Source organism: Sphingomonas sp., from assembly GCF_003248515.1.
GTDB lineage: Bacteria > Pseudomonadota > Alphaproteobacteria > Sphingomonadales > Sphingomonadaceae > Sphingomonas_I.
In genome coordinates this window covers 1-56,187 of the sequence record NZ_QFOB01000016.1, presented here as the reverse complement: position 1 = coordinate 56,187, position 56,187 = coordinate 1, and the positions used below count along the sequence as shown (strand labels likewise).

Below are 56,187 nucleotides of genomic sequence, written 5' to 3'. Positions count from 1 at the left end.
CGCGAGCGTATCGCAGATGACGAGATCGGCGTTGCCCGTTACGCCCTTCTCGAGGACCATGATCTTCACCGCTTGGCCGGTGCCGTGCTTGGCATAGGCATTGGCGGGGAGCAGCAAATGCAGAGTGAGCCCGCAGCCCTCCGTCGCTTTCGCCCATGCCCGGCTCGTTGTGTCGGTTCGATCGGGGAGGACGGCCGCGCAGCGGCCGCCGGCGGAAAGCCGCAGCAGCGCCGAACGCAGGTGGCGATAGGCAGCGAGCGGGTCGGCATGGCGACCAATGCTGCGTGAGAAGGGCGGATTGATCAGCACCGCCGACACCCGGAGGCCCGGAGCGAGGAGATCGTCGATCAGCTCGGCATCGTGGCGGGTCACCGCGATGTCGGGGAAGGCGGCCTGGAGCATGTCGGCGCGCGCGGGATCAAGTTCGTTCAGAACCAGGCGCGCACCGGTGCGGCGCGCGAAAGCGGCGAGGAGGCCGGTTCCCGCCGAGGGCTCCAACACCAAGTCCGCTGGCATGATGCGTGCAGCGAGCGTCGCCAGATAGGCGATCGGGGCGGGCGTCGAGAATTGCTGCAGCGCGATCTGCTCCTCGCTCCGCACGGTGTGCGTCGGCAGACCTGCGACTACGTCGATCAGCGCGGCAAGGCAGGCCGACGGGTCGGCGGGAAGAGGAGCATCTTCGAGATGGAGCACCTGAGCGAGCTCGAGCACGTCATAGGCATCGCGCAGCGTCCAGCACCCGTCGGCGGCCGAGCCCCCATGAGCCTGCGCCATCTCGCTGAGCAGAGTGTCGCGAGAAACGGTTGCGTCTGCCGCGATCGCGGCGGCGATCGTCCTGGCGGCAGAGAGAGCGGGAACGCTGAAATCGAGTTCGAGAGCTGCGGCTGACGTGCGCATCGAGGGCCTCCATCGTGTCGCCCGGCGCTCATCGCCGGATCAACAGGCCGGAGGCCTCCCTCTCCTCTAGTCCGGCTCGGTATTTGGGCGCGGAGATATCGTGCATCGTCGATGCAGGCCGTCGGTAGGCGGGCGCACCGAGCCTTGACGCGCAGCGAGCATCTACTACATTTTACTACATGTTAGTAGGAGGTAGTATGGTAACTAAGCAAAAGTCGTTTCCCCACCAGATCGCGCATTCGCCGGTCTATGGCCTGAGCTACAATGCCCACGACCCGGATCGCGAAGGAAATTCCGACGCACATTGGCTCACGATCGGCTGGTCGCAATGGGACGAAAACGAACCGGCGGCCAAGGTCGTGCGGCATTCGGGCCAGCGTTGGTCACGCCAATCCGAAGAAATTCCCGTGGCGCGGCTGGTGGACCTGACGACCCTCCTGGCGAAGGTCTATGAGGGAAATGCCGACGACATCGAGTTCAAGGCTGGCTTCTTCGAGAACCAATCGAAGGACGTAACCATCAAAGCCAAATCGCCAAAGGCGCGCGTGTCCCTCGCGGCGGCCCTGCATCGCGACCCGAAGCTGCGTCGTCGGTTGGCAAACCTCGCCGACGTGATGATCGCACTTCGCGCCGCCAGACAGGTTTGAGCAGCGGATGCGGATCGGCACGCGGCACCCACCGCTCGAAGGGATGGTCTAGCCATCTTCGGAAACCCGATCGGTACGGCGCCGGGCACGCCAGGCATCGTTCCAGTCGTCATGATGCTCGGGAATACGCGGGACCAACTCGCGGCCGTTGGCGGTGAGATGATCCCGGGCCTTGGCCAGCAGTCGCTCCGCTGCGCGGCCGCGATCGGCGAATACGATCACGCGCCGGACCTTTTCCGGGATCGCCACGAAGGCGAGACGCTCGACCCCGCCCAGGGCCCAGGTCGGCGTGCCGAACCATTCCGTCGCGGAGCGGGCATCCTCGATGCCTTCGGCGAGCCCCAGCTCGTCGGTCGCCGGCGCGAGCCGGATCGCGGCCGTGCCGAGCAGCCCGAGCGAAACCTTGGGCTTCGGGATCGGCTTGCGCAGCAGGTCGTCGGGATCGAGGAAGGTGCGCTGGACGGCGACCAGGCCGAGATCGTTCTCGACCGCGGCGATCATCGCCGGCATGATCCGTTTCGCCGATCCGGAGCCGAGGATCGTCGTGGGATTGAAGCGCAGGCAGCGCGGGAAAGGGCCGGTTAGCCCGCGCGCGATCAAGTAGCGCTCGGCGAGCGTGTCGGCGATCGGCACGCTCGCCTTCCAGAGTCGCGCCGCGAGTGCGCTCATATCCCGCTTGGGTTTGGCTTCCGGCATCGTCATGTTCGAGCGGTCGTGAAGTCGCCGGCGTTCTAGCGCCTTCATCACCTCGACCGGCGTACAGCCGGCGAAGCAATGAAAGAGAATGGCGGTATCGCCGAGGCGGACCGACAGGCTGGGCGAGCTGTCATCGTGCGCTGGGCAGCGGCATTCACCGCGGGATCCCCGCCAGACGCCGCCGAGCGCCTCGACAATGGTTTTCGCGCGGATCTCTGCGTCAAGCGGCAGTCGCGCCATCGCGATCGTCCTGTGAGTCTGGTAAATATCCGTCACATCGTCCTCCGGCACCATCGCACCGCAAGGCAACCGCATCCTCCCCTCTCGGAGGATTGGTCGCCGCGACGACAAGCGCCCGGCGGCGCCGTGAGGGCGGCGCATTGAGGCTGTTGCTCAGCCATAGCGGCCAGTGAAGAGATCGCCGAGCGCGCGGCGGCGAAAGACATTCCACCAGCGGCGTCGGCGGTGCTCGACCGCATCGTGGAGCATGTGACATCGCGGGCAAAGCGCGGCGAGGTTGCGCCAGCGCGGACCGCTGTCGGTCGGATCGTGATTGAGATGGGCGGTCGCAAGATAGACCGGCCGCCGAGTGAGTCTGATGGCATCGAGCGCGACGAACGACGGCGCCCGGCGTAGCAGGCGACCGCGCCCGTCCCGCCAGGCGCGGGCATCGGCATCCCACCAGACGCCATCGGCACCGATGAGTTGTGCCACGCGCCGCCCATGCGGCCGCCGGCACCGCTCGCACCGCCCGCCGGCGCGGGTGAAGCGCACGATCCGGCTGATCTCCGGCCAGTCGATCGGATAGAGCCAGCGATGTTCGGCGCGGATCGGCATAACGCGATTTTGAGTCGTCGCGCCCGAGAACGAAAGGAGAAAGTTCATCGGCACGGACGATTTTGACGACCGACCGCGACGAAGGAACGACGCCCGGTCGATCCCGAAAGCGAGGATTGTCACCCGGAAGGGCAGAGATCGCGCATTGAATCGGTCGCGGCGCAGCGGCGATGGAGCCATGCCGCAGGCCGCCGCTCACCCGCGTCATCAAACCTCCTCTTTGTCGCCCCTGGCGAGGATCGAGAAGGTGTCGGCGATCAGCTCGGTCCGATAGGCGACGTCCGTCCCTTCACCGTGGCTGCTCTCGCGCACCCGCCCGGTGATATGGACGAGGTCGCCCTTTCCCGCGCCCTCGACTTGGCTCCCGACGTTCGAGAAGCAGACCACGCTGTTCCAGTGCGTGTCGGTCTTCCACTCGTCACCTTCGCGACGATTATAGTTGGCGGCCACGCTGACATAGGTGACGCGCTCGCGCGCATTGATTTTCCCGATCCGGCCAATGATGCGGAATTCGGCGATATTCTGGGGCATCACAGTCTCCTTCTTTCAGGTTGGGGGAATTTCCTGCGTTCGGTCGCTCGCCAGTTCTGCGTGACGGAAATGGTATCGCGCGACATTCTCCGGGGTAGCGTAAGTTCGGTAGGCGGTCGGCCAATCGTGGCTGATGGCGCGTTGCGCGGTCACGAGCGGCACACGATGGGTGCAGACCAGTCGCCACAAGACATAAGCCAGGACGTTCTTGTCGCCCGCGGTCGCCGCGCCATGCCGTGGCTGGAGCCACAAATTTCGCGACGCGAGCGGTGCGCCCCCGATCGAGATCGGGATGAGGTGATCGAGCTCGTAATCGCCAAACTGCTCGCCGGGATGCTCGGTGGTCATCAGCCGGCGCTTGATCGAACCGGTGATCGAATAATCGGGCCTTGCCGAGCGCGCATAGCCGGGGCGGCAGATCGTCGTCTCGATATTGGCTTGCGTGACGCCGGGATCGGTTTCGCCCGGCGTTCCCGCTGGTGGCAGCATCGACGCGGTGGCGATCGGCAGGATCGGGGTCGAGAGCGATCGGGAGAGGCCGGTCACTGCGTCGCAAAGCGAGGCGACACCGGACAGGTCGCACGCGCCGCCCTCCCGCGGCTTGCCTCCGGCCTGGCCGGAGCGCACGCCATGAAAAGCCGCGACCGCGCCGAGGAGCGCCATGCCACCGAATATCGCCCGACCCCTCACGAGCGAGGACCGGGGGCGGTGGTCGCGACACGTCGACCGGCTAGGGGCAACCTCGGCAGCACAGTCCAATATTACAATATAGCACGATAATGGACAGCGTTATTTGAGGCGTGATGCATACGCGGTTCTGGCGCGGCCGCGGCACACGGCACGCTGGGCTTCAGACGCGTAGAGCTCAGTGGATCGCTGATGATCCCAGCCTATAGCCGGGCAGGGACTCGCCTCAGGCGGCTTGGGCCTCGATGACACCCGAGACAGGCGTCCGACCGCGCGGCGTCAGCACCACCACGACGTCCCGCGCTGCGATACGACGGCCCCGCGTGTCGTAGCGGATTTCGCTCGGCTCGACCTCCTTTAACGTCATCTTGTATTCCGGGAGGGCGTCGCTCGTCTCGACTGCTTTCAGATGCTGTTTGAACTTGGAGGGCGAACTCGTCGAGCCGACCTTGAGCGCCAGCGCGTCGAGCGGGATCTCGATCGCGTCCCCGTCGCAGTGGCAATGGGCGATCTCGTAGATTCGCCGCTCGATCGTGCCGAGCCGGAAATAGTCGTGATGATAATGATAGATGTGGCCGTCGAGCTGGATCGCACGGTGCAACCAGGGGCACAGCCGCACCTTGACGATGCGCAGCGGCCCCTGCTCGCCGTTCGGCATCACCGCATATTCAGCGGTCGCTTCCGACAGCCAGGAGAACCAGCCCTTCTCGATCTTCTGGCCGGTCTGGATGTTGGTTTTGATCTGGGTGCCCTGAAGGCGCTCGAGCGCGTCTGTGAAACGGTCATAGTCGCGCTTCGACGGCCGACCGACCCCGGTGATGCGGAAGAAGTCGTGGGCAGTGAAGGTGAAGTTCTGATCGACCTCTTCGCCGCGGCCGATCGCCTGCGCCATCAGCGACGCGACGTAGAGGATGATCTCCTTGTCGTACATCGTGGCGATGCCCGTGGCACTCGGGCGGATCTGGATGCTCAGCTTCCCGATCTTGAACTCGAGTTCCTTCTCGACCGGTATCTTGGAAAGCGCGAAGAACGGAAAATCCATGACGCTGCGTTCGCCGCGAACCTTGCCGTGGAGCGGACTGTCGGGCTCGAACAGGTTGCCCTGTCGCAGGATGATCGCTTGTTTGCTCGCCATGCCGGTCCCCTCGGCAACCTGAATCTTCGGATGGTCGATCAATAACCGGCTTTGCGCTGCGATACATCCATCGACCGCGACGTTATGCCCGAAAGCACGAGTCTTTCGCCCCATCCACCGCTATCGCCCCGCCAGCGTAACCATCCACGCTCCCGGACACCGTTCCCGACTCGTGCTTTCGGGTAAATCGTCTTGCCCGGGTGCTCATGGTGGGTGCTCTCATCGCCGATCCGACGACGATCTGCCCGAAAGCACGAGCTGTCGCGAGAGGGCGCGGCGGGCCAGCTCGCCGACCGACCGGGGCTCGTCGCCGCCGGCCAACACGCGCATCGCCATCGAATGGCGCTGGTCCTTGAGGCCGTGGAAGGTGCGACCGAGATTGAGCTCGCCCTTCGCGGCGCGCTGGCTCATGCCGCGAAGATAGGCACCCGGCCGGTCGACCTCGCCGGCCATGTGCTTGCGGACGGTGGCGATAACCGAGGCGGCCGCGCCGCGCTGACCCATGAGACGGCAGGCCTCGTGCCAGGCATGGCGGTGGATATGGTGTCGCTCGGCCAGTTGTTCGGCGAGATGGATCAGTTCTCCCCAGCCCGGACGGCCAAAGCCGAGCGTACCGCAGAGCTCGGGGGTAACGGACTCGATAAAATCCGGATCGACGCCGTGTTTCGCTAGGTCCTCCTCGACCTCGCTCGGGGCTTGATCGCGGAGGGCGGCCTCATTTCTCCTACTTCTTTCCGCCGAGCCGTTACTTGTAACTGCTTCAGCAGTTTGGGGTTTGTTTGTAGTTGTAGAGTCGATGCAATCAGCATCATGCGCGGGTGCATTATAATGTGAATCGCTGAGGTTCTCGTCGGTTTCAAGCACCGACAAAGCCTCCACAATACGGGTCTCCAATGCCCGGCTACGTTGCTCGAGCTGCTCGACGCATCCGGTAAGCAGGGCGATGTCGCGGACGTTGCGCATTTGCCTAGCGCCGCTCTGCGCCAGTGCCAGCTCTTCGTCGGCGCCGGTGCCGGCGAGCTGCTGATCGAGCGCTGTCTGCGCGAGTGAGGACGTCCGGCGCCGGGCGGCGGTGAGGCGGCGCTTGAGGCCATCGACCTCCTCGTCCTGGCGCGCGCCGCGCTCGGCAACGGCTTGGAACTCTGCGATCCTGGTCCCGATCGGGCTGAGGACGATGCCGTAGGCCCATTTGATCGTGCCGTCGGCCGCGCGCACGCCGCCACGATGGCCGTTCGGGCTGTCCTTGTGGCTGATCAGGCGCAGCGCGACCGCGCGATCGAGCAGGTTCTGGACCTGGCGGACTTTAAGGCCGAGCTTGCGCGCGAGCTTGTCGTTGCGCGGCCACACGATCGGCGTGGTCGCCGGTCGCCAATCGTCCGGCTTGGTCCAGGCGAAGAGCGCGTCGATGAGCTGGACGATCCCGGGCGGCACGTCGAGGTAGGAGGCGGCGCGCTTGAACGCGGCGAGCGCGTGACCCGGCCCGGCGCCGTCCGGCAGGCCGCGAAACGCCTGGGCGAGTTCGTCCGCCTTGGCGGCGGCGCCGTCGAAGCGTCGAAATCCGGCACCCGGATGAGAGGCATAGGTCATCGTTCGGTAACTCCCCTTTAGGAGCCCGTGCAGACACAGCGCATCGTGGCGCGGATCGCGCAAAATGGCTTGAAGGGATCGGGAAGCTCAGCTAGGTATCGACTGCAACCTCGCCCCTAGCGGGCAACCCGAAAAGCCCGGCCTCGTGCCGGGTTTTTCATGTCGGCTCGGCGTCTCCCTCGCACTTCGTTGTATCGTCGAGGCGTGCGGTCTCGTCCGACAGCGAACCTTTTCTTCCGCCGGACGATGACGATCGCCGAATCGGGAAGAAGCCCGCTACGCCATGGTTAAGCACTGCCGGCCGGCCTGACGCCGACGAAGGCTCGTGCTATCAGGCAGATCGAGGCAGGAATGCTCGTGCTTTCGAGCATACCGTCTCGGAAATCCGTGCGCGCGACTCGTGCTATCGGGCAGATTGTCGGTTCACGCCGCAGTTTGTGAGCGCGAGCATACTCGCGGGGGAGGGCGCCACGAGGTACAAGGGGATTCTGGGTGCCAATTGGTCCATTTTGGCTTAGATTGTTTCGGGGGTAGCACGACGGAGCGGAGGCACCTCTGGGGGGAAAGCTGAAACATGCCCAAAACCATAGACTTGGAGGACTATGTTCAGCCCGTCGCTCGCTTGTTCGGCGAACGCCTCAAGCAACGCCGCCAAGCCCTGGGCCTGACACAGATACAAATGTTCGAGCGCACCGGCATCACCGCCGCCTATATCTCATTGATCGAACGCGGGCGCGCGAACCCGACGCTCGACATGATGGTCAAGCTCGCCGAGGCGGTGGAAGGCGAAGCATGGGACATGATCCGGCCAGCGCCCAGCTGAAGCGGCTCGACCTTTTCCCAATCATCGCCTCGTATTGAGTATCGAAGGAAACGCTGGACGGCGCGGTACTCCATCACGGCGGTTTCCCGCGTTGCGCCGCGGTCGTCACGCAGCGGACTCCCCGACGGCGACGAGGTGTTCGAACAATTTCCTAGTGCGCTCGGCTGGCACCGCTGCCTTGGCGGCGTCGATCGCGGCTCGATTGAGCCTTCGCATCGCTTGGTCGCCTGCTGCAGGCGCAACAGCGTCGCCAAACGAGTGAGGGCTACCGGCCGACCTGAATTCGGCGTCATCGGACTCGACAGCGGCGATTACTCGTAGACTATTGTGAGCTACTGCCGGGTCGACGCGGATCGTCGCCATCACAGGCGGTGCGATCTTGGTGCGTGCGATGAGCTTTTCCTCCGCGAAGTAGCGGACTTTCTTGCCATAGGTCGCGTACATGCCGCGCCGAAACACGATCATGTCGTTTTCGGGCAGCATCTCGACCTCCTGCGGCAGCATCAGCGGCCGTCGCTGGTCCGACAGCGACGTCGATCCGCCTCCGCCGCCCCAGGTGCCCATCGAGCGCGAACGCGACTGGAACGTGTAGGTGCCGAGCTGATCGGAGATCTTCTTGGCGTCCGACAAGCCCGCCGGGCGTAGCACCAGCCGCACCGCACAGTTGCGCTCGATGTCGGCCGCGACCTTGTCGCCATAAACGCCCTGGATTTGCTCGATCGACTGGAAGGCGGGAAGAAGCCGCAGACCATATCCCGCCACATAGCTGAACGCCTGCGCCAGGACCGAGCATTTGCCGAGGCTGGCGAACTCGTCGAGTGCGACGAGCACCTTGATCTGGTGGCGGCCATCCTTCGGCAGCTCGCGGACATTGCGGTCGATCAGCTGCTGGAACAGCAAGCCATAGATCGGGGCGACCCGCTCCAGATCGTCGGGCGAGACGCCGAGATAGAGCGAGATCCGCTTGTCGCGGAATTCGCTGAGGTCGATGTCGCTCTCCGACGTCGCCGCATCGACATAGGGGTTGAGCCAGGCGTTGATCTTCGCGGTGACCGACTGCCGGATCGAGGTGAAGGTGTTCGGCGAGGCGGTGGTGAAGTCGCGCAGCGCCGAGACACACCCGCCCGACAGCGGCTTGCCAGCCTGTTCGCGTTTCCAGATGATCTTGGGGAAGCGCTTGGCGGCGTCGCCGGCGGCGAACTGTCGGTAGACCTCGCCCATGGTGAAGGGCAGGGCGTCCGGGCCGTCATCGACCGTCGCCGCGACATAGGCGGCGACCCCGAGAAAGGCGGTGCGGGCGCTCTCGGCCCAAAAATTGTCGCCCGAGACCGGATCGGGAAACAGCATCATCCCGATCTTCTGAAGCTCGTTGATGACGGCGACCGGATCGCGACGGTCGATATAGCTCAGCGGATTGTAGCGAGCGGTGTTACCCTTGGGGTCGAGCGGGTTGAACAACACGACGCGCTGCCCGAGCACCGAAAGCCGATAGCCCGCCGTGTTGTCGTAATTTTCCTGCTTGATATCGAGCACGACGAGCGAGTCCGGCCAGTCGAGCAGATTGGGGATGATAACGCCGACGCCCTTGCCGGCGCGGGTCGGCGCCTCGAGCATCACATGTTCGGGACCGTCGAACCGCATGACCTTGCCCCCGAACTTGCCGAGCACGATGCCGGTTCGACCGAGCAGTTTGCCTCGGCGCACTTCGCCGAGCCGCGCCCAGCGCGCCTCGCCGTGGAGCTTCTGGCGGGTGAAGAGCGTGGCGACGATGATGGCGATCGTCAGCACCAGCCCGATCGCGAACCCGATCAGGAACGGCCGATAGACGATCGGATAGGATTTCAGCGCCCACAGCGCGGCCGGTACTTTTCGCCACGGGGTGCCGGCGCTCAGGAGATGCGCTCTCCAGAGTACCGCCAACGCGCCGACCGCCGCGCTCGCCACCAGCCCGATCAGCGCCAGGAAGACGATGGCGCCGGGCTGCGAGCCTTCGTCGCTGCGGACCCACTTCCCATTCACGACGCCGGCCCCCTCACTCGCGCGGCTTGCCGGCCGGATCGAACCACACTTCGGTCATGCGATAGCGCGCCGGTTGCCCGGCCGCGGGTGGAAGCCGATCCATCTGCACCACGATGTCGACGAGCGAACGCAGCAGCGCACGGATGTCGTGGCGATCGAGGTCGTTGCCGCCTTCGGACTCTTTCACGAGGAGCGTCAGCTGCTCGAGCGCGCCCTCGGCCGTATTGGCGTGGACGGTGGTGATCGAGCCGGGATGACCGCTGTTGACGTTGCGCAGATAAAAGAAGGCGGTTCCGTCGCGAAGCTCCTGCAAGAGGATGCGGTCGGGCCGCATCCGCAGTGCGGATTCCAGCAGCTCCTTCGCGCCCGCTTTCTGCAGGCCCTTTCCGTCCTTGGCGTACATCATGTGGACCCGGTTGCGCTGCGGGACGACGAGCTCGCGCGTGTCTTCGATCGTGAGGATGCGCTCATATTCGGGGATCAGCTTGATTAGCCCCTTGGAAAAGCTCGTCTTACCGGACCCGGTCGCGCCGGAGATCAGGATATTCTTGCGAGCTTCTACAGCGAGCCGGAAGAACCCCTTCCAGTCCCCCGCCGCGCGCAGCGACTGGAGCCTGGTATCGACCTTCTCGTGCAGGCCTTTTGCCCGCACTTCGCTGAACAGCCCGGCACGCTCGAAATCGTCCAGGTTCATGGTCACGCCCGATGCCTTACGGACGGTGATCGAGATGAACCCCTGCTCGACCGCCGGTGGCACGACGACCTGCGCGCGCTCGCCGCCGGGCAGGACCGACGAGACGATCGGATATTCGGCATTGACGTCCTGCTTGGTGAGGCCGGCGATCAGCTTCGCGAGCGTCATCAGCGCGGCATTGTCGAGTTCGGGCTCGTCATGCCATTCCCAGCCGTCGCGCGTCTCGAGCCCGATCGTACCGGGCTCGTTGATGACGAGCTCGGTCACGTCGGGCCGTTCGAGGTGCCGCGTGATCGGCGCCGCGTTGTGAGCGTAAAGCAGCGACGCGGAGCTCGCCGCCATCGTCAGCGCCTCAAGCGAACGTCGTAGACCGGCCGGAAGTCGAAATCCTTCGCAACGAAGATCGCGGCCGTGTCGCCTTGGTTCTTCTTGAGAATCGGCCGGACCTGCATCGTCTGCTGGAGTACGGTCTGCGCCGTGTTGCTGGGGACCTGCGTCGAGTAGGTGCCTTCGCCTGCCACCGCCCGACTGGCGATGTTCGACGCATCCTCGAGCACCGAGATCACGAGCCCAAGCCCGAAGCGGGTCCAGAATTGCGTATCGACGCCGCCGGGAAGGCCGGCACGGCCGAGATTGTCGGTCGCTGGCGAGCCGAGGTCGATCGCCACGCCGCGCGGCGTCAGCGCGCGGGTCCACAACACGAAAAGCCGAGCCTGGCCTTGGGTGATGCCGCCCGAATACTGACCGAGCACCTTGGTGCCCTTGTCGAGCAGCACGATGCGACCGTTTTCCGAGTAGACATCGTGATTGATGACGCACGACACGAAACCGGCCTGTGTGGAGTTGATGGCGGTCTGAAGCGTGCAGGGAATGACGGTGCCGGCGCTCAGTAGCAGGCTACGGTCGACGACCATCGTGGCGCGCACCGTCTGGATGGCGGAGTGAGCGAGCTGGTCGCTGAAATCGGTCGATCCCTTGGCGGCCGGACCCGCATCGTCGCCCGATCCCTCGAAGCCGCTTGCGCCGAAGTTGCGGCCGGCAACCATCGACCGACCAGCCGTCTGCGGACCGGAGCCCGCCTGCGTTTGCTCCTGGCCCGGCGAGGGCGAGGATCCGTCCGCGCCGGCATAGGACGCGCCGGGGCCGGCCGACGCAGATCCTGACGCACCGAACGCCATGATCGGCGACCGCCGCGCCGCGTCGGCCATCGCGCGGGCCTGCTCGGCCCGGCGTTGATCGGGCGTCGGCTGACCATTCGCGGCAGGGGTGCCGCTTGCCGTTCCCGGAACGACGTTGCCGGCCGGGTCGACCGTCGTTCCCGGCACAGGGCTGATCGGGCGACCGAAAATATCGGTCGCCGGCGCACCCGGCTGACCGAGCTGATTGGCAAGTGCTGCGCGCTGGACGTTCGGATTGCCCATGACGTCGTCGACGGTGCGATCGCTTGCCTTGGCGGGGGCGGCAGCGGTGGCGGTGCTCGCCGGCCGGTGGAAAGCGCCATATCCGATCGCGATCCCGCTCATCGCCCCGATCAGCGCGATGCCGGCGCCGAGCAGCGCGATGTTACCCCAGCCACCACTCCGCGTCACGACGGTCTCGGACGCTCCGGAGGCGAGTGGGTCCGGGCCTACCGTTCCGCCCCGGTCGATGATCGTATCGGCCATCCTACTGCCCCTTCACCTTGCGTTCGACGACATTGGAGACGGTGCCGGTTCGGTCGCTGCGATCGTTGCGCGCCGGTGCTTCGTTGAAGACACACAGCACCGTGGTGCCGCGCCGCAGGCGCAGCTGGCGGTAGACCGCGTGAATCACCACGAAATCCTCGCGCACGTCGTAAGGAACGATCGTCTCGGTGCCGTCGACGTCGACGGCGAAGATCGACGGGATATCGGTATGCCCCGGGTAGCGAAGGACAGTGAACTCGCCGTTGTCGGAGATCTCGGAAGGCTGCAGCGCGGTGTCGCCCTGGACGGTGTAGTTCATGTTGCGCGTGCCCTCGATCACCGCGTGGTCGAGCGCCGCCGTCGTGATGTTCGTCTCGACGGCACGCGCTACCGCGGCTTTCGCGAGTTGCGACTGGAGTGCCGCCAGCGCGCGCTCTTCGCGTGGATAGCGGAAGCGGACCCCGTACATGGTCTGCCCGGTGCCGAGCGACAGGTTGAAATGGTAGGTGCGCGGCGCGCCCCCGGCGTTGGTGACGACGATGAGGTTGGTTGGCCCGGCACGTTCGCGCGGCTTGAGAAAGACGATGTTGCCGACCGGCGCGATCTGCCACGAGATCGAGTCACCCAGGGCCGCCTGCGCGATCGTTTCACCCGGCCCGAACTGGATCTCGATCGCGTGCCGGAAACTGCCGACGATCGAGACCACCTGATCCGGGTCGTACGCGATGTCGCGGACGCGCGCGTCTTTCGTCCCTGCCCGCGGCGTTTCCGACGCGAAAGCTGGACGGGGTAGGAGCGTCGTGGCAGCCGCGCCGATGATCGAGAGGGCGACGAGCCGCTGCCAGATCACCCCGAGGCCGCGCCAGAACCGGCTCTTGGCGCCGGAGTCCGTCACCACGAGCGCGGTCGCCGGGGGCGACAGTCGCGTGCCGAGCTTGCGGCGAAGCGCGGGCAGGAAGGGGACAACGACACGCTTCGCGTCATCCGGAAGTATTGCTGGATCGGTCATGTCACGCCTCCGGGTCCGAGCGATAGTTCACGACTTGGAAGCCAAGCGGATTGAGGTTTCGATCCTTCTCGAGCTCGGGGGCCGTGGTGTATTTGAAGGTTAGGATCGCGTTCCAGTTCTGCGCGACCGGGGTGCTCTGCCCGTAGTTGATGATCTTGGTGTAGCGGACCTGCGCGACCGTCGGGCTGAGGAAACTGATCGATCGGATGGAGATCGAGACGAACCCCTTGTTGCCGTAGATGTTCGACGGCGCATTTCGGTTGCTCGACTGGACGCTGCCGAGGAACCGCTGCGCCTCGCCCTGGTCGCTCATCAGCATGACCGCATAGGCATTCTCACGCGCGGCATCGTTGAGCCAACCTTCGCGCAGGCGGACATACTGCGAGATGAAGTAGCGATTGACGGCATCGTCGTAGGTCCGCGGCTGCGGTCCCTTCAGCGCGGTGATGATCGCGGTCTCGCCGGATGATCGATCGACGCGGATGACATAGGGCTGGACGGTCTTGAGCGGCGTCAGCATCGCCAGTGCGAAGACCGCCACGATCGCGAGCAGGATCGCGACCGCCGCGATCGTCCACGCGAGCTTCTCTCGGCCGGCCGCGGCCCGAAACCGATCGTATTCCCAGGTTCGCGACGTCTCGAAATACTTATCTTTGTCCTCGGCTTTCACCGCCGGCATGGCGTCGATCCCTTTGTCAGCATGAGCGATACGAGAGCGCGAGGTCGCGCTGCGAGGTGCGCGGCGCTTGCGGCGCCGCCGCCCCCGTGTTGGCGGCCGAGGGAGCCGCGCTACCATCGGGTGTCGGCGTAGACATCGGCGCGGGCGCCGGGGGCGGGGGCGGTAGCTCGCCGGGCCTTCCAGTCGGCCCCGGGACGACCATCGATCGGCCGCCGCCCTGCGATGCGGGAAGCGGGAGCGGCAGCGTGGGAAGCACGGTGCCGTAGAGGTTCGCGGGACGACGGTGCTTGCCGTCGCAGACCGAAGGTTTCTTGACGTGGGCGCCGGCGCATCCGCCGAGCGCGAGTGCTCCGATCAGCCCGATAGCCAGCCTTTTCATAGTGTCTCCGTTGCTGCCGCTGCCGCGCGGCCCGTCCGCGAGAAGGGAAATCCATCGTCTCATGCCCATTCAAGCCGCTCGCGTGAGGGAGCCACCGGTCCCAGCCGGAGCGTTCGAACGGCTCGCAGCTTGTGTCGCGCGTCGGAACATCAGCCTGTTGGCCATGATGTTCGCGCCGGTCATGAGGAAGCCGTGGCCGCCGGAGGACGCGCCACCGGCAATGCCTGCTGCGATAGCGGGCGACTGGAAGAAGAAGATCGAGCCGACAATGTAAATCGCGCAGCAGGCCAGCGTCGCTACGATCATAACGCCGGCGTTAAGCGCTATGTAAGTATTCTCGAGTGTGACAAACCCCGATCCGTCGCCGACGGATCCCAGAATGCCGTCCATCGCCGCTTCTTGAAGACCAGTTATGAACTTGGTCATGATTGCCATAATGACCATGAGCAGAATGTAATTGGCGGTTTGCTTCAACCATCCGTCGAAAAGCCATCGTGAGGAGTTGAAGAGCAGGCACGCCAGCGCCAACGGCGCCAAGGCGACGCAGATCGACACCGCCAATTTCGCGAAGATGACAATGCAGAAACCTATCGCCGCGGACAGAAACGCGAAGGTGTAGAGGATAACAATGCAGGCGTAGAGAACGATGGACGCGGTCAGCTTGACGATCGGCGTTTGGAAATCCGTGAGTCCACGAGATGACTGTGCCTGTACCTTGTTGTTGGCGTCAGTCATCCGCTGCGCGAGCTTGCCGGTATCGGCTACATAGCGATCGAAGGTGGTGCCCGGATTGGTGACCGGAGTGCCCGAGCCGGCAGAGATGATCTCGGACGGTAGGTTGGTCGCTATGTTGACGACAAAGGTTGCGTACCCGACGGCGCTTGCGGCGGCGAGCGCAAAACCGACCTTGCCCGCTTGGAAGACAAGTTCTCGGAGCGGCGCCTGAATTGCGCCGCGCAACACGGCAAAGCCAAGGAGCAAGAAATATATCGTGGCGGCAAGCGCCAGCGGAGCCGCCACGAAACTCACGAGCCCCGATCCGAACGTCGCGACCGCGCCCGCAATTGCGCTTTCCACGTACCCGTACATGGTCGTGAAAAGGGTCATGATGTCTGGAGGCGACGCCATCTACGTAACCTCAACTGTTCGACGGTGCAGCACGGTCACTTCCGCTTCGACATGTTGCCGAAAAAGTCTGAGTCCTGCTTGCCGGCCTTCATCGCCGCCACGGACATCGAGGCGTCATGCGTCGTGGAACAAAGATCGGCTTTTTCGGTCGCGGCGAGATGGCTGTATTCGCCGGTGTCGCACTTCACCTGCCACTCTGTGAGCAACGGACGATTGTTGATAAGCTCCTGCGCCGTAGGGACGGCGACTTGGCGGTGGCATCCGGCCACAACGACCAGAGCAAGTACGGGAATGATCTTCCGCATCACTATCTCCTGATGGTGTTGGCCTGAAAGAACGCCGAGTCCGCCCGTCCAGCCGCAACCAGGGCCGAACTGATCGCGAGATTACCCTCGGCGGACTGCGCCATTTGGATTGCCTGCATCTTCAGCATGTCGTTCTGGAGCTGAGCCTGTTCGACCGCGATCCGGGCCTGAAGGTCCATTACGTCCTTCGGATCGCGAGCGCTCGCGAGTTGCTGGCGAAGCTGATCTAGGCCACGTGTCCGTGTCTGCGCGATCGACAGCGTGTTCTCGCCCAGCGCTGCGGTCGTGGCCGCAGAGCCCGTCGAGCCCCGCAGCGCCTGATTGTACGCCTCGTCGGCGTCCGAGGAGCCGGACGGCGATAGACGAAAGCGCGACTGAATATTCGACGCGAGCGTTCCGAGCGATCCGATCCTTCCGAGGTCGCCCGCGAACAGGGTCGAGACGTCGGTCGTCTCGCTCGGGAGGATATTGCGAACCTCGGGCAGGTTCAGGGTCGAGGCGATCTCGCTCATGTTCGTGAGCTTCTGCAGCGACTGCAGCTGGTTGGCGGCGGTCTGGATCTGTTGCCTGCCTTGGTCGACGATCGTCAGCGTCTGCCGGGCGGTCTGAAGCGCCTGCAGGTAGGTCGTCGTATCGAAGACCGGAATGCCCTGCGCCGCGGCGGGGGTCGCGAAGGTGGCGAGCGCTACCGGGACGGCGACCGCCAACATGACCGGTTTGAACCACATTTCAGCTTCTCCTTTTGTTGGCATAGAAGGCCGGCAACCAGGCCGCAGGGTCGTCGCCCGCGGACGCGATCGCCTCTTCCATCGCGACCAGCGTCTCCTCGCGCCCCGACAGCACCTTGAGCTCGTCAGGCATGCCGCCGAGGTCGAGCTTGGCGACGATCGAGGTGTGGCCCTGCTTGACGAGGAAGCAGCGGCTCTCCGGCGTGAGGTCTTCTCGGATGAGCCGATATTCGGCGTCCGTCAGGCCGAGGCCGTCGCAATAGTCGGAGCGCTTGGCGTCGGCATTGGGCAGGAGGATCTTGGTCGCGGTCTGCTCGATGATCGAATGCGCGATCGGCGAACGGAGCGCGTCGGCGGGCGACTGCGTCCCGAACACCATGAACGCGTTGCGCTTCCGGAAGGTCTTGAGGCCGTCCTGGGCGAAGGCGCGGAAGGCGTCGTCCTGCAGCGCCTTCCAGAACTCGTCTATGTCGACGACCACCCGCTGTCCGTCGAGCAGCTCGTCGACGCGGTGGAAGAGGTAGAGCATCGTCGGCGTTCTGATTTCCGGGTTCTCGAGGAACTGGGTCATGTCGAAACCCACGAAGCGGGCCGCCATCGACACCTCGTCGACAGCGCCGTCGAACGCCCAGCCGAGCGCACCGCCTTGGCACCACCGCTCGAGCCGCGCGCCGATCCCTTCCGCGTCGGCATAGCCCAGCATCTCGCGCAGCGCCCCGAAGGAGCGCGCCGGCGCGGGCAATCGCATGACCGCGTCCAGGCCCTCGTCGATCAGGCGCTCCTCGGCGACCGTCAAGGGCCGGTTCTCGCGCCGCACGAGCACGCGGACGAACTGGCGGAGAAAAGCGATATTGTCGTGCGTCGGTGCGAGACCCTTCAGCGGCGCGAAGCCGGTCGGCTCGCCGTTGCGCAGCGCGAGGTAGGTGCCGCCGCACGCTCGGACGAAGATCTCGGCGCCGCGATCCTTGTCGAAGAAGACTTGCTTGGCTCCGGTCTTTTCGAGCTGCGCCTGGAGGAAGTTCTGCAGCACCGTCTTGCCGACGCCGGTCGGCCCGATGATCAGCGTATGGCCGATATCGGCGCGGTGGAAATTGAACCAGAAGGACGAGCCTGCGCGCGTCTTGAGGAGCGTCACCGCCTCGCCCCAGTGGTTCCCCGACTTCCGGCCGGCCGGGAAAGTATAGAACGGGCTCAGCGCCGCGAAATTGCGGCTGTTGATCACGGCAGGCCGCGCGCGCATCCGAAAATTGCCGGGAAGTTGCGCCCAGAAGGCGGCCTCGAGCGCCACATCCTCGCGCGCCATGACCATCCCGGTGTCGGCGGCCGAGGAGCGCGCGATTGCCAGGCGATCCAAGAGGCGGCGCGGATCGTCGTCGATCACCGCGATCGAGAGATGGTGTTCGCCCATCACGAAGCGATTGGCCATCAGGTCGTCGACGCCGTCCAGGAGCTCCATCGCCTGGCTGACGCCGGCATCGTCGGAGGACGTCATCTGCTTGTATTTCTTCGTGAAGCGCTCGCTGGCGACCTGCTTGACCAGCGGCGCGAAGCTCTGCGTGAGTACGTATGGGAAATCGAGCTTGAGGAGGCTGTTGAATTGTCCGGTGCGCGTGCTGGCGACATATTCGCGCACACCGAACATGCCGAGATATTGCGATTTGTGCGGCAGGCGGATCTCGGCGGCTTCGCGGCCGAAGACGATCCGCGATTGGTAGAGCGCCTGGCCGAGGCGACCGTCCAGCAAGGGAATGCGGACCCGGTTACCCGTCAAGATGAAATGGAGCACTTCCATCGGCTTCGAGAAGAGGACGCCGTCATGCTCGTAGATCGACAGGCGCTCGGGGGCCGCATCGGCCAGCAACGTCTCGAAGTCGCGACATTTGTCGGCCATGATCGCGATCGCGCGCTCGTCATGCACGGCGGCCTTTGCACCGCGCCCGAAGAAGCGGGCGACCTGATCGCCGGCCATGCCCGACGGCCGGACGAGGAGCGTGACGTAGAATTCGTTGTGGTAGAGCACCTTCTCGCGCAGGCTCTGAGAATAGCGCTCCTGCAGCTGCCGGGCGAAATCCGAATGGAAGTCGCCGCCGAGCACGGGATCGGTCGCGGTGCGCACCAGGTGCGTCCAGAGCGCGACGCGGTCGTCACCGATCGAGCGCCACGCGATATTGAGCTTGTTGTGCCAGGTGTTGAGATCGCCGACATCGCTCGTCTCGAACGGGCGACCGTCGACCCGGTACATCCGCATCAACGAGCCGTCCTCGAGCGCGATGATCGTGTCGTCGACATGGCGCGTGTACGGGATGAACTTGATGTCGTCCGCCTCGCGCAGCGCGACCTTCCGATGTTTGAGCGCGGTCTTAGCCATTGCCGAACTGCTTGCGCTTGACGCTCTTGCCGAAGCGGACGGGCGAATAGCTCCCGCCGCCCCAGAATTTGCGGTTCCGCGACAGGAACACGGTCTGGAACCACAGGCCCCACAGCCGAAAGGCGTTGAAGTCGTAATGCACGACCATGCGCGCCGGGAAGTATAGCGCGCCGAACAGGGCGAGCGGATAGAAGGGATTATGCATGATCCCCCACAGGACCATGCAGATCATGATGATCGGCAGGATCGCCTCGAGCGGCAGCCCCATGAACACCGAGGGTCTGGTGAGCGCGAGAAACACCTTGTCCTCGGCCAAGCGCTCGACCTCAGCCACCAGCACTCATCCAGCCGACGATCGTCGTCGCCGAGAAGATGATGCCGATGCCGATCAGCACGGTGACGGCACGGCCCCAGTCCATGCGTCCGGTGAGCTTGGCATACCCGACCGCCATGACGGCGATCACGCCCACCACCGACGCGATCGTGACCATCCATTGCTTGATCGTGTTGAGGCCGCCTTCGATCGCGGTGCCGCTGCTCTGAGCGAATGCGGGCTGGGCGAGCGCGATCAGCGCTACCGCGCCGGCGACGCCGACCAGCTGGCGCGCCCGGCGATCCGACATCACCCGGCCTAAAGTCGTCGTCCTCTTCATGGGGGTCTCCATCATTGGGCTTACCTTTCGAGTTCCGCATGCACCTGGATCGGCTCGATCTGGCGCACCGGCGTGGGGTCGCGGACGGTGACGTCGAGGCCACGCCGGAGCGCGTCGGCGATCAGCTGCCGGCTTTCGAGCGACGCGCTCGCGCCGCCGATCTCGTCGCCGCGGAAAACTTCGCCGATATGTTCGTCCATCGCGTGCTGGGCGCGCATGGCGGTCGCGAGCCGCGGATCGGCCGCCAACCGTTCGGCGGCGCCGTGAAGAAAGAGTTCGGCCAGCTCCTCGCTGTCGCGGTGTCCCGCCGAACTCCGTTCCTCGCGCTCGCGCGCCAGCCGAGGTTCTTCGGACCGCAGACGGGGGCCGTCCGTCTCGACCGCGACAGCGCGATCCTCGCGCTCGCCATCGATCGCGTCGGCGAGGGCCGCGACATTCTCGTCGCGATCGGCGAGTGTGTCGCGGTGCAGGCCCGATCGGACGAGGTAGATCGCGTCGGCGATCTTGCCGTCCCACTCGCCGGCGTTGCCCGACTGCCGCAGCGTCTCCGGTTCGTAGCCCGAGCGCGCAAACGCCTGACCGAGCGTAGGGCTTTCCAACGCCCGCTCGAGCGCATCGGCGAGCGCCGCGCGATTGGCGTCGATCCGCTCGTATTGGACCTCGCGCTGGAACGCATCCGTCTCGGGGCGCATCGCCTCGTACAGGCCTTTCCGATCCTCAGTGTGCCGGCTGAGCGTCAGCAGAAGGCGCCGGTCGTCGTCCGACAGGGCGGCGGAAGCGGTGTCGGCGTTTCGCTCCGCGTCTTCGCGGGACGGCGACGCTTGCGTCGGCGCCGCGCTCCGCGCCTTCGCCCGATCTTCCAGCTCGGCGAAGCTCGCGTCGTAACCGCTCACCGACAGCCCCTCGCGGGTTGCCGCGGTCCAGACCGCCTTGCGGAATTCGACCGAGCCGTCGACCGTGATGCGATCCCACCCGTTCGCCTGCGCGATCTTGACCAACGCCGATACCGTCTCGGGATCTTCGCTGCGCGCGGTGATCCGGTCGTTGACGATCTCGATCGACGGGGTCGTGCGGTCGCCCGGTCGGAACAGGCCGAGCCGCTGCGCGCCGTCGGCTCCATCGACGACCCGTACGTCGTAGCGCGCCGCGAGCTCGGGTGGCAGCTCGAAGGCAGCCGGCGAACCCGCCTGCTCGGCGTCACGGCTTTGACGCGCGATACTGTTGGCAGCGCTCACTTGAACACCTCGACCATGTCGGCCGCCACCTGGCCGACGACCCACGAGGTGTCGTCGGCCGTGCGACCGCCGCGCGCCGGCGACGTCGTCGGCACCGTCATCATGGGCGCGGGCGCCGGGACCGGCACCGACCCGAGATTGCTGGCCGCGGTCCAGACACGGCCGACATAGCCGTTGCGAAGCCCCTTGGTCAGCGTGCCGGTATTATAGAGCGAATAGGTTGCGGAAATCGCGTCCAGCCCGGTATAGTAGCGGCTCGCCATCCCGTAGCCTTGCTGCAGGACGCGCGATGCCAGCCGCAGATTCATGCACGGCTCGAACACCTGTTCGATCGTCACGCCGAGCCGAGCGAAGTTGACGGAATTGATCTGCGCGAGCCCGACGTCGACGGTGTAACCCACGGCCAGATAGCGGCGCACGATCGCCGCGCCCCCCGCGACGGAAGTTGCGCGTACGCGCGGACCCCGGTTGACGTTGATTTGCAGCGCATCGCCGCCGCTCTCGGTCAGCACGAGCGGCACCACCGCCTCCGTCGCGATCTCGGGAGCGCATGACCGCGCCAGCGCGGCGATCGCGGGCACGTCGTAGATCACTGCGGCGTCACCGTTCGGGTGCGCGTGTCGAGGGCATAGCGCGACGTGGAACCGTCGGCCTGCGTGACGGTCAGGGCATAGCCGTGCCGGGTCTCGCGAGTGCGGATGCCGACCCCGGTGCAGGTGGGAAACGATCCTCCCAGCGCGAGCACGTTCCAGAGCCTCGTGATCGGCGGCACGCACTCGGCATAGGTCGTCGGCGAGCCCGGTGTGGCGAGGCACAGGATGACCTGGCAGCCCCAGTCGGAGGCCAAGGCCGGCTGCGGGGTCGCGACCGCGATCAGCGCCGCCACGGGATAGGGGAAGCCGGCCGCAGTGGCGGCAAAGCGATTAAGCGCGCGCACGATCATGATCCACCTCCATGAGCGGCTCGCCAATCGGCGGTCGCGAACACATCCCACGGCGCCGGGGCGGGAGCCGCTTGCTGGGCTAGGATCGGAACTCGCTCGGCCTGGACGTCTCCAACCGCGGGCGCCGGCGCCGCGTCGGCTACGGTGAGGACCCAGTCTTCGGCTTCTTCGATCGGCCGTGTCTGGTCGATCATCTGCCCCGGGCGCGCGAAGGCGAGGTGCCAGTGGTTCGAATGCCCACGGTCACCGGGTCCGAGCAGCTCGACCAGACGGATGCCATGAAGAGCCATGAGCGACCGAATTTGCGCTCGGTCTATCGCGCCCACGCCCGCAGCGGGTACGAAGTCGATGGCTTGGCCGTATTTGTGCCAGCTGTAACGAGCGCCGTAAGTGGCGTTCATCGGCCGGATGGTGTCGGTGATGCGTGCCGCGAACGCCTGGCGCAGGAGCGCGGTCACGCCCGAGATCGTGGCTACGCCGGTCGTTTCGGGCGAAGCCCTGTCGGCAGGATGCGCGAGGAGGCAGGGGTCGAAAACGCTCGTTGGCGTGATGCCATAGGTGGAGAAATCACGACCGTTCACCTCCAGCGGGCCGGCGGTGAAGTCCGCACCGAGCGAGATCAGGTCGCGGACGGTGGCTTCGGCATCCGCTGCGGTCGCCGGCTGGCGGACCAGCGTCGGTCCGGTGCGAACTGCGATCGCATAAGGTGCAGGCAGCGGACCGGCAGCGACTGCCGATGCGGCAGCGCACAGTTGAATTGCCTTTGCGGTCAGCACGGCTGGGAGCACGATCGCCTCTACACGCTTACAGTCCAATTAAACTATTGGACGATAGTGACGGGCATTGCAACCGTCTTTCCGCGGCGGGTTTCGCTGTGGTTGCAGACGGTTCCGACACCGGGTCAGGCGAATTCATGCTCCGGCGGTTGCCGCCCCGGCGAGTCGATCTTAGGGTGCGGACGGGCGGCTCGGCATCGCTCGCGGCCATCTTCAAGGCGGAGCAGGATCGATGAAGGCGGCAGATTGACCACGACGATCGCTTTTCTCGCCGAATGCCAGGGTTCGGCATCGATCGAGGAGCAAAAGGCGGCGCTCCACGCGAACGATCAGGTCGTGATCGCGGGGCGGTCGAGTTTCGGCAAGCTCGGCGAGCTCCTGGCTCGACATGGGGTCAGGCTCGCACGCGGCGATCGGATCAAGGTGTACGATCTCTCCTGCATTGCGGTGTCGACGACGACCTTGGTCCGCACGCTCACGAAGCTGCTGCGCGACGGGATCGGCTTCGAGGTTATCGCGGCAGGCATCGTCATTGAGCCAGCCGGCGATGACCGATTGCATGCCCTCCTCGACGCGCTGGACGGTCATTACCGGCACGTACATGGGATCAAGACTCATCCAGCTGATACGGCCCCGCAGGGCCGGAAGCGGCTGCTCGAACCCGGACAGCTTCCGGCGATCCGGGCAAAGCTCGCTCGACCCGGCGCGACCGCGACCGACGTCGCGCAGGAGTTAGGCGTCGCCCGGTCCACTCTCTTCAATTATCTCGAGCGGTACGACCGGGATCGTCGGGTCGCCGGGAGCAAGCAGAAGGTCGGTAGTCATACCGAGACTGGCGGCGATGAGGGTCATGTCTCGGAGCGTGAGGCGAGCTAGTCGTCCCGACAGGATGCGCTCGATCCGTGCCACCGGCATCCCGGTGCGGGCGGCCAGGTCAGTTGATTTCAAATTGGCGTGTTCAAGAATGATACAGACTCGGCGACCGAAACGAGACCGCAACTCTACGCTTGTCGTCACGCGTACGTCCTTGCTTCAGCCCGCGCTTGCGATCAGGCCGCCGATACCACTGTGGTTGGCATGAACACTTCCTCCTCGAATTTCGACGATTTCAACGCACGTGAATTTTTGGTTCGTGTATTGAGCTTCGTTCGTTGCGATCAGGCGCGTACCCGCACCGGCGGGACCACAGCCTTGGCCCGCGCCTCGCCGTAAAGGATCGGCAAAGTCGGCGGGTAGGGCGGCTTGTGCCCCTCCGGCGGCATGCGCAACGGCACGTCGGCGGAGCGGTCCACCGTGAGTTCGAGCGTAGCCCGATAGCCGCCCCCCGCTTCGCTGATCGAACCAACCGTGCTGTCGCCGACCTTCGCCTTATGTGGGTCGGTCACGTTCAGCGTGTCGCGCAGCTCGCGGCGCTGATAGGTTGGGATGTTCTGGTAAATATATTCACTGAGCGCATCTGGGAAATACATCTGCGCAGTGAGGATGCACCGCGTACCTATGAAGATCTTGAAGTGGATATGCGGTGTCCGCGGCTGATACCAGCCGGGATAGATCGTGAAAAATTGTACGCTACCGTCTTGGTCGGTAATCTGCGTTCCGCGCAAGAAATGGGCACCATCGGGCGGCGTCTCGATGTGGTCGCCGGTGACGGTGTATTCGGAATAATTCCCTTGCGCATCGGCGTGCCAAACGTCGACGCGTGCCTGCGGAACGGGTCTACCTGAGACATCGACGATCCGAAGGCCGACATCGAGCGGGATTCCGAGCTTTCCTTCGGTGATGTTTTGCCGAACGAGCTTTTCGTCGAAATAATAGGGCCCATCGACGGTCGTCGGCGTGAGCGCTGCGCCGCCCTTCCGGGTCGCGGCCGTGACCGGGGCTCCGGTCGCAAGCGATGCGAGACCGGCGGCTCCCCCGATCGCCATCATGGCCGTGCGCCGCGTCAGCTCTTCCATCTCAATCCGTCCTTTTCCTTGTGCCGAGCGCGTCCCTCGATCGCGCTCAATCTCGTTTCTCGGCTGGTGATTATCGAACCGGTCGCCTCGCCACGGTGTACCGATACTCGCCGAGTAGGCTGATCGAGACGACGGCGATCGTCATCGCGACCGCGCAGATGATCGCGCCGAGTGCGTAGCTGTGGGTGCGGTCGAAGATGTATCCCAGCCCCAGCTGACCGAGCCCGATCCCGACCGCGCTGACCGCCTGGACGACGGTGGCGATCGAGCCGAACGAGCGCAGCCCGAAATAGCGTGAGCAGAGATAGCCATATTGGGCGATCTCGCCGCCGAGGCCCAAGCCCATCATCGGCGCCGCGACGAAGAGTAGCACCGGGTTTGAGGTCGAGTAGAACAGCAAAACACCGATCAGCGCCGCCGCAAAATAGGGCGCGAGAATGCGCGGATGATTGAAGCGATCGACCAGCAGGCCCGAGGTGAGCTGCCCGGTGACGGTCCCGAGGAAGATCGTCGAGACGATGGAGGCGGCGAGCGGGCCGGGAATGCCGTGTCCCGTCAACATCGGGACGGCATGGGTGACGGTCCCGATCACGGTCATCGACGTGGCCAGCACGGCGATGCCGATCTTCCAGAAGGCGGACTGTCGCGCCGCTTCGCGCAGGCTGATGCCGGGCACGCCCTCCGGCTCGCCGACCGGACGGTCCTCGCGGTCGCGGACGCGTACGGACGGCGCTTCGCGGACCAGGAGAAAGATCAGCGGGAGGCCGATCAGCAGAATGATCGCGGACATCCCCTGATAGGTGCGCCGCCAGCCATTGGCATCGATCGAATAATGAACGACGTTGGTGGCGACCATCGCGCCGAACCCGGCGCCCAAGGCAACCGAGATGCTCATCAAGAGCCCGCGATGTTTGTCGAACCAGCCGGCAAGCACTTTCACGTAGCCCATCGATCCGTGCCCGGCGACGGCTAGCGCGAGGAGGCAATGGACCGCCGCGAACTGCCAGAAGGTCGTGGCGAAGCTCAGCAGCAGGAAGCCGAGGCCGAAGAGCGCGCATCCGGGAAGGATGATCGCGCGCACGCCCCACCGATCCATGCCGCGTCCGACGAAGGGGACGGTCGCGGCGGTGATCCATAAACTGATGCCATAAATCGCGGAGACGGAGCCCCGATTGACGTCCAGCGCGGTGCTCACCGGGACCATGAACAGGCCGTTGGTCGACGAGATGACCGCGTTGGGTCCGATCAGAAAGCCGATCCACACCCCGATCAGGGCAGCGATTGCGGGCTTGGTCAATTCGCGCCGTTCCATATCCACTCCTGAACACGCTCTAGGGCGCCTTGCCGCACGCTAGCACAGGCAGGCGGGTAGCGGCACGAGAATGAGGCCAGTGCATTGAGTTTTGGTCGGCGTCCAACCATCCAGCAGCGGTAAATTCATGAGCCTTGGCGTGACGAGCGGCCTGATGTCTGATACCATAGGTCAAAACAGGAGAGGATAAGTTCGCATGGCTCGTTTGCCACCGCTGACCGCGCTTCGCGCGCTCGAAGCCGCCGGTCGTTACGTGAATTTCTCGCGCGCCGCGGAAGAGCTCAACGTCACGCCCGGCGCGATCAGCCGACAGATCCGGCTGCTCGAATCCTACCTCGGCATGCATTTGTTCGATCGAAGCCAGGCGAAGCTTCAGCTCACCGAGCGGAGCGCCGAATATGTCAAAGCGCTCACCGACGCCTTCACCCGCCTGGATCTGGCGACCCAGCGCCTGCTCAACGACCGCCGCGAGCGTCAGCTCAACATCGCCTGTTCGATGACCTTTGCGCTGCGCTGGCTCGTCCCCCGGCTGCCGCGCTTCTACGAGAGCCACCCCGGTCTTGAGGTCAAGCTCTCGCTGGCGCCGCATCCCAACGACGCCTTCGACCTGACCGATGTCGACATGGCGATCGTCGTCAACGAACGCGACCGGATCGAGCTCGTCTCGGAAAAGCTGATGGACAACGAGCTGCTGGTCGTCGGCCGGTCGGATCGCATCGAAGCACTGCCCGAACCGCGCATCCCGCTGCGGCTCGCGAAGGAAACGTTGCTGAGCTCGGACCTGCGGCCACGCGATTGGGAGCATTGGTTCGACGCGGTCGCCGACGGCGAGCCGGTGCCGGCGTTCACGACGACGAATTTCGCCAGCTCGACGCTCGTCTACCAGGCAGCGCAGACCGGGCTCGGCTTCGCGATCGCGCGCCTGCCGTTGGTGCTCGACGATATCGAGAACGGCAGTCTCCAGCCGGTCTATCCGATCGTGCTGGCAGACCCGAACCCCTATTGCATGATCTACAGCAAGGTTTCGGAGTCGCCGCGGCTTCGCATGTTCCGCAGCTGGCTACGCTCGGAAGCCGATAGGTTCGCAAGCCGGACTGCCGCCCATACGGGTCACATGGCGCGGATCACCCGCGCGTCACCGATCGCGCTCGACCTCGACGCCGAAGACGAGGAGATCGATCAGGCGCCAACCCAACGCGATTCGGCGATGCCCGACCCGCAGCCCGAGAGCGCGAGGATGCAACCCGCCATCGGCTGAGCCGCGAGCGCCTCGTCGGACAGTCGCTGCGCCGCCGTGGTGACGAAAAGCATCTCGAAACCGGCGCCGCCGAAAGTGCAGCTGGTCGGCTGAGTGACGGGCAGCTCGACGATGCGGTCGACCATGCCCGCCGGTGTGATGCGTAACAGGCGTCCCGCGCCTTGCAGCGCGACCCACAGCGCGCCTGCGGCATCGACCGTCGCCCCGTCCGGATGGCCGCCGAAGCTGCTCGTGTCGAGGAGCAGACGCGGCTCACCGAGCCGACCGTCGCTTCGGTCATGAGGAAAGGCCCAAAGCCGGTCGCGAAAGGTATCGGCCTGATAGAGGATGGTGCCGTCGAGGCTGAACGCGGTGGCGTTGAGGATATCCCAGCCGGTGAAACGACGCGTCACGCCGCCGTCTGCAGCGAGCCGGTAAAGGCTGCCGTCTGGTCGGCGGGCAGCGTCGTTCATCGTGCTGGCCCAGAAATTGCCGTCGCGATCGACGCGGCCGTCGTTGAAGCGGTTGCCCGGCACGTCCCGCTCGGGGTCGGCGATCGGCTCAAACCGACCCTCCGCCAAGCCGACGCGATGGAAGCCGGTTTGCAGGGCTGCGACCAGACCCGTCCCGGCCGCGAGACCCACGCAGCCGACGACGGCAGGGCAGGGCAGGGTGCCGCGGCGGCCATCGCCGTCGAGCCAGCGGATCGAGGGCGCGCGAATGTCCACCCAGTAGAGGCGACCGGCACGCTCGTCCCAGACGGGACTTTCGCCGAGCGCGTCGCGCTCGTCGGTGAGGACCGCGATCGCCGTCACGCCGGTGCGCGGCCGCCGGCCTCGACGAAATGGGCGACGGTCCTGACCCGGGCGAGCGCGGCATCCTCGGGGTCGGAGTCCGGCCGTCCGGCATTGTTAAAGCCGTGGCCGGACCGCGCATAGACGTACACCGGCACGTCGGGATGCGCCGCGTGGATCGCAGTCACCGCGGCATCGGCCGGGATGAAGGCGTCCTTGCCGCCGAAATGCGCGATCGTCGGGCAATGCAGCGCAAGGGCCGCGTTGGCCGGGATCTGACCGCCATAATAGCAGGACACGGCAGCGACGCCGCTTTCGGCCTCTGCCGCCACCTTCCAGGCGAGGCTGCCGCCGAAACAATAGCCGACGACGAAGACGGGGCCATCCGCGGCGAGACGACCGACGCAGCTCAGCACGTCGGCCAGCGCGAGCGCCGGATCGTGCGCCTGGGCGCGCGCCATTCCGGCCTGCATGTCGGCAGGCTCGCGGGTGTCGACGACGAAATCTCTGCCCTGACGATCGAAAAGCGACGGCGCGAGCGCTTCGAACCCGGCGGCCGACCATCGCTCGACGTCCTCGAAGACGTAACGATCGAGGCCGAAAATCTCCTGGATAACGACCACGCCGCCGCGGCGAGCGCCTTGCGCCGCCGCCGATAGCGCGTCGAACTCGAACCCGTCTGCCCGGCTGGCGATCTGAATGCGCGTCATCGTGTCGTTGCTCCCGGGATCGATCGCGATTGATCCCGCCACCGGCTTACCCCCGCGCCGCCGGCATCGCCAGCGAGCAAAGATCAATGCGCGCGCCCGCAGATCAAGCCGGATGCTGTGAATTCTTGTCGCCGCAGCCGCCGTCCTGTCCGTTGCGCGACGTGGCGGCTTGGCGCACCAAACGACCCGAGAGGAGCCCCAACATGGCCATACCCGCCCCTGTCTTCGATCCGCCGTTCCGCGTCACGCGCGCAAGCCATGTCCGCCTCAACGTGCGCGATCTCGCCGCATCGAAAGCCTTCTACACCGGCATCTTCGGAGTGGCCGTTACCGATGAGACGGCCGAGGCCGTCTATCTGCGCGGTCTGGAAGAAGCCTGTCACCACAGCATCGTCCTCCAGCGCTCCGATGCGCCCGGCACCTGCGAACGGATCGGCTTCCGGGTGCTCACGGAAGACGATCTCGAGCAGGGGTACACCTGGTTCGAGGCGCGGGGATGGAACCCGGAATGGGTCGAGATGCCGTTCCAACGCCGGACGCTGCACGTGACCGATCCGCGCGGCATCAAACTCGAATTCTGCGCGAGCATGGACGTCGTTCCGCGTCTGCTCGTGAAGTTCAGCTGCCATCAGGGCGGCAAGGCACTCCGGCTCGACCATTTCCAGGTGCTGGTGCCCGACGCGGCAGCCGCCTGGAACGACTATACCCCGCTCGGCTTCCGCGCCTCCGAATATATCGTCGACGGTGAGGGCCGCACCACCGCAGCCTTCCTCCAGCGCAAGGGCAATTCGCACGACTTCGTGCTGGTGAACGGCCGTGGTCCCCGGTTGCACCACACGGCGTTCATGGTGGCGGACAACCAGGGCGTGATCGCCGGTTGCGACGCCGCGGGCGAGCTCGGCTTCGCCGATGCGGTGGAGCGCGGTCCAGGGCGACACGGTGCGGGCCATGCGCTGTTCGTCTATTTCCGCGATCCCGACGGCCATCGCATCGAGCTCAACAGCACCACCTACACGGCGATGGACAGCGAGCTCGAGCCGGTGCGCTGGGATCGGACGGCCGCAACCGTGGTCGCGCAATGGGGGCTTCCCGCGCAGCGCACCTGGTTCGACGACGCCTCGCCGTTCCCCGGATCGCCCCTGTCGCTCCCCGATCCGGCGCCGAACCCGCTCACTCTGGAGAAGTATCTTGCCGCCAAGTCCTGACCCCGCCGCGACGGTGGATGTCGATGTCCTGATCTGCGGCTACGGCCCGGTCGGTGCGGTCGCCGCGGCGCTGCTCGCGGGTCGGGGCCTGAGCGTCGCGGTGGCCGAGCGCGCCGCCGCGATCTACGACAAGCCACGCGCCATCACCGGTGACCACGAGATCATGCGGATCCTACAGGCCGCCGGCGTGGCCGACGAGCTGGCGCCGCTCTGTCGGGCCCATCGCGGCACCGACTATCTCGGGGTCGACGGCGAGCCGATCATGACGATCGACATCGCGCCCCCGCCTTATCCGCTATCCTGGCCGACGGCCTTTCACTTCATCCAACCCGAGCTGGAAGCGCTGCTGCGCGAGAAGGTCCGTTCGCGCGGCGCCGAGGTACTGCTCTCGCACGAGGTTGCGAGCGTCGTTCGCGACGGCGATGCCGCGATCGCTGATCTCGTCGGCCCGGACGGTGTAACGAAACGCTATCGCGCACGCTATCTCCTCGCGTGTGACGGCGCCAACAGCGCGATCCGCAAGAGCCTTGGAATCGGCTACGAGGATCTCGCCTTCGACCAATGGTGGCTGGTGGTCGATGCCTGGCTGTTGCGCGAGACCGCGATGCCGGCGCGCAGCACGCAATATTGCCGGCCATCGCGTCCCGGCACCGCGGTGATCGGGCCGCGCGATCTGCGCCGCTGGGAAATCAAGCTGCTCCCCGGCGAGGATCCCGACCGATTTCGCGACGATGCGGCGGTGCGCGAGGTGCTCGCGACCTTCGTCGACGTCGATGCCGTCGACCTGTGGCGGAGCGCGGTCTACCGGTTCCACGCGCTCGTCGCCGAGCGCTGGCGCGACGGCCCGATCTTCCTGATGGGCGACAGCGCGCACCAGATGCCACCGTTCATGGGACAGGGCATGTGCGCAGGCGTCCGCGACGCCGCAAACCTCGCGTGGAAGATCCTTGCGGTCGAGGAGGGCCGCGCCGGCGCGGCCCTCCTCGATACCTACGAGCTCGAGCGCAAGCCCCACGTCAAGCGCCTCGTCGGATTGTCCAAGGAGCGCGGACTGATCATCGGCGAGCTCGATGAGCAGGCCGCGATCGCGCGGGACGCTCGGCTCCGCGAAGAAGGCGCGCGCGGCGCGATCGAGCGGGTTCGGCACCGCTACATCCCGGGTCTGATCGACGGCGCGATCGCCCGCGATGCAAGCGGCGCGCCGATGCCGGGCGCCGGCTCGTTGTTCGTCCAGCCCGACCTCCAGGTCGGTATCGCCACCCGGCGGCTGGACGATGTCGTGCCCGGGGCGTTCTTGCTGATCGCGCGCGAGCCCGAGACGCTGACGGGCCTGTCCGCGGCGGCGCGGGCGACGCTCGCCGCAAGCGGCAGCACCATCGCGGTGTTGCGCTCGGTCCTCGACCGGCCGCGCGCACTGCCCGTCGGTGACGGTGATCAGGTGCTGGTCGAGACGGGCGATGTGTTCCGGGCGTGGATGGAGGAGGCCGCCGCGACCGCGGTGCTCGTCCGCCCCGACCGCTATGTGTTCGGCTTCGCGAACGACGACAGCTCGCTGGAGGCATTGATCGGCGGCTTCGGAGCGACGCTCGCGGCAGCCCCGCCGGTCTCGGTCGGTACGCAAGCGCCGCTCCAACGGGTCGGCTGATGCGTTGGCGCTGAGCCGCGGCGGGCCGGACGTCCGATCGCCGTCGCTCAGTCTCGACGCTGGTCGTCGCGTTTCGTCCCGGCCCATGCGCACAGCCGCCAGCCGGTCTCGTCGAGCTGCCAGATCGCGGTGAACGCCAGCGCCGTCGCTCGCTCGACCCCCTCGCGCTCGATGCGCATCGCAATATCGCCCTCCAGCGAGGCGATAGAGCCCGTGCCGCGACAGCTGACGGCTCCGAGGTCGGCCGACCGATATCGGATGACACCGCGTCGGAGCTTGTCGAGATAGGAAGTCCGATCGTCGGCTTTGCCGGACGCGTGGAGATAGATCAGCCCGGGATGCATGAGCCCGGTCAACATCACGTCGTCGCCGGCGAGCATCGCGGCGAGACGCTCCCGTTCGGCTGCGATCACCGCATCGGCATCGGGATGGGCGTTCACCGGGGCTCGTCGACGATCGGGTTTTCGAGGCGACCGACACCCGACACCTCGATCGTGAGCGTGTCGCCGGGCGTGAGAAACCTGGGCGGGTCCATGCGGATGCCGGCGCCGGTCGGCGTTCCGGTCAGGATCACGTCGCCGGGATGCAGCGCGCTAAACTGCGAGACGTAATGGATGAGGTGGGCGAAGGGATAGACCATCCGCGCGGTGGTATCATTCTGCCGTTGCTCGCCCGAGACCCAGGTCTGGACGCGAAGTTCCGCGGTGAGCAGCGATCGGTCGGTCTCGATCCACGGGCCCATGCTGCCGCTCGCGTCGAAGTTCTTGCCTTGAGTGATGTTCTTCTTGGAATGCTTGAGCCAGTCGCGCAGCGTGCCTTCGTTGGCGACCGTCAGCCCGGCGACATGCGACAGCGCGTCGGCCTCCTCGATGTAGCGGCCGTGCCGCCCGATCACGAGCGCGATCTCGCCCTCATAGTCGAGCTGATCGGACACCTTGGGACGCACGATCGGTTGCCCGTGGGCGACGAACGACTCGACCGTCCGCAGGAACATGTTGGGCCGGGGCGACGGCGCGCTCGGATCGTTATATTCCTCGTGCCTCTCGGCATAGTTGATGCCGATGCAGATGATCTTGCGCGGGCGATCGACCGGCAGCAGGACTTCCACATCGTCGACCGCCAGGTCGCCTTCACGCACGGCGGCGAGCTCTTCCGCCTGCGCGAGCATGCCGGCCTCGAGCAAGGCGCGGACATCGCCATAGGGCAGCAGCGGCGAGAGATCGACGATCGCCTCGCCCTTGACCACGCCATAACTGTCGCGGCCGGCATGGCGATATCGGATCAAACGCATCGAAGACTACCTCTCAGAAGGGATGGACGTCGGAATCACCGACCAGGTCGGCGGCGAAGACGCTCGAGCGCAACGTGCCGAGTCCATCGGCAGCGATCTCGATGATATCGCCGGGAGCAAGATAGCGCGGCGGCTTCATGGCGTTGCCGATGCCCGCCGGCGTACCCGTCAGAATGACGTCCCCCGGCCGCAGCGTCATGCCGAACGAGGCTTCGGCGATGATGTCGGCGACGTCGAACACCATAGCCGCCGCCGGGGCGCTCTGCCGCCGTTCGCCGTTGACGTCGCAGGTCAGGCGCATCGTCGCGAGATCGACCTCGTCGCGGGTCGCGACGAACGGGCCGAGCGGACAGCTGCCATCCAGGCTTTTGCCCTTGAACCATTGGCCGCCATGACGGCGCTGCAGGTCGCGTGCCGACACGTCGTTGGCGAGCGTGAAGCCGAAGACATGGTCCCAGGCGCGATTCCGGGGGATGCTGCGTCCGGCGCGCCCGATCACGAGTGCGATCTCCGCCTCATAGTCCCATTTCTGGGAGAGCCGGGGGTCGTGCGGGATGCCGGCCTCGGGCCCGACGACGCTGTCGGGCCCCTTGGTGAAGAAAGTCGGCGCGGTGGGCATCTCGAAGCCTTCCGGGCGTCGCTCCCGACCTTCCTCGAAATGCGCGTGGTAGTTGAGCCCGACGCACAACAGATCGCGGCGAAAGCGGCGAATCGGCGCGAGCAGACGGCAGGCTGAGAGCGCGACCGCCTGTCGCTCGCCGGGCAGCGGGGTGCCCCGCGCGATCACATCGACGAGATCGCCGTTTTCCTCCGGCAGGAGGAGGACGGTGTCATCCTCCAGCGTTCCCACCCGCTCCCGGCCGTCATGGTCTACCGTCACATATCGCATCACATGGCCATGCGCGACGCAGCCCTGCCGGGCCAGCGACGATTGCAACCCTGCGACGACGGAAACTCAACATGTGCAGCGGCTTCCTCGCTTGCCCGAGACCGCCGTCGCGCGCACGTTGAACTGCAATTGGAGTAGGAGAAGATCATGGCCAGCGCTGCGCTGCATGCCATCGCCAATCCCTCGATCAGGGACTATGTCAGCGACGCCGAATGGCAGGCCCGCGTCGATCTCGCGGCCGCGTACCGGCTGTGCGACCGCTACGGCATGTCGGACATGATCTACACCCATATCAGCGCGCGCGTGCCGGACGAACCGAACGCCTTTCTGATCAACTCGCACGGTCTGCTGTTCGACGAGATGACGGCCTCGTCGCTGCTCAAGGTCGACATGGACGGCAACGTCCTGACCAAACCGCTCGAGAACCACGGCCTTCACCCCGCCGGGTTCGTCATTCACAGCGCGCTCTACATCGCACGGCCGGACATCGGCGCGGCGATGCACACCCACACCACCGCCGGGCTGGCGATCGCTTCGCTCAAATGCGGGCTGCTCCCGCTCACCCAGATGGCGCACCGCTTCATCGACCATGTCGCCTATCACGACTTCAGCGGGCCGGAGCGGGATCCCGGCGAGCGGGAGAAGCTCGCTGCCGATCTCGGTGACAAGAAGGTCGCGATCCTGCGCAACCACGGCTTGCTGAGCGTCGGGCCGACCGTCGCCGAAGCGTTCAACTACATGTACGGGCTTGAGCGCGCGTGCCAGGCGCAGGCGGCGGCAATGGCATGCAACACGGAACTCAACATCCTTCCCGATGATGTCGTCGAGAAATCGACGGCGATGTACGCGCCTGGCGCGATCCGTCGGTACGGCCTGCTCGAATGGGAAGGTCTGCTGCGCAAGCTCGATCGGCTCGATCCCTCGTACCGCGATTGAGGCGTTTCGTGATCGAAGATGTGAACGACATCGACGTGCTCGTCGTGGGCGGCGGCAATGCGGCGCTGGTCGCGGCGGTCACCGCGCGCCAGGCGGGCGCGAGCGTGATGCTGCTGGAGCACGCACCGATCGAGTTCCGTGGTGGCAACAGCCGGCACACGCGCAATTTCCGCTGCTGTCACCAAGGCGATCTCGGCGTGCTGCTCGGCACGTACGACGAAGAGGAATATTGGCAGGATCTGCTTCGGGTCACGGGCGGCAAGACGAACGAACACCTTGCCCGGATGGCAATCCAGCAGTCGACCGACGCCTATGGCTTCATGGAGGCCTCGGGAGTCAAGTTCCAGCCGGCCCTCAAAGGGACGCTGAGCCTCAATCGAACCAACGCGTTCTTCCTCGGCGGCGGCAAGGCGCTGGTGAACAGCTATTACGCGCTGGCCGAGCGGCTCGGCGTCGACATCCGCTACGATGCCGAGGTGATCGGGCTTTCCTGCGACGATGAGCGCGTTCGCCATGTCGACGCGCGGATCAACGGCTTCGCTCGCCGTCTCCACCCGCGCGCAGTCGTCGTCGCCTCCGGCGGCTTCCAGGCCAATCTGGACTGGCTGCGCGAGGCTTGGGGTCCGGCGGCCGACAATTTCCTGATCCGCGGCACGCCTTATGCGCGCGGCACCGTGCTCAAGAACCTCGCCGCGCAAGGCGCGGAGACGATCGGCGACCCGACCCAGGCGCACGCGGTCGCGATCGATGCCCGCTCGCCGAAATTCGATGGCGGCATCGTCAGTCGCTCGGACAGCGTTCCCTACAGCATCGTCGTCAATCGCGACGCGCGACGCTTCTATGACGAAGGCGAGGACATCTGGCCGAAGCGTTACGCGATCTGGGGTCGCCTCGTCGCCCAGCAGCCGGACCAGATCGCATTTTCGATCTGCGACGCGAAGGCCGAACCGAAGTTCATGCCGTCTATCTTCGCGCCGGTGCGCGCGAACACGATCCCCGAGCTCGCGGTCGCGCTCGAGCTTGATCCGGTCGTGCTGCAGGAGACCATCGACGCCTTCAACGCCAGTGTCCGGCCCGGCGCCATCGATCCGACGTCGACCGCCGACGGCTGTCACACGGAAGGGCTCGATCCGCCCAAGAGCCATTGGGCAGCGCGGATCGATACCGCGCCTTATCTCGCCTATCCGCTGCGACCGGGGATCACCTTCACCTATCATGGCCTGAAGGTCAGCGATCGCGCGCAGGTGTTGCGCGAAGGAAATGCGGGCTTTGCGAACCTGTGGGCGGCCGGTGAGATCATGGCCGGCAACATCCTCGGGCAAGGCTATACGGCAGGAGTGGGTATGACGATCGGAACGGTATTCGGCCGCATCGCCGGGCGTGAGGCGGCTGCATATGTCGGTTCCTGATCTGGCGGCGATGGCGCGCGGCGAGCCGATGCTCGGCGAAGAGATCCTGAGCGAAGCCAAGCGCCAGATGGAGGTCTGCAACGCCTGCCGCTATTGTGAGGGGTTCTGCGCGGTCTTCCCCGCGATGGCGCTGCGCCGGGAGTTCACCTCGGGCGATCTCACGTACCTCGCCAACCTGTGTCACAACTGCAAGGGCTGCTTCTACGCCTGCCAATATGCGCCGCCGCATCCGTTCGGCGTCAACGTGCCCGCCACGTTCGCGCAGGTCCGTCAGGACAGCTATCAGCGCTACGCCTGGCCAGGTGCCTTCGCGCGCGCCTACGAGCGGCAGGGAACCGCGCTGACCGGTCTCGCCGCGCTCGGCGTGGCGGCCATTCTGCTCCTGACCGGTGCGATCCACGGTGGCAACATGTTCACCCCCCAATCCGGAACCGGCGCCTTTTACCGCATCCTGCCCTGGGCGGTGATGGCGGGCCTTGCCGGGGCGGCCTTCCTGTTCGCGCTGCTGGCGCTCACCGTCGCCGGTGTGCGCTTCTGGCGCGACACCGCGAGCGGCGGCGGCTACAAACCCGCGGACGGCGTGCGCGCCGGCGTCAATGTCGCGACTTTACGCTACCTCGGCGGCGGCCATGAAGGGCATGACGGCTGCAACGACACCGACGGCGGCTTCTCGCAGCAACGCCGGGTGTACCACCATTTCATGTTCTACGGCTTCCTCGCGTGCTTCGCCTCGACGAGCGTCGCGACGATATACGACCATTTCCTCGCCTGGGAGGCGCCGTATCCGCTGCTGAGCCTACCCGTCCTGCTGGGGCTGGTCGGCGGGATCGGGCTCCTGATCGGCACCACGGGGCTGATCGTGCTCAAGGCGATCGCCGATCCTGCTCCCGTCGCGCAGCGGCTGCGCAGCGGTGAATATGCGCTCTTGTTTCTTCTGCAGCAGGTCGCGTTGACCGGATTGCTGCTCCTAGCGCTGCGCGAAACCGCAGCACTCGGTGTTCTCGTCGCCGTCCATCTCGGGCTGGTGCTCGCCTTCTTCCTGGCGATCCCGTACAGCAAGATGGTCCACGGCCTCTATCGCGGGCTCGCCCTGTTGCGCAGCGCGCGCGAACAGCGGACGGGCTCGACCCTTGCCGGAGGCGTCGCATGAAGCTGTTCTATTCCACCCGCTCGCCCTTCACGCGCAAGGTGCGCCTGGCCCTCGCCGAGCTGGACGTCGCCGACAAGGTCGATCTCGAGCCGGCGGACGTCGCCTTCGACCGCGCGCCGCCGCCCGCCGTGGCCGCTGCCAACCCGCTTGGCCAGCTACCAACCTTCGTCGACGACGATGGTGTCGCCTGGTTCGGGTCCGGCGTGATCTGCGAGTGGCTCGATCGTCGCTTCGGCGGCTGGCTCTGCCCGGCCGATCCGAACCTGCGCGTCGAGTGGCGCCGGCGTGAGGCGCTGGCGGACGGCTTGGCCGAAAAAACGCTGCGCCGCCTCGTCGAGAACGGTCGCGGCAACACGGAAGGGGTCGCGTCGCTGGAGGCGGCAATCTGGCGTTCGCTCGAATATGTCGAGAACCTGCCTTGCCTCGGCAACGACATCGATCTGGGATGGCTCGCCGTCGCCAACGCGCTCGACTATCTCGATTTCCGCGCCGGCGAGCTCGATTGGCGGAACCGTCGCCCGATCCTGGCGCGCTGGCAGGCGACCCTCCGAGAGCGTCCATCGTTCAGTGGCACCGGCTTCTGCGTGAAGCCGACGGTTGTGCCCGCGGAGGTTCAGCCATGCCTCTGAGCGATTTCGCCGGCCGCAATGCGTTCATCACCGGTGGTGCGAGCGGGATCGGCCTCGCGACCGCTCACGCATTGGCGCGGGCCGGTGCCAATGTGGCGCTTGCCGATATCGAACCGGAACCGCTCGAGGTCGCGCGCGCCGCGGTGGCGGCGCACGGCGGCAAGACGATCGCCATTCCGCTCGACGTCTCCGACGCCGTCGCGGTCGCCACCGCCCGCGACCGTTTTCTTGCCGAGCTCGGCACACCGCACGTTCTCATCAACAATGCCGGCGTATCGCTGCGTCCAACCCTGCTGGGCGACGTCGGTCCGGGCAAATGGGACTGGTTGCTCGGCGTGAATTTGCTCGGCGTCGTCAACGGGGTCACCGCCTTCGTGCCCGAAATGCTGCGGCGGGGCGAGGGCGGGCACATCGTCAACACCGCATCGATCGTCGCGATGCAGGTCCACCCGTTCCTCCACAACATCCCCTATCGGATGAGCAAGGCCGGGGTCGTCAACCTCTCGGAATGCCTCGATCTCGAATATGGTCTCGCCGAAGCCGGCATCGGTGTCAGTGTCTTCTGCCCGGCGCTGGTGTCGACGGGCATCATCAACTCGTCCTTCCGCCGGCCCGAACGCTTCGGGGGGTCGTTTTCGAACGACGCCTCGGCAAAGGTCGACAGTTTCACCGACGTCGGAGCGGCAGCGACGCCCGACTTCACCGCCGCATTACTGCTCGATGCGATCAAGACCGACACCTTCTTCGTGTTCACGCATCCGGAATGTGCGGATTGGATCGGCGAGCGTGATGCCAAGATCCGTGCCGGGTTCGCCCAGCTCGATCGCGTGGCCGAGACGTACGCGAGCCCGAGCTAGGATTAGTCCAAGGAGCAAGCCGACCCCGATCCGGTGGGCGGCAGGAGACATCATGCCCATTCCAATGCACTGGTCGCCGCGGTTGCTCTCGCTGCTGCGGATCGTCGCCGGCCTCGGGCTGCTGTCGCACGGCGTGTCGAAATATTTCGGCCTGCCGCCGTTCGGCATGGCGTTGAGCTCCTTGCTCTATGCGGCCGGCCTTATCGAGCTCGTCGGAGGCGGGCTGTTGGTGGTCGGGTTCTTCACGCGCCCGACGGCCTTCATCGTGGCGGGCGAGATGGCGGTCGCCTATTTCCTCGCGCACGCGCCGCGCGGCTTCTTCCCGCTCGCGAACGGTGGCGAAGCCGCGATGCTCTACTGCTTCGTCTTCCTGTATCTGGCGGCCGCCGGAGCCGGTCCCTGGAGTATCGACGCGGCTCGGTCCGCCGCGGCTGTCCCTTCCGGGACCGATCGCTGAAGCGGCGGAGAAGAGGCCGAGGTGTCGCCGCTTCCGACCGACAGGCGTAGCGCGTGACCCTCGGATGGCGACGCCGCTGGATCGCATTGCGTTACGTCAACTTCCGGCTGTGGTTCGCTGCCGGTCTGGTGTCGAACTTGGGCACGTGGATGCAGCGCACCGCGCAGGACTGGCTGGTCCTAACGGAACTGACGCATCGCGACGCACGCGCCGTTGGCATCGTCATGGCGTTGCAGTTCGGCCCGCAATTCGTCCTGTTGCCGTGGACGGGCTACGCGGCGGATCGCTTCGAGGGGCGACGTCTGCTGATGGTCACGCAGGCCGTGATGGGCACGCTGTCGTTGCTCCTCGGCGGGCTCGCACTCGCGGGTGTCGCGCAGCTCTGGCACGTTTATCTTTTGGCCTTGCTATCCGGCGTCGCGGCCGCGTTCGACGCGCCGGTGCGCCAGGTGTTCATCGCCGAACTGGTCGGCGACGACCATCTCGGCAACGCCATCGCGCTCAACTCGACCTCGTTCAACGCGGCGCGACTGGTCGGCCCGGCGCTGGCGGGTCTGAGTATCGGCGCGGTCGGTAGTGGTCTCTCGTTCGTCGCCAACGGCCTGTCCTTCTTCGTCGCGGTCGCTGTGTTGCTGCGGCTTCGGCCGAGCGAAATGCAGGTTCGTGCGCGCGCCCTGGCCGCGCCGGGTCGTCTGCTCGAAGGGTTTAGCTACATCGCTGCGCGACGCGATCTGCGGACGATCTGCCTCATGCTGTTCGTGGTCGGCACGTTCGGCCTGAACTTCCCGATCTATGTTTCGACGATGGCGGTAGGCGTCTTCGGCCTGGGTCCGACCGGTTTCGGTTTGCTGACCTCGGCGCTCGCGGGCGGGACGCTCGCCGGCGCGGTCCTCGCGACCGGCGGCGAGCGGCCACGGTTCGAGACAATCACCGGCGCCGCCGGGCTGTTCTGCCTCGGCGGCATCCTCGCCGCGGTCGCACCGACGGCGTGGGTCTTCGCCGCCGCGCTCGCGCTGATGGGGATCGCCTCGCTCGGCTTCACCAACGTCACCAACACGCTGATGCAATTGTCTTCGGAGCCGGCGATGCGCGGTCGCGTCATGGCGATCCGGCTGGCGATCGCCCTCGGCGGCACCCCGATCGGTGCGCCGCTTGCCGGCTGGACGGCACATGCCTTCAATCCGCGGTGGTCGCTCGCACTGGCGGCCCTCGCCGGCCTCGCGGCGATGGCGATCGGCCTGCGCTATCAACGGGCCGACGGATTACCGGTGGGGAAGGGGACGCCGCCTTGAGGCTGGGTGGCGGTTCGGATCAAGCGGCGACGGCGGCGCGATCCACGCCTTCGACGATGCCTGTGGCAGCCAGTTCCTCGATCGCCGCATCATCATAGCCACCCACATCGCGAAGGATGGCGCGGGTGTCGCCGCCCAGCGGGCGGGCGTCGGCATAGCGACCCGGATCGTCGTCGCCGATGAGGAAGGGGCTGCCCTTCACCAACATCCCGCTCTGGTCCTCGCCGAGGGCAGATGACCAGACGCGATCATCGCCGAGGAGCTGATCGCCCGCGCGGACGAGATCGGCGGCGATGCCGACGTTGTTCAACGCGGCTACCGCGGCTGCGCTTGGCCGGTGCGCCAGCCAGTTCTCGAACGCCGCCTCGGAGCTGCTCCCGACGATCGACGCGAGCAGCGATGCCTGATCGTGACGGACGCTGACCGCGATCCATTTGCCATCGTCCGCAACCGCCGTCGCCTGCAGCACGTAGAGCGGGTCGGCATTGCCGATGCGGGCGGGCGCGTCGATCGCGCCTCCGAAAAGATCACCGCTCAGATAGGTCGTCAGCTCGCGCTGCGAGAGATCGAGATGAACGGCTTCATCGACACCGCCGCAGAGCGCTGCCGCGACCATCCCTGCGCCGAAGACCGTGGCGATCTGGTCGGGATAGTTCAGCTCGCGCCCGGTGATGATCGGGGGGCCGTCGACATAGCCCGTCGCCCAAGAGAGGCCGCCCATGGCCTCCAGCGTCGAGCCGAACGAGACGTGATCGGCGACCGGGCCGGTCTCGCCCTGGCTCGATATCGACGCGAGAACGATTCTGGGGTTGGCGACCGCCAGCTTGGCAAAGCCGATGCCCAGCCGTTCGAGCACGCCGCGCCGGAAGTTCTCGACGACGACGTCACTGTTGGCGACGAGCCGGAGGAACACCGCCGCGGCGCCCGGTGCTTTCAGATTGAGGCCGAGACTGCGCTTGGCGCGATTGGTGCTGCGGAAGAAAGGGCTGTCACCATCCTCGAGCGCGTGACCGGGCCAGCGGCGGAAGGGGTCGCGATACTGGCTCGATTCGATCTTGATGACATCGGCCCCCATGTCGGCGAGTACCGCCGACGCGCCGGCGCCCGCCGTAATGATCCCCAAATCGAGCACGCGGCGACCTGCTAGCGGCTGCATCACGCGGCCTCCAGGACCGGCACGACACCGTTCCAACGTAGCGGGAGAACGGGAACGAGCGCATCGCCGTCACCCGATGGCGTCAGCACGCCGCGCTCGACATATTGCGGATCGACTGCGAGGTCGTCCATCGCGAGGACCGGCCCGATCGGAATTCGTCTCGCCCGCGCCTTTTCGAAGATCTCGGCCCGGTTCATCTTGAGAAATTCGGGTTCCAGCAGGTCGGCGAGCGCAGCCGCATTTTTTCGACGGCCGATACCGGTGGCAAACCGAGCGTCGGTGAGCGCCTTGGTCTCCCCGACAAGATCCACGAGCCGCGACCAATCCTGCTCCTGGTAGACGAGCGCGATCCAGCCGTCGGCGCAGCGCAGTACGGTCCATTCGGAATTTCGACCCGGGCGACCCGGTGCTGGCTCGCCGAGCGCCGAGACGGCTGCGGACTTCCAGTTGAGCCAGACCGCGACATCGGCCAGATTGACTCGGACGGTGACCGGCAATGTTCGATCGGGCCGACACAACGCCGCAGCGACGCCTGCAAACGCCGAGAGACCCGCCGAATAGCTTAGCTGGTGGCCGCCGAGCCGCAACGGCTCGCGTCCGGGGTCGCCGACGAGATCGAGCAGCCCGCTGACGGCCATGATCGTGAACTCGCTGGCCTCGCCAGCGTGATCGACTGCGGAAGCGAAGGTCGTGAATAGGCAACGCGTCGCAGCGGCGGTTGCAAAGGACGAGGCGTCCGCAGCGAGCTCGACGGTGGCAGTGTCGTTCTCGTCAGCGTCCCGCAGCCTCTTGCCGCGATCCAGAAAGGCGAGGATCGCATCGGCTCCCGGCTTGCCGGTCAGCGGATCGCATTCGCTAGACGGTCGATACACCCGTGCCCCTAGGTCGCACGCGACGCGTCCGCACATGCCGATTGCCAAGCGCAGCGCGATCGGCGTGTCCGGTGAGATGGTCTCGACGATAATAAGGCCGGTAAAGGGCGACATGCGAAAATCCCCAAGGCAGTCGGTCCCATGCACTGTCACGCACGCGTGATCGGTCGCCTATCGATAAATGATCGGTGGGGGTGACGGACACTCAAGACGCCGGGGCGACGTGAGTTAAAGTCAATCCGGGAGCGCCGAAATGCGTTGCCGGCGCCCGCGCCGGGCGCAACACTTGCCGTAAAGCGAGGATGCCGACGGTGAGCGAAGACGTTTATATCATGGGAGCCTGGGACCATCCGACTCGCAATGCGGTCGATCGATCCCTGCCGCAGCTCTATGCCGATATCTGCGAGAACGTGTTGGCCGATGCCGGGCTTACCCGGGCCGATGTCGACGGCTTGTTTCTCGGCAACGATGCGCCGGGCACCGGGCCGCTGTCGATCCGCGACTATCTCAACTTGACCAACGTCACCCATTTCGACACCAGCCATACGAGCGGCTCGTCCTACACCGTACATGTCGGCCACGCGGTCGATGCGATCCGCGCCGGGCGCTGTAAGGTCGCGCTGCTGATGCAGGCGAGCCGCACGCGTCAGAACGTCGGCAAAGGCCCTCTCGGCCGGCTCGACGTCCCCGATCAGCCGGATTTCCAGTGGGAACACCCGATGGGAACGGCGATCCTGACCAACTACGGCATGGTCGCGATGCGTCACATGCACGAATTCGGGACGACTTCGGAGCAGCTCGCCTGGATCAAGGTCGCGGCGTCGCATCACGCATCGCGCAATCCGCACGCGCTGTATCCCAAGATCGTCACCGTCGCGGACGTCGTGAACGCCCCGGTCGTCGCCGAGCCTTTCCACAAGCTCGACTGCTGTATCATTTCCGATGGCGGCGGTGGGCTGCTGGTGGTGCGCGAGGACATCGCGCGCTCGCTCAAGCGGCCGCTGGTTCGCATTCGCGGGCAGGGTCTGGGACTCTGGGGGCAGAATGGCGGCGACTTTGATCTTACGCGGACCGGCGCGGTCCAGTCCGGCGCGATGGCCTATGCCGAGGCGGGGGTGACCCCTGCCGACATCCAGTACGCCTCGCTCTACGACAGCTTCACGATCACCGTGCTGCTCCAGCTCGAGGATCTCGGCTTCTGCGCCAAGGGCGAGGGCGGCCGGTTCGTGGAGGACGGCAAGCTGATCGCGGGGCGGGGGCCGCTGCCGGTCAACACCGACGGCGGCGGGCTCTGCAACAACCATCCCGGCAACCGTGGCGGCATGGTCAAGGTCATCGAGGCGGTGAAGCAGCTGCGCGGCGAGGCGAACGCGGGGACGCAGGTTCCCGACTGTTCGCTCGCCCTCGCCAACGCGATCGGGGGCCAGCTCGGGGTCCGCCACGCCAGCGCCACCATCATTTTGGAGCGCGTGTGATGCCGACCCTTGCCGACCGTACCAACATCGTCGATCCACCCGTCACGGCGGAGAGCCAAGTCTTCTGGGACTCAGCCGACACCGGGCGCTTTCTGTTGAAACGCTGTCCGTCGTGCGGGCGGCACAATTGGTATCCGCGCGACCCGTGCCCCTTCTGTCCGTCGCCGGTGACCGATTGGGTCGAGGGGGCAGGCACCGCCACCATCTACACCTACTCCCATTTCGCGCGCGCGCCGCAGCCGTTCGTCGCGGCCTATGTAAGGCTCGAAGAAGGGCCGCTGATGATGACGAATATCGTCGGGTGTGATCCCGGAACGCTCGCGATCGGTCAGCCGGTGACGCTCGCGTTTCAGCGCAGTGTCGGCGGTTTCGCCGTACCGATGTTCCGACCGGCGGATTGATCGGCTGGTCGGGGATCGCTCGCAGAAGTAAGGTATTTTCGGTTTGACGGTCGCGCGCGATCAGGCCGCAATGGCGGCTAGGTCCGTCACCTGGTCGATCGCGCGTAACCGGTCGAATAAGCGCCGCGCGCGATCGGGACCGATCGCCGGCTCCGCCGCCTCGGCAAACTTTCCCCATTGCTGTTCGGCGCTGAGCGGACTCGACCAGTTGCCGAGGGGGAACTGGATGTCGCGGCTTGTTCGCACCGAACCGTCGCTCATCCGCACGGTGAGGGCGGAGCGATAGCCGAGATTGGGATCCTTGTCCGGAGTGAGGGCGTCCCGGACTGAGATCGAGATCTTGTCCATCAACGCGCGAACGTCCGCGCGATCGTAGAAGGCGGGCGCATATTCCTGCGCGCCGACGCGACCTGAAATGATGGCGGCGGCGATTGCCAGCTGCACGCTCATCAGCGGTCGAAATTCTGGAACGCGGCGACTGGCGAGGACGGATTCCTCCTCGGTGCCGATTACGACCTTGATCGATTCGACATCGGCAGGATCGATCGGCGCTTGATCGAGGAGCTCGAAGATGCCGTCGAGGGCCCGGTGGCACGGGAGCGCCCAAGGATAACGCTTGATGTTGACGCCCTCGCGCTCGATCGCCCAGTCGCTGCCGAGTGTGTCCATATCGCGGGTCGGATCGAGCTTGCCCGCCGGCGAGAGCGCCGCGAGCAAACCGTTGCCGGCGTCGAGTGCGCCCGCGCCGCCACGAAAGCCCGCTTTCGCGAGCTTCGCCGCTGTGATCCCGGTCGAGGCCGCCCGGCCGACCTGCCACGGCTTCACCCAGTCGTTGAAATTGGCGATGAGGCCGCCCGACGCCGACGCCGCAGTGGCGATCGCCGCCTGTGCCTGTGTTGCGTTCAGCCCGGCGATCGATGAAGCCGTCGCTGCCGCTGCGACCGGGCCCAGCACCGCCGTGCTATGCCAGCCTTTCGGGCCGTAGGGGTTCGCCTCCGCGGCGACGAGCCGGGCCCAGACTTCGTACCCCGCAACATAGCCGGTCACGACCGCGCGACCGTCCCGACCTGTCGCCTCCGCCGCGGCGAGCGCCGTCGCAGCGAGCACCGAGCTGACATGGTTGTTGCGCAGCGCATTGTCGTCGATGTGCGAGGCATGGGCGGCGGCGGCGTTTACGAGCGCGGCCTCCGCCGCCGAGCAGCGTATGCCGGCGAAGCCGATCGACGCCTCCTCGGATAGGCCGCAGGTATCCAGGCTCGCCACGATCGCTTGGACGACGAGTTCGTGTTCGCCGATGAACCGGCAGGCGCCGAAGTCAACGATGCCTGCACGCACCGCTTCGACGGCGCGTTCCGGCAGCTGCTCGAATTCGAGGTCGGCGACGAACTTTCCGAAGCGGGCGGCCATCGGCTGCGGGATAGGGGCAGGGTCGGCCATTGATTTTTCCTCTCCACGCTTCGTTGGGCGCTATCGTGCCTTTATAGACGTAAAACTGCGCGGTCGCGTAGCGATGGACCGTAGCCTGTGGTGAGAAATGCTCAACTTGCCACGATTCTTGTCGTTGGCCGAACGGCGGCGCGCGGCGTAGCAAGGAGCGACAACGGACGGAGAGGCGAATGCCGGTAGATTTCGCAGTACGCGACAAGGTCGCGACCCTGACTCTCAATGCCCCCGAAGCGATGAATTCGCTCGATCCCGAGATGCGCGCGGCGATGTTCGCCGGCTTCAAGCGCGTCCAGGAGGATGACGACATCCGCGTGCTGATCGTCACAGGTGCGGGCGACAAGGCCTTCTGCACCGGCGCCAACCTCAAAAAGACATTGCCTCCCAAGGAGAGCTACGCGGAGCTGAATTTCGGTCGGGCCAAGGACGAATCCAATATGGGGCTCGGAACCGACAAGCCGGTCATCGCGGCGCTGAACGGTTGGACGCTCGGCGGCGGGCTCGAACTCGCCTTGCTGTGCGATATGCGGTTCGCTGCCGACACCGCGCGGCTCGGGCTGCCCGAGGCGAAGCGCGCGACGATCCCGGGTGCCGGCGGCACGCAGCGGCTTCCGCGCGAACTCGGTCTGGGCAAGGCCATGTATATGATGCTGACGGGCGATCACATCGACGCCGCCGAGGCCTATCGTGTCGGCCTAGTCCAGGAAGTGTTCCCCGCGGCCGAGCTCCAGGACAAGGTCTTCGAGATCGCGCGCAAGATCGCCGAGAACGGACCGCTCGCGATCCGCGTCATCAAGCGACTGGTTTATCAAGGGATGGAGACTTCTCTCGAGGCCGGTCTCAACATGGAACGGATGGCGTTCGGCGTTATGCGCGACACCAAGGACCGGATCGAAGGCCGCATCGCCTTCGCCGAGAAGCGGCCCCCGGTCTATCGTGGCGAATGAATGGAGCGCCGGCGTGAGACCGGACGAAGCGGAGATGGAGCATGCCTGACAAGACGGTGGCCTCGCTGGTCGATGCGCTCGCCGGCGTTCGCGATGGGGCGACGGTGCTGGTGGGCGGCTTCGGCTCGGTCGGCCATCCGACCGCGCTGCTCGACGCGCTGATCGAACAGGGGGCGAGCGACCTCACTTTGGTGTCGAACAATTCGGGGTTCGGCGATCGCGGCATGCCGCGCCTGATGCAGCTCGGCCGGGTGCGCAAGATCATCTGCAGCTTCCCGCGCACCTCCGAGATCTTCTCGGATCTCTACAAACAAGGGAAGATCGAGGTCGAGGTCGTGCCACAGGGCACGCTCGCAGAGCGGATGCGCGCGGCGGGTGCCGGCATTCCCGCTTTCTACACCCGCACAGGGGCTAATACCCTGCTCGCCGAGGGCAAGGAAAGCCGCGAGTTCGACGGCCACACCTACATCATGGAGCGCTGGCTGCCCGGCGACGTGGCGCTGGTCGAGGCGTGGCGCGGCGATCGCTGGGGCAATCTCACCTACAACAAGACCGGTCGCAACTTTAACCCCGACATGGCGACTGCGGCGACGCTGACGATTGCTCAGGTCGACCGCATCGTGCCGCTCGGCGAGCTCGATCCCGATCAGATCACGACCCAAGGCATCTTCGTCGACCGCGTCGTCGAAGTGCGGTCGCCGGCCGGCTGAAGGAGACGATCATGACCACCACGACCGCGACCCTTCCCGCCGGCGTCACGCCGCGCACTCGCCCCGAGATGGCGGCGCGCGCCGCCGCCGACATTCCCGACGGCTGGTATGTCAATCTCGGCATCGGTATCCCGATCCTGATTTCGGACCATGTACCGGTGGAGCGCGAGGTCATCTTCCACTCGGAAAACGGCATTCTCGGAATGGGGCCCGCCGCGACCGGCAACGCCATTGATCCCTGGGTGGTCAACGCCGCTAAGAAGCATGTCGAGCTGCATCCAGGCGGCTCGTTCTTCAACCATTCGAACAGTTTCGGAATGATCCGCGGCGGCCATCTCGACCTGTGCGTGATGGGTGCGCTCGAGGTTTCCGAGAAGGGCGATCTCGCCAATTGGACGACATCGGCGAACGATGCGGCGCCAGCGGTCGGCGGGGCGATGGACCTGGCGGTCGGCGCCAAGCGCATCTGGATCCTGATGGACCATCTGACCAAGGACGGGGTCAGCAAGCTGGTGCGGACCTGCAGCTATCCGGTCACCGCGCTCGGCACCGTGTCTCGGGTATATACCAATCTCGCGGTGCTCGACGTCACCGAGCGTGGCTTCAAGGTGATCGAGATCGTGCCCGGACTCAGCTTCGACCAGCTCCAGGCGCTGACCGACTCGCCGCTCCACCAATCAGAACGATGAAGGAATAAAGCCGATGTCCGCATCGCTTTCGAAGGTCGCCGCGATCGTCGGCATCGGCCACACCGACTATGCCGCCGATCACAAGACCGTGCTTGGCGGCACCAAGCCGCACAACGCGCTCGGCTACACCGCTATCGGCTTCACCCGTGCGCTCGCCGACGCCGGCATCGAGCGCGACGAGATCGACGGGCTGATGGTGAGCTTCGGCACGCCGTACGAGCGCGTCTCCGAAATTCTCGGTCTCAACGTCAAATGGGGGGTCAGCAACGATCCCATGATGGGCATGCAGGAGGCGGTGAGCGCGATCGCCGCCGGTCGCTGCGAGGTGGTGGCGCTCGTCTACGGCACCGAGCAGCGCTCGGCAGGCATGAATTATGGCGGCACCAATCCGGTCGGCGGCGCCGGTTTCCTCAACCTCGTCTTCCACGCGCCATGGGGGTTCACTTCGCAGGGTGCGCTGTACGCGATCCAGTTCCAGCGCTACATGTGGGAGCGGGGCTACACCCATTCCGACCTTGGCCAGATCGCGGTTGCGCAGCGCCACGCCGCCAGCCTCAACCCCGATGCGATCATGCGCAAGCCGGTGACGATCGAGGATTATCTCGCCTCGCCCTGGGTGGTCGAGCCGCTCCACCGGCTCGATTACTGCCTCATCAACGACGGCGGCGTGTCGCTGATCCTGATGTCGGCCGAACGCGCCGAGCGCGCCGCGAAGAAGTCGGGTAAGAAGCCCGTCTACATCCACGGCATCGGCCGCTACGATCTCAACCGCAAGGCGAGCAGCCTGGAGCCGCGCTTCGACGGCTATTATGCCCCCGCCGAAGAGGCCGCGGGGCACCAGGCGTTCGAAATGGCGGGCGTCGGACCGAAGGACATGGACTGCCTCCAGATCTACGATAGCTTCTCGCCGCACGTCATGATGGCGCTCGAAGGCTACGGCTATTGCGCCGACGGCGACGTCGCCAAATTCTTTCGCGAGACGGGCATCGGGCTCGGCGGCGGGCTGCCGATCAACACGAGCGGCGGGCATCTTTCCGAAAGCTACATGCAGGGCTGGGGTCATCAGGTGGAAGCCGTTCGCCAAATCCGCGGCGAATGCGGCGAGCGCCAAGTGCCCGACTGCGATTTCGTCCACATGAGTTCCGACGTCGCCGGCAAGGCCGTCTCGATCATCTACGGGAAGTAAGACCATGGGCAATTCGCAGCGCGTCATCGGCTTTTACGACGTTCCGATGTGGAAGAGCATCGACGAGGAGGCCTGGGCGATCCAGCAGTGCGATAACTGCCAAGAGCATCGCTACCCGCCGGCGCCGATCTGTCAGAACTGCCTGTCGTTCGATGCGACCTGGCGGACGCTGAAGGGCACCGGTACGGTCGTTTCGACCTGCGTGTTCCACAAGAAGTATTTCGACGATCATGTGCCGCCCTACACCTGTGCGGCGGTACGGCTCGACGAAGGCCCGATCGTCGTCGTGAACCTGGTCGATCCCACGCCCGAGGACGGGGCGATCGATAAGCGGGTCGAAATCCTCTACGAGCGACACGAGCAGGGCATGCTGCCCAAGGTCCGGTTTTCGGCGTGACGCCGCCGCCGCTTCCGACGACCGGCCGGCCGGCTAAGCCGCTGCCGGACGGCGCGTGGGACTGCCACGCCCATGTCTTCGGGCCGTTCGACCGGTTCCCGCTCGATCCGGCCTGCCGGTACACGCCTCCGCTCGCGACCGCCGACGATCATCGCGCGATGCTCGACGCCGCCGGCTTCGCGAACGGGATGCTCGTTCACGCCTCGGCCTGTGGTTATGACAATCGGGCCACCCTCGATGCCGTCGCCCGGTCGAACGGGCGGATCGGTGCGATCGGGGTCGTTTCGCCGGAGATCGACGACGATACGCTCGCGGCGATGAAGCGCGGGGGCATGCGGGGTCTGCGCTTCACGAAGGCCGGACCGCGCACGAGCGACGATCCCTGGCCGGGCGTTCTCGATCTGCCCGATTTCGCCGTCTTGGCGCCGCGATTGCGCGAGCATGGGCTGACGGCGCACGTCTTCGCGCCCTGCGCCGCGCTGGTCGGCATGGCGGACCAGTTCCGGTCGACCGCCATTCCCATCGTGTTCGATCACATGGGCCAGCCCGACGTCGCCGCAGGGACGGAAGACCCGACGTTCCGGTCGTTCGTGGCGATGGTCGGGGACGGCCCGTTCGCGGTCAAGCTGACCCCCGGTCGGCTTTCGACCGCCTTTCCCGACTATGATGATGTCCGCCCGTTCCATGACGCGCTGATCGAGGCGGTCGCCGATCGTCTGATCTTCGGCAGCGACTGGCCGTTCCTCGGTCAAATGGCCCGAGCGCCCGATGTAGCGGCGATGGTTGACCTGTTCGATCGCTGGACACCGGACGAGAGCATCCGGCGGGCGGTGTTCGTCGACACGCCGACAGCTTTTTTTGCATAAAGCGCCGGTCTCGGTTTTCGGCTGTGCGATGATGGCAATCTAGTCTCAGTACCGGACTTTCTCGGAAAAGCCGGCTTCAAGATCCGATCGTCGCCGCGAAAGCGGCAATCTCGGCGGTTACTCGATCCGGCGCCTGCAATACCATGAAGTGGCCGCTTTCGATCTCGCCGATCGAGGCATGGGGGATGCGGGCGGCGAAGTCGCGGATCACGGCGGGCCCGCGCATCGCGTCGGCCCGGCCAGCGATCAGGCGGACGGGAACGCGCGCGGGTGGTGCGAACGCGGCGACGTCGGCGTCGAGCAGCATCGCGTTCTGGTGGCCACTGCTTTCCGGGTCGGCCGCCTTCTGCAACGCGCGGAAGAGTCCGAAGCCAGGTCGGCGCCGAGCGTCTTCATCGGGCCATGCGCTCGGTGACATCGCCTCGTCGACCGTCGCCGCGATGCCCTTCTGGACTAGCCGCTCGTGAAAAGTCGCGGCGTGGGCGCGGCGTTCCGCTGGTACGCCGGTAGCAGGCGCGAAAGCGATGACGCCGGCTGACCGCTCAGGATGTGAAGCGGCGAAGGCGAGCGCAATGCCGCCGCCGAGCGCGCCGCCGGCGACGATCGGCGAATCTATCTCGAGGCGATCGAGCAGCACAGCGAGGTCCGCCACGAAGACCTCTAGGGAGACCGGCGTCCGGATCTTCTCGGAAAGGCCACTCCCGCGCAGGTCGAAGCGGACGACCTCGTGATTGAGAGCGAGCTCGGGGGCGACAAGGTTCCAGCTCTCGAGCGCTCCACCCATTTCGTGGAGGAGGACGATCGTGGTGCCCCGGCCTTCCCGCCGGAACCGTAGCGAGGCCCCGTTGGCTTCGACCCAACCCGCGCAGGGCTCAACCATGCCGTGGCAGGAAGTCGAGCACCTCCGCGTTGAACAAGTCCGGTCGTTCCCAATAGAGCGAGTGGCCGCCTTCCGGCAGAATGCGGAGACGCGAGCCGGCCATCCAGCCAGCGAAAAGGCGAAGGAACGGTGGCGGAGCGATCATGTCTGCATCGCCGCCTATCAGAAGTCGCGGCATGGAAAGCGCAGCAAGGCGCTCGCGGGTGATTCCGGCCGACGGTGGCGGCGGACGCCCGCCGACATGCGCGCTATCCGAAAGATCGCGCCAGGCACGGACGCCATCGGGGTTGGTCGCGCGATAGGATGGACTAAGCTCGCGAAGATAGGCGGGCAGCGCGGCGATCGCGGGGTCGGCAAGAGCCCGCTGCAGCCTGTCGAACTCTCCACCTTTAGCGCCAAGGATGCTGCAGGCGATCGTCAGCGAAGCAGCACGGTGTGGTTGAGCGACGGCGAAGTCCGCGGCTACGAACCCGCCGCCGGCGCTGGCCACGAGGTGGCATTTCGCGACAGTTAGGACATCGAGTAGCGCGGCCAGGTCGGCGGCGTCGGTGCCCGCGCCGCCAGCGCCAATCGGATCCGAACCTCGATAGCCGCGACGCGAATAGCTGATGACGCGCCAGCCCGCGGCCACAAAAGCCTGTTGTTGATATCCCCAGACGTGCCCGCTGCCGGTGAAGGGATGGAGGAGGATGATCGGCAGGCCCGTCCCGCCGGTGTCGCAGACCCAGAGTGCAGCACCATTGGCCCTCACGACCGCTTGCTTGCCGGCGAGCGGTGGAGCGGGTGGGTAGGTGGTGAGCGGAGCGGCCGGAATGGAGCAACGCGGCGCCGCCTTCGCTCCCCCAGCGAAAGCGGCGACTGCCGCAAGGCTCAGTAGTGATCTGCGATCCGGTTCCAGATCGACCCTCCGTGCCTTGCCCGACCGACCGACTGCCACGCGCCGGGACGTCGGGCTATGGTCAGAACTTGAACGCGACGCCGACGCGGTACGAGCGACCGATCGAGTTATACAGGTTGGTCCTGTTCGAGAAGGCGATCGTTGCGAACGGCGGCGGATCGTTATCCAGGAGGTTGTTGATGACAGTGAAGACCTCGAACCGGCGGGCATCATCTCCCTGGAGCACGTTGTAGCGCAGCGTGAGATTCACATAGGCCTGCCCTGCGAACCTGTTCTGGCTGATCTTCTGCGCAGGGGTCGCAGTCGCGTACCCCGCATCACCGGGCTCGAACAGCGTCGGGTCGTACCGCATCGAGGTAAATGCCGTCACCTGGGTCGTGGCCGAGAAGCCGCCGAGCGCATAGTCGAGGCTCAGGTTGCCGGACCATTTCGGCAGACCACCGACGCCGGTGACGACGGAGCCCTGCCCGCCGGTGCCCGCATAGTCGATCGTTGTGGCGACCCCGCCCGGCGTGCCCGGCGGCGTGACAAGCTCGAGCTTCATCGTATGCGTCGCTAGCGCGGTAATTCCGAAATGCCCGGGCAGGCCGAAGGGCATGTCGTGATCGTAGCCCGCCATGAAGTCGAGGCCGCGCGTCTTGAATGAGCTCAGGTTTGTCGTCAGCGACCGCACAAGGTCGAGACCACTCGCGTTGCTCGTTCCGAAGGTGATCCGCGAGCAATAATCCAGATTTCCGAAGAAACAGCCGTTGACGGTATCCTGTGGAGTGACGGCGACGATCACCTTGTCCACCTTGATGTCGTAATAATCGACGCTGGCGCGGAAGCCCCGCAGGAACGTCGGATGGAACACCGCGCCTGCCGTGAGCGTCTGCGCGACTTCCGGCGTCAGGTTTTGGTTACCTTGGGCCACGTTGGGCACGAAGTCGGAATTGCCGTTGAACCGGTTGGTGAGTACCGTCAGCGTCTGGGCGCTGTTGCCGAACAGTTCGTACAGCGTTGGTGCTCGGATGTCGCGCGACCGGGTGAACCGGAAACGAAGGCTGTCGTTCATGTCGTAGGTTGCGCCCGCCTTCCAGGTCGTCACATTCCCGGACACTCGGTAATGGGTGTAGCGGACCGCACCGTTGAGATCGATCGCCTTCAGGAACCAGCTGTCGCCACGCGCGATAGGCACACCGAGCTCGCCGTAACCCTCGACGACGGTGTTCCGACCGACATAGTTTGCTTGGTTCGCGAGAATATAGGCGGCCTGGGTGCTCAGCGCGTCCGCAGCCGAACTGAGATAATCCTTACGGAACTCGCCACCGACCGCGACCGAGATCGGGCCGGCCCACAAGCTGAACGGCGAACCCCGGAGGTTCACGGCGCCCGCCGTCTGCCGATACTTGATGACCGCAGTGGGCGTGCCGTTAATATAGGCTCCCACGGTCGCGGTGTTATTCGTCGCGCCGAACGGGTTGAAGGGCACGCAGCCTGTCACGCCGCCGCCGAATGCGAGCTGGGCGCGGGTCGTCGCGTTGAGGTTCGGGTTCTGCGCAGGATCGCCGCAGACGATGTTGCCGTTGGCGTCGCGGACCGCGAATGCCGCCTCGCGTACGCGCGCATCGTATTTGGTGTGGAACAGATAGTCCTGCGTGGTCTGACCGTGCTCGACATAGGCATCCCACGCCCAGTCGCCGAAGATCTTGCCGCTGATGCCGCCGGCGAAACGATAGGTCTCGATCTTGTTGACCGAGAAGGTGTCGCCGAAGTCCTCCAGCGAGCGACCGAGCGTGATCGACGTCACGCCGGCCGCGGCCATCCGGGTCCGGATCGACGCAGGCAGGAACGGGTTGTCGTTGCGGATGATCAACGCGGTATACTGGTTCGGGGTAACGCTCGCCTGCGTGCTGGAATGCGAATAGTTGCCCTGCACCCAGACGTTGATATCGCTGCCGAGATCCGCGCTCAGCCGCCCTTGACCGACAATCCGCTCGAACGGATTGGCGAGCTGGAACTGCGCTTGTGCCGGCTTGCCGAAGTTGGCGGTGCTGCCGACCATGACGCTGTTGTTATTGTAAAGCGTGCCATAGGCGAACGGATAGGGATTGCCGTTGGCATCGAACGCGGTGCCGCGAAGCGCGGTGGGTCCGTTGATGATGCCGAACGGGGTCGCGTTCGCAGTCTCGGCGTTGGTCAGGAAGGTCGCCTGGTTGCCGGTCGGGACGAGGGCTCCTTCATTGGCGGTCCAGGGACGGGCGTAGATACCGTTGCCGATGCCGTCGGCATGGGAATAATCGAACCCGGCGGTGAAGTTGACACGGCCGTCCATGAAACTGTGGCCGCCGGCCAGGCTGGCCACGAACTCGCCATTGTCGCCATAATCGGTGACGCCGGTCTGAACGCGACCCTGAATGCCCTCGAGCTTGTTGCGCTGGACGATGTTGACGACGCCGGCGACGGCATCCGAGCCATAAGCCGCAGACGCGCCGCCAGTGACGACGTCGATGCGTTGAACTAGCTCGACGGGGATCGAATTCGTGTCGGGAAGGCCTTGATAGTTACCGCCGACGAAGCGCTGTCCATCGACGAGTACGAGCGTCCGGGTGATGCCGAGACCGCGAAGGTCGGGCAGGCCCTGAACGCCGAACTGGGTTACCGCGTATCGGCTAGCACCGATCGCGCCATAGCTCGGACGGAAGCCGGGAATGCGGGCGAGAACGTCGGTGATGGCGACCGGTGCCTGCGTCGCGATCGTTCCCGCGCCGATCGTGGTGACCGGCGTTGGGGCGTTGAGATTCGATAGCCGCGACCCGGTGACGACGATATCTTTGGTCTCGGGCGACGCATCCGCGGGCTGTCCCTGCGCGGCGGCGACGTCGGCCGATTTGATGTCGGTTGCCGGCGGCACGGACGTTGATTGAGGCTCGGTCGCGATATCCGAAGTCGGCGCGTTCTGCGCAGACGCAGGAGTTGCAGCGGTCGTCGATTGGGCCGAAGCCACCGATGCTACGAACGGGAGGGCCGAGGCTGCCCCCAGCAAAACGCCACGCCAGGAAGTCTTCTTCATAATCCCCTCCGTATACCGGTCACATCGGCGCTTTCCCCAGTCTTAAGCCGGGATTACTGCGTCGTGCTCGTCGACACCGCGTCGCGCGGTTACCGATCGAGGACTGGGTTGGTAGGTTTACCGCCGGAAGTGCCCAAGCGACATGTTGGCGGGCGTCGTGAGCGAAACTCACACCAGCGCCTTCCCGCCAGTCAGCGCCAGAATGGGTTGGTCCGCCCTTTTCGGCGACGGGCGTTGTAAAGATCGAAAAACATTGTGCCGCCTGATACGGCGAGAAAGCATATCGCTATCCCCATGAGGAGGTCGAACAGGCGGCCCGGCAGACCAATGATGCTGCCGTTGTGAACGCGCTTGAGCAGTTGATGCCAGTGCCACGGGAGAACGAAGCGTGATAGGCCTAGGGTCTCGGGCGTCACCTCGCGACCGGTGCGGAGATCATAGACACGTGCGAACGGCAGCGCTTCTTTGGTCCAATAGATCGACTCGTAAACTTGGCCCACTCTTCGAACCTTGATCGAAGTGAGCGTCGTGCGTTGCAGGGACGCTTGCCGCACCATCTCGGAGCGATCGAAAAGTGCCGCGATCTCTTCGTCGCGCAGGGGGGAGACAGGAAGTGGTGGTGTAGAGGCGATTGGAAGTTTCGCCGCAGATTGATCGACCGCGAGGATCGTTCCCGAGACGGTAACGACGAACAAGGGAAGCGCACACAGCATAGCGATCCAACGATGCAGCTTCCGCATGCCGGCACTCGTCACCACAAAAACTCGCGCCGACCCATCGACCGGCGCCGCCGGTACATGCCGCCGTAGAGCACGGCGCCGATCAGGATCAGCGAAGCCGTCGAGATCCCGATGAGGACGGACAGCCAAGTGCCAGCGGCACCGATCAGCCGGCCCTGATGTAGCGCCTTCAACGTTCCGTAGGCGCTGTGACGTGCTCCCCAAAGCTCTACCAGTCATAACTGGAGTCCGGGGTTGGTATGGTGCCCCTCGGGGCGGTGTTGCACAACCCGCCTGGCAGCATCGGC

General features: G+C 65.7%; 58 protein-coding genes and 1 pseudogene (1 of these 59 only partly in view). 21 read left to right on the top strand and 38 right to left on the bottom strand.

What is annotated here, in order from left to right:
* Positions 1-897: the start of a strawberry notch-like NTP hydrolase domain-containing protein gene (locus DI605_RS19195; protein WP_293977018.1), read on the bottom strand. 3,303 nt of this gene lie to the left of the window's left edge; 897 of the gene's 4,200 nt are visible here — the first part of the coding sequence; its start codon is at positions 895-897; the stop codon falls past the left edge of the window.
* Between the two features lie 197 nt (positions 898-1,094).
* Between DI605_RS19195 and DI605_RS19190 the strand changes: the two genes are divergently transcribed.
* Positions 1,095-1,544, top strand: coding sequence for a DUF6530 family protein (locus DI605_RS19190; RefSeq protein WP_293977016.1), 450 nt, complete (start codon positions 1,095-1,097; stop codon positions 1,542-1,544).
* Positions 1,545-1,592: 48 nt separating this feature from the next.
* Here DI605_RS19190 and DI605_RS19185 read toward each other — a convergent pair whose 3' ends face one another.
* From DI605_RS19185 to repC, 6 genes are all read right to left on the bottom strand, one after another.
* Positions 1,593-2,471 carry a toprim domain-containing protein gene (locus DI605_RS19185; RefSeq protein ID WP_367120076.1) on the bottom strand — a complete coding sequence of 293 codons (879 nt, stop codon included), beginning with the start codon at positions 2,469-2,471 and terminating at the stop codon, positions 1,593-1,595.
* A 162-nt stretch (positions 2,472-2,633) separates the two neighbouring features.
* Positions 2,634-3,077 (bottom strand): hypothetical protein, encoded by a 444-nt coding sequence (locus DI605_RS19180; RefSeq protein WP_293977012.1) that lies wholly within the window; start codon positions 3,075-3,077, stop codon positions 2,634-2,636.
* Between the two features lie 207 nt (positions 3,078-3,284).
* Positions 3,285-3,608 (bottom strand): single-stranded DNA-binding protein, encoded by a 324-nt coding sequence (locus DI605_RS19175; RefSeq protein ID WP_293977010.1) that lies wholly within the window; start codon positions 3,606-3,608, stop codon positions 3,285-3,287.
* 15 nt (positions 3,609-3,623) lie between these two features.
* A complete protein-coding gene (locus DI605_RS19170; protein ID WP_293977008.1) occupies positions 3,624-4,271 on the bottom strand; it encodes a hypothetical protein in 648 nt (215 codons plus the stop codon).
* Between the two features lie 250 nt (positions 4,272-4,521).
* Positions 4,522-5,472 carry a replication initiator protein A gene (locus tag DI605_RS19165; protein ID WP_293977006.1) on the bottom strand — a complete coding sequence of 317 codons (951 nt, stop codon included), beginning with the start codon at positions 5,470-5,472 and terminating at the stop codon, positions 4,522-4,524.
* 177 nt (positions 5,473-5,649) lie between these two features.
* Positions 5,650-7,017 carry a plasmid replication protein RepC gene (gene repC, locus DI605_RS19160; protein WP_293977004.1) on the bottom strand — a complete coding sequence of 456 codons (1,368 nt, stop codon included), beginning with the start codon at positions 7,015-7,017 and terminating at the stop codon, positions 5,650-5,652.
* A 574-nt stretch (positions 7,018-7,591) separates the two neighbouring features.
* On the opposite strand from repC, the gene DI605_RS19155 reads away from it, so the two are divergent.
* Positions 7,592-7,840, top strand: a complete 249-nt coding sequence (locus DI605_RS19155; RefSeq protein WP_293977002.1) for a helix-turn-helix transcriptional regulator — start codon at positions 7,592-7,594, stop codon at positions 7,838-7,840.
* 105 nt (positions 7,841-7,945) lie between these two features.
* Here DI605_RS19155 and DI605_RS19150 read toward each other — a convergent pair whose 3' ends face one another.
* The 15 genes from DI605_RS19150 to DI605_RS19080 all read right to left on the bottom strand — a co-directional run bounded on the left by DI605_RS19150 (position 7,946) and on the right by DI605_RS19080 (position 22,420).
* Positions 7,946-9,859 carry a type IV secretory system conjugative DNA transfer family protein gene (locus DI605_RS19150; RefSeq protein ID WP_293977000.1) on the bottom strand — a complete coding sequence of 638 codons (1,914 nt, stop codon included), beginning with the start codon at positions 9,857-9,859 and terminating at the stop codon, positions 7,946-7,948.
* A 13-nt stretch (positions 9,860-9,872) separates the two neighbouring features.
* Positions 9,873-10,895: a P-type DNA transfer ATPase VirB11 gene (gene virB11, locus DI605_RS19145; protein WP_293976998.1), complete on the bottom strand. Its 1,023-nt coding sequence runs from the start codon at positions 10,893-10,895 to the stop codon at positions 9,873-9,875.
* Between the two features lie 2 nt (positions 10,896-10,897).
* Positions 10,898-12,217: a type IV secretion system protein VirB10 gene (virB10, locus tag DI605_RS19140; protein WP_293976996.1), complete on the bottom strand. Its 1,320-nt coding sequence runs from the start codon at positions 12,215-12,217 to the stop codon at positions 10,898-10,900.
* 1 nt (position 12,218) lies between these two features.
* On the bottom strand, positions 12,219-13,226 hold the full coding sequence (locus DI605_RS19135) for a TrbG/VirB9 family P-type conjugative transfer protein (RefSeq protein WP_293976994.1): 1,008 nt from the start codon (positions 13,224-13,226) through the stop codon (positions 12,219-12,221).
* 1 nt (position 13,227) lies between these two features.
* Complete coding sequence (locus DI605_RS19130) at positions 13,228-14,022, bottom strand: virB8 family protein (protein ID WP_293976992.1); 795 nt, start codon at positions 14,020-14,022, stop codon at positions 13,228-13,230.
* Between the two features lie 331 nt (positions 14,023-14,353).
* Complete coding sequence (locus DI605_RS19125) at positions 14,354-15,391, bottom strand: type IV secretion system protein (protein WP_293976990.1); 1,038 nt, start codon at positions 15,389-15,391, stop codon at positions 14,354-14,356.
* A gap of 56 nt (positions 15,392-15,447) precedes the next feature.
* Entirely contained in the window at positions 15,448-15,717 is a 270-nt protein-coding gene (locus DI605_RS19120; RefSeq protein WP_293976988.1) for a hypothetical protein, read from the bottom strand.
* 2 nt (positions 15,718-15,719) lie between these two features.
* Positions 15,720-16,445, bottom strand: a complete 726-nt coding sequence (locus DI605_RS19115) for a type IV secretion system protein (RefSeq protein ID WP_293976986.1) — start codon at positions 16,443-16,445, stop codon at positions 15,720-15,722.
* Position 16,446: 1 nt separating this feature from the next.
* Positions 16,447-18,813, bottom strand: coding sequence for a VirB4 family type IV secretion/conjugal transfer ATPase (locus tag DI605_RS19110; RefSeq protein ID WP_293976984.1), 2,367 nt, complete (start codon positions 18,811-18,813; stop codon positions 16,447-16,449).
* The gene (locus DI605_RS19105; protein WP_293976982.1) at positions 18,806-19,147 is read right to left on the bottom strand and encodes a VirB3 family type IV secretion system protein; all 342 of its coding nucleotides are present in this window, start codon (positions 19,145-19,147) and stop codon (positions 18,806-18,808) included. Before DI605_RS19105 ends, DI605_RS19110 begins: the two co-directional genes overlap by 8 nt.
* Positions 19,140-19,466, bottom strand: coding sequence for a TrbC/VirB2 family protein (locus DI605_RS19100; protein ID WP_293976980.1), 327 nt, complete (start codon positions 19,464-19,466; stop codon positions 19,140-19,142). Before DI605_RS19100 ends, DI605_RS19105 begins: the two co-directional genes overlap by 8 nt.
* A gap of 20 nt (positions 19,467-19,486) precedes the next feature.
* The gene (locus tag DI605_RS19095; RefSeq protein ID WP_293976978.1) at positions 19,487-20,701 is read right to left on the bottom strand and encodes an LPD7 domain-containing protein; all 1,215 of its coding nucleotides are present in this window, start codon (positions 20,699-20,701) and stop codon (positions 19,487-19,489) included.
* Positions 20,698-21,294, bottom strand: a complete 597-nt coding sequence (locus DI605_RS19090; protein ID WP_293976976.1) for a lytic transglycosylase domain-containing protein — start codon at positions 21,292-21,294, stop codon at positions 20,698-20,700. The genes DI605_RS19095 and DI605_RS19090 overlap by 4 nt, the downstream gene beginning before the upstream one ends.
* A complete protein-coding gene (locus tag DI605_RS19085) occupies positions 21,291-21,638 on the bottom strand; it encodes a hypothetical protein (protein ID WP_293976974.1) in 348 nt (115 codons plus the stop codon). Before DI605_RS19085 ends, DI605_RS19090 begins: the two co-directional genes overlap by 4 nt.
* 2 nt (positions 21,639-21,640) lie before the next feature.
* The gene (locus DI605_RS19080) at positions 21,641-22,420 is read right to left on the bottom strand and encodes a muramidase (RefSeq protein ID WP_293976972.1); all 780 of its coding nucleotides are present in this window, start codon (positions 22,418-22,420) and stop codon (positions 21,641-21,643) included.
* A 246-nt stretch (positions 22,421-22,666) separates the two neighbouring features.
* Between DI605_RS19080 and DI605_RS19075 the strand changes: the two genes are divergently transcribed.
* Positions 22,667-23,296 carry a Hin recombinase gene (locus DI605_RS19075; RefSeq protein ID WP_293976970.1) on the top strand — a complete coding sequence of 210 codons (630 nt, stop codon included), beginning with the start codon at positions 22,667-22,669 and terminating at the stop codon, positions 23,294-23,296.
* Positions 23,297-23,299: 3 nt separating this feature from the next.
* On the opposite strand, the pseudogene DI605_RS21520 reads toward DI605_RS19075, so the two are convergent.
* From DI605_RS21520 to DI605_RS19065, 3 genes and pseudogenes are all read right to left on the bottom strand, one after another.
* A pseudogene (locus DI605_RS21520) lies at positions 23,300-23,437 on the bottom strand (hypothetical protein); the annotation flags it as partial.
* Between the two features lie 140 nt (positions 23,438-23,577).
* The gene (locus DI605_RS19070) at positions 23,578-24,375 is read right to left on the bottom strand and encodes a hypothetical protein (RefSeq protein ID WP_293976968.1); all 798 of its coding nucleotides are present in this window, start codon (positions 24,373-24,375) and stop codon (positions 23,578-23,580) included.
* Between the two features lie 70 nt (positions 24,376-24,445).
* On the bottom strand, positions 24,446-25,687 hold the full coding sequence (locus DI605_RS19065) for an MFS transporter (protein WP_293976967.1): 1,242 nt from the start codon (positions 25,685-25,687) through the stop codon (positions 24,446-24,448).
* Positions 25,688-25,883: 196 nt separating this feature from the next.
* Between DI605_RS19065 and DI605_RS19060 the strand changes: the two genes are divergently transcribed.
* Positions 25,884-26,945 carry a LysR substrate-binding domain-containing protein gene (locus tag DI605_RS19060; RefSeq protein ID WP_293976965.1) on the top strand — a complete coding sequence of 354 codons (1,062 nt, stop codon included), beginning with the start codon at positions 25,884-25,886 and terminating at the stop codon, positions 26,943-26,945.
* On the opposite strand, the gene DI605_RS19055 is transcribed toward DI605_RS19060, so the two are convergent.
* The gene (locus DI605_RS19055) at positions 26,867-27,739 is read right to left on the bottom strand and encodes an SMP-30/gluconolactonase/LRE family protein (protein ID WP_293976963.1); all 873 of its coding nucleotides are present in this window, start codon (positions 27,737-27,739) and stop codon (positions 26,867-26,869) included. The genes DI605_RS19060 and DI605_RS19055 overlap by 79 nt on opposite strands.
* Positions 27,736-28,428, bottom strand: coding sequence for a dienelactone hydrolase family protein (locus DI605_RS19050; protein ID WP_293976961.1), 693 nt, complete (start codon positions 28,426-28,428; stop codon positions 27,736-27,738). Before DI605_RS19050 ends, DI605_RS19055 begins: the two co-directional genes overlap by 4 nt.
* An 86-nt stretch (positions 28,429-28,514) precedes the next feature.
* Between DI605_RS19050 and DI605_RS19045 the strand changes: the two genes are divergently transcribed.
* Together DI605_RS19045 and DI605_RS19040 are read left to right on the top strand one after the other, a co-directional pair.
* Positions 28,515-29,633 (top strand): VOC family protein, encoded by a 1,119-nt coding sequence (locus DI605_RS19045; protein WP_293976959.1) that lies wholly within the window; start codon positions 28,515-28,517, stop codon positions 29,631-29,633.
* Positions 29,617-31,278, top strand: a complete 1,662-nt coding sequence (locus tag DI605_RS19040; RefSeq protein ID WP_293976957.1) for a bifunctional 3-(3-hydroxy-phenyl)propionate/3-hydroxycinnamic acid hydroxylase — start codon at positions 29,617-29,619, stop codon at positions 31,276-31,278. The genes DI605_RS19045 and DI605_RS19040 overlap by 17 nt, the downstream gene beginning before the upstream one ends.
* Before the next feature lie 47 nt (positions 31,279-31,325).
* On the opposite strand, the gene DI605_RS19035 is transcribed toward DI605_RS19040, so the two are convergent.
* From DI605_RS19035 to DI605_RS19025, 3 genes are read right to left on the bottom strand one after another with little or no spacing between them, the layout of a single operon-like run.
* On the bottom strand, positions 31,326-31,718 hold the full coding sequence (locus tag DI605_RS19035; RefSeq protein ID WP_293976955.1) for a nuclear transport factor 2 family protein: 393 nt from the start codon (positions 31,716-31,718) through the stop codon (positions 31,326-31,328).
* A complete protein-coding gene (locus DI605_RS19030) occupies positions 31,715-32,524 on the bottom strand; it encodes a fumarylacetoacetate hydrolase family protein (protein WP_367120075.1) in 810 nt (269 codons plus the stop codon). Before DI605_RS19030 ends, DI605_RS19035 begins: the two co-directional genes overlap by 4 nt.
* Positions 32,525-32,582: 58 nt before the next feature.
* Positions 32,583-33,458, bottom strand: a complete 876-nt coding sequence (locus tag DI605_RS19025) for a fumarylacetoacetate hydrolase family protein (protein ID WP_293976951.1) — start codon at positions 33,456-33,458, stop codon at positions 32,583-32,585.
* Between the two features lie 147 nt (positions 33,459-33,605).
* Between DI605_RS19025 and DI605_RS19020 the strand changes: the two genes are divergently transcribed.
* From DI605_RS19020 to DI605_RS18990, 7 genes are read left to right on the top strand one after another with little or no spacing between them, the layout of a single operon-like run.
* Positions 33,606-34,394, top strand: coding sequence for a class II aldolase/adducin family protein (locus DI605_RS19020; protein ID WP_293976948.1), 789 nt, complete (start codon positions 33,606-33,608; stop codon positions 34,392-34,394).
* Positions 34,395-34,402: 8 nt separating this feature from the next.
* Complete coding sequence (gene tcuA, locus DI605_RS19015; protein WP_293976946.1) at positions 34,403-35,803, top strand: FAD-dependent tricarballylate dehydrogenase TcuA; 1,401 nt, start codon at positions 34,403-34,405, stop codon at positions 35,801-35,803.
* The gene (tcuB, locus tag DI605_RS19010) at positions 35,790-36,953 is read left to right on the top strand and encodes a tricarballylate utilization 4Fe-4S protein TcuB (RefSeq protein ID WP_293976944.1); all 1,164 of its coding nucleotides are present in this window, start codon (positions 35,790-35,792) and stop codon (positions 36,951-36,953) included. Before tcuA ends, tcuB begins: the two co-directional genes overlap by 14 nt.
* Positions 36,950-37,582 carry a glutathione S-transferase family protein gene (locus DI605_RS19005; protein ID WP_293976943.1) on the top strand — a complete coding sequence of 211 codons (633 nt, stop codon included), beginning with the start codon at positions 36,950-36,952 and terminating at the stop codon, positions 37,580-37,582. The genes tcuB and DI605_RS19005 overlap by 4 nt, the downstream gene beginning before the upstream one ends.
* Positions 37,573-38,439: an SDR family NAD(P)-dependent oxidoreductase gene (locus tag DI605_RS19000; protein WP_293976942.1), complete on the top strand. Its 867-nt coding sequence runs from the start codon at positions 37,573-37,575 to the stop codon at positions 38,437-38,439. Before DI605_RS19005 ends, DI605_RS19000 begins: the two co-directional genes overlap by 10 nt.
* Before the next feature lie 52 nt (positions 38,440-38,491).
* Positions 38,492-38,896: a DoxX family protein gene (locus tag DI605_RS18995; RefSeq protein ID WP_293976941.1), complete on the top strand. Its 405-nt coding sequence runs from the start codon at positions 38,492-38,494 to the stop codon at positions 38,894-38,896.
* 53 nt (positions 38,897-38,949) lie between these two features.
* Positions 38,950-40,188, top strand: a complete 1,239-nt coding sequence (locus DI605_RS18990) for an MFS transporter (RefSeq protein ID WP_293976940.1) — start codon at positions 38,950-38,952, stop codon at positions 40,186-40,188.
* 19 nt (positions 40,189-40,207) lie between these two features.
* On the opposite strand, the gene DI605_RS18985 is transcribed toward DI605_RS18990, so the two are convergent.
* Complete coding sequence (locus DI605_RS18985) at positions 40,208-41,344, bottom strand: CaiB/BaiF CoA-transferase family protein (protein WP_293976939.1); 1,137 nt, start codon at positions 41,342-41,344, stop codon at positions 40,208-40,210.
* Positions 41,344-42,330: a CoA transferase gene (locus DI605_RS18980; RefSeq protein WP_293976938.1), complete on the bottom strand. Its 987-nt coding sequence runs from the start codon at positions 42,328-42,330 to the stop codon at positions 41,344-41,346. Before DI605_RS18980 ends, DI605_RS18985 begins: the two co-directional genes overlap by 1 nt.
* A gap of 188 nt (positions 42,331-42,518) precedes the next feature.
* Between DI605_RS18980 and DI605_RS18975 the strand changes: the two genes are divergently transcribed.
* Positions 42,519-43,691 carry a thiolase domain-containing protein gene (locus DI605_RS18975; protein WP_293976936.1) on the top strand — a complete coding sequence of 391 codons (1,173 nt, stop codon included), beginning with the start codon at positions 42,519-42,521 and terminating at the stop codon, positions 43,689-43,691.
* A complete protein-coding gene (locus DI605_RS18970; RefSeq protein ID WP_293976934.1) occupies positions 43,691-44,092 on the top strand; it encodes an OB-fold domain-containing protein in 402 nt (133 codons plus the stop codon). Before DI605_RS18975 ends, DI605_RS18970 begins: the two co-directional genes overlap by 1 nt.
* Before the next feature lie 60 nt (positions 44,093-44,152).
* Here DI605_RS18970 and DI605_RS18965 read toward each other — a convergent pair whose 3' ends face one another.
* Positions 44,153-45,529: an MmgE/PrpD family protein gene (locus DI605_RS18965; RefSeq protein ID WP_293976932.1), complete on the bottom strand. Its 1,377-nt coding sequence runs from the start codon at positions 45,527-45,529 to the stop codon at positions 44,153-44,155.
* Positions 45,530-45,708: 179 nt separating this feature from the next.
* On the opposite strand from DI605_RS18965, the gene DI605_RS18960 reads away from it, so the two are divergent.
* From DI605_RS18960 to DI605_RS18935, 6 genes are read left to right on the top strand one after another with little or no spacing between them, the layout of a single operon-like run.
* Positions 45,709-46,482, top strand: a complete 774-nt coding sequence (locus tag DI605_RS18960) for an enoyl-CoA hydratase-related protein (protein ID WP_293976931.1) — start codon at positions 45,709-45,711, stop codon at positions 46,480-46,482.
* 41 nt (positions 46,483-46,523) lie between these two features.
* Positions 46,524-47,192: a 3-oxoacid CoA-transferase subunit A gene (locus DI605_RS18955; RefSeq protein ID WP_293976929.1), complete on the top strand. Its 669-nt coding sequence runs from the start codon at positions 46,524-46,526 to the stop codon at positions 47,190-47,192.
* 11 nt (positions 47,193-47,203) lie between these two features.
* A complete protein-coding gene (locus tag DI605_RS18950) occupies positions 47,204-47,881 on the top strand; it encodes a 3-oxoacid CoA-transferase subunit B (RefSeq protein ID WP_293976927.1) in 678 nt (225 codons plus the stop codon).
* 13 nt (positions 47,882-47,894) lie between these two features.
* Positions 47,895-49,067, top strand: coding sequence for a thiolase family protein (locus DI605_RS18945; RefSeq protein ID WP_293976925.1), 1,173 nt, complete (start codon positions 47,895-47,897; stop codon positions 49,065-49,067).
* Between the two features lie 4 nt (positions 49,068-49,071).
* Positions 49,072-49,464, top strand: a complete 393-nt coding sequence (locus DI605_RS18940; RefSeq protein ID WP_293976923.1) for an OB-fold domain-containing protein — start codon at positions 49,072-49,074, stop codon at positions 49,462-49,464.
* Positions 49,461-50,330, top strand: a complete 870-nt coding sequence (locus DI605_RS18935) for an amidohydrolase (RefSeq protein WP_293976921.1) — start codon at positions 49,461-49,463, stop codon at positions 50,328-50,330. Before DI605_RS18940 ends, DI605_RS18935 begins: the two co-directional genes overlap by 4 nt.
* 76 nt (positions 50,331-50,406) lie before the next feature.
* On the opposite strand, the gene DI605_RS18930 is transcribed toward DI605_RS18935, so the two are convergent.
* From DI605_RS18930 to DI605_RS18910, 5 genes are all read right to left on the bottom strand, one after another.
* Positions 50,407-51,210, bottom strand: a complete 804-nt coding sequence (locus tag DI605_RS18930; RefSeq protein WP_293976919.1) for an alpha/beta hydrolase — start codon at positions 51,208-51,210, stop codon at positions 50,407-50,409.
* Positions 51,203-51,961, bottom strand: a complete 759-nt coding sequence (locus DI605_RS18925; protein ID WP_293976917.1) for an alpha/beta hydrolase — start codon at positions 51,959-51,961, stop codon at positions 51,203-51,205. Before DI605_RS18925 ends, DI605_RS18930 begins: the two co-directional genes overlap by 8 nt.
* 208 nt (positions 51,962-52,169) lie before the next feature.
* Positions 52,170-55,160 carry a TonB-dependent receptor gene (locus DI605_RS18920; protein WP_293976915.1) on the bottom strand — a complete coding sequence of 997 codons (2,991 nt, stop codon included), beginning with the start codon at positions 55,158-55,160 and terminating at the stop codon, positions 52,170-52,172.
* A 191-nt stretch (positions 55,161-55,351) separates the two neighbouring features.
* The gene (locus tag DI605_RS18915) at positions 55,352-55,900 is read right to left on the bottom strand and encodes a PepSY-associated TM helix domain-containing protein (RefSeq protein ID WP_293976913.1); all 549 of its coding nucleotides are present in this window, start codon (positions 55,898-55,900) and stop codon (positions 55,352-55,354) included.
* An 11-nt stretch (positions 55,901-55,911) separates the two neighbouring features.
* The gene (locus tag DI605_RS18910) at positions 55,912-56,073 is read right to left on the bottom strand and encodes a hypothetical protein (RefSeq protein ID WP_293976911.1); all 162 of its coding nucleotides are present in this window, start codon (positions 56,071-56,073) and stop codon (positions 55,912-55,914) included.
* Positions 56,074-56,187 lie beyond the last annotated feature (114 nt).

Excerpts from the sequence above, each read along its gene's own strand:
- DI605_RS19070 (WP_293976968.1), bottom strand. The coding sequence starts at position 24,375 with ATGGAAGAGCTGACGCGGCGCACGGCCATGATGGCGATCGGGGGAGCC.
- DI605_RS19025 (WP_293976951.1), bottom strand. The coding sequence starts at position 33,458 with ATGCGATATGTGACGGTAGACCATGACGGCCGGGAGCGGGTGGGAACG.
- DI605_RS18930 (WP_293976919.1), bottom strand. The coding sequence starts at position 51,210 with ATGGTTGAGCCCTGCGCGGGTTGGGTCGAAGCCAACGGGGCCTCGCTA.
- DI605_RS19060 (WP_293976965.1), top strand. The coding sequence starts at position 25,884 with ATGGCTCGTTTGCCACCGCTGACCGCGCTTCGCGCGCTCGAAGCCGCC.
- DI605_RS19130 (WP_293976992.1), bottom strand. The coding sequence starts at position 14,022 with ATGGTAGCGCGGCTCCCTCGGCCGCCAACACGGGGGCGGCGGCGCCGC.
- virB11 (WP_293976998.1), bottom strand. The coding sequence starts at position 10,895 with ATGGCGGCGAGCTCCGCGTCGCTGCTTTACGCTCACAACGCGGCGCCG.
- DI605_RS19135 (WP_293976994.1), bottom strand. The coding sequence starts at position 13,226 with ATGACCGATCCAGCAATACTTCCGGATGACGCGAAGCGTGTCGTTGTC.
- DI605_RS19125 (WP_293976990.1), bottom strand. The coding sequence starts at position 15,391 with ATGACCCTTTTCACGACCATGTACGGGTACGTGGAAAGCGCAATTGCG.
- DI605_RS19050 (WP_293976961.1), bottom strand. The coding sequence starts at position 28,428 with ATGACGCGCATTCAGATCGCCAGCCGGGCAGACGGGTTCGAGTTCGAC.
- DI605_RS19120 (WP_293976988.1), bottom strand. The coding sequence starts at position 15,717 with ATGCGGAAGATCATTCCCGTACTTGCTCTGGTCGTTGTGGCCGGATGC.
- DI605_RS19065 (WP_293976967.1), bottom strand. The coding sequence starts at position 25,687 with ATGGAACGGCGCGAATTGACCAAGCCCGCAATCGCTGCCCTGATCGGG.
- DI605_RS18915 (WP_293976913.1), bottom strand. The coding sequence starts at position 55,900 with ATGCGGAAGCTGCATCGTTGGATCGCTATGCTGTGTGCGCTTCCCTTG.
- DI605_RS18950 (WP_293976927.1), top strand. The coding sequence starts at position 47,204 with ATGACCACCACGACCGCGACCCTTCCCGCCGGCGTCACGCCGCGCACT.
- DI605_RS18920 (WP_293976915.1), bottom strand. The coding sequence starts at position 55,160 with ATGAAGAAGACTTCCTGGCGTGGCGTTTTGCTGGGGGCAGCCTCGGCC.
- DI605_RS19170 (WP_293977008.1), bottom strand. The coding sequence starts at position 4,271 with ATGGCGCTCCTCGGCGCGGTCGCGGCTTTTCATGGCGTGCGCTCCGGC.
- DI605_RS18995 (WP_293976941.1), top strand. The coding sequence starts at position 38,492 with ATGCCCATTCCAATGCACTGGTCGCCGCGGTTGCTCTCGCTGCTGCGG.
- repC (WP_293977004.1), bottom strand. The coding sequence starts at position 7,017 with ATGACCTATGCCTCTCATCCGGGTGCCGGATTTCGACGCTTCGACGGC.
- DI605_RS18965 (WP_293976932.1), bottom strand. The coding sequence starts at position 45,529 with ATGGCCGACCCTGCCCCTATCCCGCAGCCGATGGCCGCCCGCTTCGGA.
- DI605_RS18945 (WP_293976925.1), top strand. The coding sequence starts at position 47,895 with ATGTCCGCATCGCTTTCGAAGGTCGCCGCGATCGTCGGCATCGGCCAC.
- DI605_RS18985 (WP_293976939.1), bottom strand. The coding sequence starts at position 41,344 with ATGCAGCCGCTAGCAGGTCGCCGCGTGCTCGATTTGGGGATCATTACG.
- DI605_RS18970 (WP_293976934.1), top strand. The coding sequence starts at position 43,691 with ATGCCGACCCTTGCCGACCGTACCAACATCGTCGATCCACCCGTCACG.
- tcuB (WP_293976944.1), top strand. The coding sequence starts at position 35,790 with ATGTCGGTTCCTGATCTGGCGGCGATGGCGCGCGGCGAGCCGATGCTC.
- DI605_RS19180 (WP_293977012.1), bottom strand. The coding sequence starts at position 3,077 with ATGCCGATCCGCGCCGAACATCGCTGGCTCTATCCGATCGACTGGCCG.
- DI605_RS19190 (WP_293977016.1), top strand. The coding sequence starts at position 1,095 with ATGGTAACTAAGCAAAAGTCGTTTCCCCACCAGATCGCGCATTCGCCG.
- DI605_RS18960 (WP_293976931.1), top strand. The coding sequence starts at position 45,709 with ATGCCGGTAGATTTCGCAGTACGCGACAAGGTCGCGACCCTGACTCTC.
- DI605_RS19110 (WP_293976984.1), bottom strand. The coding sequence starts at position 18,813 with ATGGCTAAGACCGCGCTCAAACATCGGAAGGTCGCGCTGCGCGAGGCG.
- DI605_RS18955 (WP_293976929.1), top strand. The coding sequence starts at position 46,524 with ATGCCTGACAAGACGGTGGCCTCGCTGGTCGATGCGCTCGCCGGCGTT.
- virB10 (WP_293976996.1), bottom strand. The coding sequence starts at position 12,217 with ATGGCCGATACGATCATCGACCGGGGCGGAACGGTAGGCCCGGACCCA.
- DI605_RS19000 (WP_293976942.1), top strand. The coding sequence starts at position 37,573 with ATGCCTCTGAGCGATTTCGCCGGCCGCAATGCGTTCATCACCGGTGGT.
- DI605_RS18975 (WP_293976936.1), top strand. The coding sequence starts at position 42,519 with ATGCCGACGGTGAGCGAAGACGTTTATATCATGGGAGCCTGGGACCAT.
- DI605_RS19175 (WP_293977010.1), bottom strand. The coding sequence starts at position 3,608 with ATGCCCCAGAATATCGCCGAATTCCGCATCATTGGCCGGATCGGGAAA.
- DI605_RS19045 (WP_293976959.1), top strand. The coding sequence starts at position 28,515 with ATGCGCGCGCCCGCAGATCAAGCCGGATGCTGTGAATTCTTGTCGCCG.
- DI605_RS19100 (WP_293976980.1), bottom strand. The coding sequence starts at position 19,466 with ATGAAGAGGACGACGACTTTAGGCCGGGTGATGTCGGATCGCCGGGCG.
- DI605_RS18940 (WP_293976923.1), top strand. The coding sequence starts at position 49,072 with ATGGGCAATTCGCAGCGCGTCATCGGCTTTTACGACGTTCCGATGTGG.
- DI605_RS19005 (WP_293976943.1), top strand. The coding sequence starts at position 36,950 with ATGAAGCTGTTCTATTCCACCCGCTCGCCCTTCACGCGCAAGGTGCGC.
- DI605_RS19020 (WP_293976948.1), top strand. The coding sequence starts at position 33,606 with ATGGCCAGCGCTGCGCTGCATGCCATCGCCAATCCCTCGATCAGGGAC.
- DI605_RS18980 (WP_293976938.1), bottom strand. The coding sequence starts at position 42,330 with ATGTCGCCCTTTACCGGCCTTATTATCGTCGAGACCATCTCACCGGAC.
- DI605_RS19155 (WP_293977002.1), top strand. The coding sequence starts at position 7,592 with ATGCCCAAAACCATAGACTTGGAGGACTATGTTCAGCCCGTCGCTCGC.
- DI605_RS19115 (WP_293976986.1), bottom strand. The coding sequence starts at position 16,445 with ATGTGGTTCAAACCGGTCATGTTGGCGGTCGCCGTCCCGGTAGCGCTC.